The sequence below is a fragment of the Providencia sp. PROV269 genome (assembly GCF_028477785.1).
GTDB lineage: Bacteria > Pseudomonadota > Gammaproteobacteria > Enterobacterales > Enterobacteriaceae > Providencia > Providencia rettgeri.
The window spans coordinates 287151-344821 of record NZ_JAMPLV010000003.1; the positions used below are offsets into that span (position 1 = coordinate 287151).

The window sequence follows — 57671 nt, forward strand, 5'->3', positions numbered from 1 at the left end:
TTGAAGCCCTTTCTTCACTGGAGGATTTAGGTGCGGGGTTTGCTCTAGCAACTCACGATTTAGAAATTCGCGGTGCAGGTGAATTACTTGGTGAAGATCAAAGTGGCCAAATGACCACGATTGGTTTTACCCTCTATATGGAACTGCTAGAAAGTGCTGTTGATGCGCTAAAAGAGGGGCGCGAGCCTTCATTGGAAGATTTAACTAGCCAACAAACCGAAGTTGAATTACGCATGCCTGTTCTGCTGCCAGACGACTATATTCACGATGTGAACATTCGCTTATCTTTCTATAAACGAATAGCCAGTGCTAAAAATAGTCAGGAGCTCGATGAATTGCGTACAGAGCTAATCGACCGCTTTGGCAGCTTACCTGACGCAGGTAAATTCCTGTTAGCTAACGCAGCTATTCGATTACAAGCGCAATCCCTTGGTATTAAACGTATTGAAGCCCATGAAAAAGGTGGTTTTATTGAATTTGGTGATAAAAATAAAGTCGATCCAAGTTTCTTAATCAGCTTATTACAAAACCAGCCACAAACTTATCGGTTAGATGGCCCTGTTCGACTAAAATTTTTCCACGATTTAACAGAACGAGCCTCTCGACTAGAATTTATTAAGCAGTTACTTATCGGATTTGAAGAACACCAAATTATCTAGGTTTAAAGCTATAAAATGATAAAAGGCTACTTTCGTGTAGCCTTTTATCTCTATAATTTTTATATAATTATTATTCCATAAAGCCAAATGTATTTTTGTTCGGTTGCAGTTCTAAGATTGTTGATGAGTTTCTGGTGATTGACAATTCATTTTGTTGCAAACAATAAAATGGTAATAATTCTTTTATATCACTGCGCATGGTTTCACACACTGAATTAGATGATGTTAGCACTAAGCGCCCTTTGTCATCCAAAGGAATAAACATTGATGGTTCATAGGATGTTCTAACTTTCCCAATGCTTTTATCAATTTGGTAAACGACGTCATATCCAACAATAACTAATTCCATTTTTTGTGTGTTAACACAGGTTTGATTTTGCATATCAAACAGAGATGGAAAGCCTTTCCCTTGTAATGCTTCAATCATGAAAATCATTTTGCATTCGCTTTGTGCAGGATGAAACCGAGAAAGGGATTGTTGGTTAAACGTGCCTAAGACTCCTGTTACTGTACAATTTTGGTACTCAACAAGGCGATTAGCTTTGATCGGCTCGACAGATAACACTGTCGCCAATTTCGTTTCAGGTTCTTGGTTGAATAAAGTCACGAGCAATACAATAACGAATGCCACTACAGTTGCTAATAACAACTTAAATTTTAGCTTCATTGTATTAACCCTTATTAAAATATGCCGCATCTATTGTAACCACAATCTAAAATAATTCGATAATTACGTACTATTTGTATTGTTTTTTGGAATTATCTTAATTTATCATCAAAACAAGTATTTATTATAACTGTATTAGAAACCATAAGTTTCACCATTAGTGCAACTTCACATATCACCTCAATTGAATGCGTTATTTTATAATTAATAATCAATAAGATAGATGGAGTGATTTCCATGATAACTTTTCGTTATATAAATACATTTATACTTAAATTATTTTAAACTTAAGGTAAGCTAAATTATATTGACTCAATATATATTAATTTGTAGGTTTTAATTTCATTTAAATAGAATATATAAGTAATAGTGGCAATATAATCGATATTCAATCTCTTAAATTTGATCTAAATAGTTTTTCCAAGTAATATTTAACATAAATAAACCTTGACAGATTCAGTTAATATACTTTATTAGCATACCTATTTATCATTATAAAATACAAAAAAACATGCACCTGTTATATAAATACACAGGTGCATGGCGATCATCAAACCAAATTAAACCAGTAACTACTCGTAGATTAATGCAGTTTTAACTTTGGTCGAATAATTCTGTTAATACTGCCAACAAGCATCATTAGCCCTGTCTTAATGTAACCATGTAATGCAATTTGGTGCATACGATATAAAGAAATGTATACAAAACGCGCAATTCGCCCTTCTACCATCATATCCCCACGCATTAAATTCCCCATTAAGCTACCAACTGTACTAAATCGAGATAGTGAAACTAATGAGCCATGGTCTTTATATACATACTCTTTTAAAGGTTTGCCTTTCATTAAAGCAACAATATTGTCATAACAAAGGCTGGCCATTTGGTGGGCTGACTGTGCTCTTGGAGGAACAAAGCCCCCTTCTGGCTTAGCACAAGATGCGCAATCGCCAATAGCAAAAATCATATCATCACGAGACGTTTGCAATGTCGGCTTTACTACCAATTGGTTAATACGGTTTGTTTCTAACCCAGCAATATCTTTCATGAAATCAGGTGCTTTAATCCCCGCTGCCCAAACCATTAGGTCTGCATGAATTTTACCATCTTCTTTCGTATTCAAACCATCTGCATCAGCACTGGTTACCATAGTTTTCGTCAATACATTTACACCTAGCTTATTAAGTTCTTGGTGTGCGGCACTTGAAATTCGCGGAGGTAAAGCGGGTAGGATACGCTCGCCTGCTTCAACTAATGTGACATTCAGTGCATCTGTGTCTAACCCTTTAAAACCATAACTGGTTAATTGCTCAACCGCATTATAGAGTTCAGCAGATAACTCAACCCCCGTAGCTCCCCCCCCAACAATGGCAATATTAACGCTCTCTTCTGCGTTATCGCGTACTGAATAACGTAAAAATAGATTTAACATTTCATCGTGAAAACGGTGCGCTTGGTGTGGGTTATCTAGGAAAATACAATGTTCTTTAACACCCGGTGTACCAAAATCATTCGAAGTACTGCCTAATGCCATGACTAAAATATCGTACTCAAGCTCACGCAAAGGAACTAATAATTCACCATACTTATCATAAAGTTCACCGAGAACGACTGTTTTATTTTCACGGTCAATATTCGTTAGTGAACCCAGTTGGAAATTGAACGCATTATGGCGAGCATGAGCCAGATAGCTTATCGCATCGACGCCATCATCTAAAGAACCTGTCGCAACTTCATGCAATAGCGGTTTCCATAAATGACTCGGGTTGCGGTCAACCAACGTAATTTGTGCACGTTTCTTACGGCCCAACTTACGGCCTAAACGTGTTGCCAGTTCTAATCCACCAGCACCGCCGCCTACAACGATGATTTTGGGTTGAGATAAGGTCATAAATCCCTCGAAACAAAATATATTAATGTTATTTAAGGCTTCTCATCTAGAAAAGCCTTATATAACAATAATTAGCCACAGCTCCTTCCATACCAACTAGAATATCATGAGTGGTCTATTGGTAATACCAAATATTGATTCACATCAATTTAGTTGATTATTATGACTACGATCACATTCGTCAAATCATTTTTTCCACCAAATGAATCGAGTCAGCTTTTTGGTATTTATATCAATCAATTGTTTAATTCCACAGATAGAATGGTGATAATGAGAATCATTATTCTATCATTTTTTATTTGTTGCGCATAATCAATTACCCTCTTCTCATTTTCAACATACCTCTAAATAAAGCACAAAAAAAACTCCAAGGATGATAAACACCCTCAGAGTTTTTCATGAAATATTAAATTTTATTATTTAATTTTCTTGATACGCACATCAGTTGGAACTGAAACTGGCGAGTTATCTTTAAAGTATTGCATTAATGCTTCGTTGTCTGGAAGGCTATAAACACGGTCTTTACCTTGATTAAAGGCAGAGAAACGGCTACCACCAGTTGCTAAGAATTCATTTGCAGCAACACGATAGCTTTTATTCATGTCTAACGGCTTACCGTTTAATTTCATTGATTTTTGAATAACTTTGTCACCCACTGGGCGGCTGTCATCCCACTCGTAGTAAAAACCTTTAGAAACAGGCATAACTTGCGGACGAGCACGATCCCATTGTTGCTCAAGTGCTTGCTTGATTTGAGCACCTGTCAGTGACTGTGTGACAACCACATTAGAGAACGGTTGCACCGTGAAAATGTCACCATAAGTCAATTCCCCTGCTTTCATGTCAGCGCGAATACCGCCACTGTTCATAAATGCAATTTGTGCACCGCCCGCTTCTTTACTGGAGGCTGCATATAATTGACCATCTGCAATAATCTTACCTAAGGTAGAATCCCCTGCTGGTAATAATTTTTTATCCACATTAGCCGTCAAAGACCCCATCACTTGCTGTGAAATAGGTAAGGCAATTTTTTCGTATTTTTGTACGAAGGTGGTTAACTCAGGGTTTTTCTCATAACGGCTGGTTTCAACGGGGATATTTTTTGCATTGATGCTAACAATATCTTTCGTATTTCTATCAATCTCAATATTTAATTGAGACAATAAAGTCCCATTAGATTGAGCAGAAATTACTGTCATTCCATTGATTTCACAATTATATGCTTGGTGCGTATGGCCACTAACAACAAAGTCTACATTAGTATCTAACTGTTTAACGATATCAACAATTGGGCCTTTGATATTATCACAACGGTTAATATCTTTAACTTTAGTGTCAACTTGTTGTGTTGCGCCTTCATGGATCAAAACACCGATACTATTAATACCCTGTGCTTTTAATAACTTAACTTGGTTATTGATAGTTTCAACTTCATTTTTGAATTCTAACCCTGCCGTTCCACTTGGCGTTACGATAGCAGGTGTACCTTCTAACGTTAAACCAATAAATGCCATTGGAATGCCATCAAACTCTTTAATAAAGTAAGATGGGAACAGAGTTTCACCTGTTTCTTTAACAATAACGTTAGCTGCTAAGTAGTTAAAATCAGCACCCGCAAAGGAATCTTTACCCACGCAACCTGCGGTTGGGTGACAGCCACCGTTTTGTTTTCTCAGCAGCTCTTCTTTACCTTTATCAAACTCATGGTTACCAACTGCGCTGGTTTCCATACCAATCGCGCTTAGCGCTTCAATTGTGGGTTCGTCATAGAACATTGATGACAGTAATGGGCTAGCCCCTACTAAGTCACCAGCGCCAACCACGATAGTTTTATCGTTTTGTGCTCTTAATTGATTAACCAGTGTTGCAATTGACTCAATTCCGCCTAATTTACCATCACCCGGAGCTTGTAAAGCACCATGGAAATCATTAATACCTATGACTTGTACTTTTACAGTATCTGTATTTTTGGGAGCACAACCCGCCAAGAGTGCACCAGAGATAAGCAGTGTGAGTAATCCAATTTTATGTTTCATTTATCCTACCTTTTTTTAATCTTTTTCAATTATCGACTACATTTTAAAACGGTAAGTCGTTGTCATTGATCCAGATAACGAATGTGCACGACGTGAGTGCCCATCATATAATTTTGGCGTTGTGTAGTCGTTTTCTTGCTGGTGGTGCCAACCCAAACCACCACTTAATGACACGGATAGATTCTCAGTTGGTTTCCAATAGCTAAACAGACCAAATTGGCCTTGCTTTAATCTTTCACCTTCATATTTAAATTCTGAATAGTTGGTACGGGCACCAACAGACAGTTCTTTGCTGATACGATATTCAGCCGCCATTGCAATCATGGTTTCGCCATCACGTACGTAGTCGATATCTGCATAAGCTGGAGAGTTAAAACGGCCACGCGTGTTACCAATTGGGTTACGCGCAAATTGTCCGACACCGTTCGCTTTTTTCGCTTGGGTGTAAGTTAAGCCTGTGCTTAGCGTCCAAGGCGATTCAGGGATACGCCATTCTGCCGTTCCTGCATAGTGCCAAGCACGCTTGTCAAAATTACGCTTACCTTTTTGTTTATCGGTCTCAGTACGCTTACCGTCACTACCATATTCATGGTTATAGATCTGCGTACCTAAAGTGACATCTGAAGTTAGTTTATATTTCGCTTCTAAACCTTGCTGACGGAATAAATCATCGGCTTGACCATAGAAATAGTAAACTTTCAATGGTTTAGTATTGTAGTTAATTCCACCCGTGATGACATGATTAACATTATGTCGAACGCCGTTAGCATCAGTAAAATACATGGCATCAATATTTGGGCTATCACGACGCATAACTTTTTTATCGAGATATAATAAATCCAAACTCCAATCACTGATCGCAGTATTCGTGTAGTAACCGCTATAGCTGTTCAATGATAAACGCTGTGAATTCGTGAAAATACCCGTATTTTTCAGTGTAAACCAACCTGCTTTGGCATTAAATTTCACTGGCTCAAGGTCTAGTTTTACTTTTGCATAACGTTGACCAATTTTGTTGTACCCTTTCGCATGGCCATCATCATTATATAAAATTGCACGGGAGGCGAAGTCTTTACTTGCGCCTAACTTGATACCACCATAGTAGGAAGCGTCAAAACCAATGATGTCAGCGAAATAACCTGATTTGAAATCCGCTTGAAAGTTTTGACCCCAAGCATTCGCTACTTGTTTTCTATAACGGTTTTCGTCTTTATCAAAACGGTTTTCTGTTTTTAAGTATTTCCACATGTTACGGGTTGACAGCTCTAGCTCCGAATCCGCAATGAATGAATTTTCCTTGATAGAATCTTCCCAGTTACTGGCATTTGCCATTGCTACAGCTAAATAGCAAGGAGAAAGCATTAATAACGCAATATTTTTAACTTTCATTGGAATTAACCTAGTTAATGATTATTTGAATTAATTTTATGCTGTACCATGTTTCCATGAACAACAAAACACCATTTTTATTTTTAGCTTAATAAAATAATTTCACTTAAAGACAAACAGACACATCCATTTCAAACACATAAGTCATTTTTAAAAAAATTTAATACAGTATTCGTCTGCATTTGTGTTTACTTATTTCTATGAATAGAGGTATCCCTTATAGGGATTACATAAATATATTATTTAATCGATAATGACACACTACTCACATTGCGCGTTTATTTAACTTAAAATTCAAGCAATGACGCTACACTTACCCATTAAAAAATAATTACCACTCTATTCCTTATCTATTTTTTATGACAAAAGATGCCCCTGAGAAATAATCACCTCAAATCAATTTAAATATTTAACTTAAAATACAACTTCTAAATTGCTGTTTTTTTTAATTGATTACTTATCACTCTAAATTGTCATAAATCTTTCATAATACGAATGCTATCGTAATTTTATGTCAATTAAAACGATCGCTGTCACAACACGTTACATCGGTTGCATTAAACTACCCATAAATAGTGATATTGGTCACGTTTTATCTTAAGGGGTTCTTAATGTATAAATCTTTCATTTGGATAGGATTTAATAAATAATTCATTTATATCTGGTTAAAACACAGATTTAAATGGATATTTGTAATCAGCTTGATACATATAAAGACTTATGAATAAAATATAACCTAATAAAATTTCACATATAAATGCATATTGCTGATAGGTGTATAACCAATCTATGAATGTTTTATTTAATTCCTCATAGAAGAAAGCATTATTCCCTAGCGTTCAATTTCAATTAAGTAACATTTGAGTAAATGATAAGCATGACTTAGTGATTCCCTCCCCCCTTTAACTCATCTTATGTTTCATTTATTTAAAATTATCTTAACTTTTGAAGATAATCGATTTCATGATTAAAAGTATCATAATCATATTTAATAATTCCAACTAAATGAAAAAACAGACCATAATCCAAATTTCCAGTTATTTATTTTAAGTAAACTCAAAATACAATTAACAATAAATATAATTATTAATATTTTCATTTTTTTATTTCAATAAAAAATCATCTAATTATTTTTAATAGTGAAATAAGTATTGATTCATTTTATCTAAAGCAATTTCAAATAACATTGAGATTAACTGTGCAATTATTAATGAAGTTACGGGTAACTTTTACTGTGGGCAATAATTTTATTATTTTATTTATGCATAATCATGGGCTTTATGATGTGTATTGATACAAAAAAGGCCAGTAAATAAAATACTGGCCCTTTAGATATCATTGAAATTATTAGCGATGTTCTTGCCAACGTGAATGCAAGTCAACCAGTTGACGATGACTTTCTTTCCAACGCCCAACGGCTTGTAATTCTGTTAAGCTATATTGTCGACCACTATGATATAGCTTAGAAGCTTGGCTATCATGTTGTTTTGGTAAATTATCTAAAACACTGACAGCACCTTCACGATTATTACAGACTAAAATCATGTCACACCCAGCATTCAATGAAGCCTGTGCTCTCTCGGGATAACTTCCCATAACCGCCGCACCTTCCATCGATAAATCATCAGAGAAGATAACCCCCTGAAACCCAAGTTGTTCTCTCAATACTGATTTTAACCAAAATGGCGATCCACTCGCCGGACGGTCATCAGCTTGAGTATAAATAACATGGGCAGGCATAACCGCATCGAGTAGCTCTCGTTGAATAAAATCTTTAAATATCAACATATCTTTACCACGGATCTTCTCTAAAGTGCGGTCATCGCGTGGTGTTTCTTTGTGTGAGTCAGCTTTCACAGCGCCATGACCAGGAAAGTGTTTTCCTGTTGTTTTCATTCCCGCACTGCGCATGCCTTTAATAAAACGCTCCGCCATAACAATGGCAATTTCAGGATCTTCGTGGAATGAGCGTTCGCCTATCGCAATACTTTGATGGCCAAGGTCCAGAACAGGTGCGAAACTAATATCAATATCCATGGCTATCATCTCTGATGCCATTAACCAGCCCGCCTCTTCAGCAAGCTTGGCGCCATCCATTTCACTATTGAGCGCGGCAAATGCCTGAGCAGAAGGCAATGCGGTGAAACCATCACGAAAACGCTGTACTCGACCACCTTCTTGGTCAACGGCTATCAATAACCGGTGTCTTGATGCGTCACGAATTTGGCGAACAAGCTCTCGTAATTGCGCTGCATCATGAAAGTTACGGGTAAATAATATTAAGCCGCCCACGGATGGGTGTGCTAATATTTCGCGCTCTTCATTGTCCAATTCATAACCCTGAACATCTAGCATTATAGGACCCATAACATGCCTCACTTATTAAACAAATTATCTCAATTCGATACTGTTTTCTGATAGCTTTCAGCCATCAACCTAATAAACCAAAATATTGTCTTAATGACTGTGAGTGTAACAAAAAGTCAGATGACTGGCTTTCATTCCACTGCACTTCATACCACATTAATGTCATATATTTTACCCAAGGTGCCCATGATTGACAGCTTTTCGCCAATTGCTGTTTGTCACGATAAGCACCGTGAATATCACAATATTGCGTTAAGAAAAAATCTCGCTGAATGTCAGTCAGACCATTAAATTGAAAATAGGTTTCTAAAGAAAAAGCGATATCTGTATTGGCTGCATATTCCCAATCCAATAGCATTAACTGCCCTGTTGATGTACGAACAATATTTTTTGCATGAATATCCATATGGGCAGGAGCCAGTTTCAGCGTTTTGGGAAATGCATCAGAGGTAAAATGACGATGTAATTTTTTCCAGCGAGGCGAAAACCTTTTTTTATCAATTAAATAGCCATAATGTGATATTTCATCGCGTAGTTGTAAATGATACCCCAGCAGTGGAGCGCGATGTAATTGTGTGACTATATTTGCAAGCTCGCACTGAAAACTAGGTAACAGAAAAGTATTATTATCAGGGTGTTGTCCTTCACACCACCCTAATAATAACCATTGCGCATTTCGGCCAATCACTTTAGGTGTAAATGAATAAGCGCGTAATTGCTGCAATATCCGCGCTTCTTTCTTTCGGTCAACATACAAAGCAGTTTGTGCATTTCCATCAGCGCGCGCGATAAGCTTTATTTCACTACCAGATAAGGAACATTGCAACAAAAAGCTTCCACCTGATAGCCCTGTTAGCGAAGATATTTTCCAATCATGGACAGAGATTGTTGGAAAACACAACGCTAACAGCCGAAAAAGCGACTGCGGGTTACTCAATATTGTGCTTTCCAGTCCAAATAATTTCACCTGTTTGCACTTCCATCAATTGCATTTCAAGGCTTCTTTCTTTGTTGGAGCCTGACATCACGCTGTAGATCACATACTCTGCTTGAACATAGCGGCCTAACCCTATCGCTTTGCTACGGGTTACTAAGCTGTCTTCTTGTGATAAACCGAGTGTTTTACGTGCAGAACTCACCACACTGGCAGGAACAACTTTAAAGCGATTCGTATTTTCAACCGCGGTTGTCATAACTGATGTCACAGCCTGCACAGGCAGTGAGCCATTCGTATTATTTTTCACTGAGTCAACTAACAATACTTTGCCACTTTCTACCCCATCCGCACTCACCATTTGATTAACTAAAGGCGTAATGGAAGCTGACCAATCTATAGTTTGTTGTTTTGGTGGAGTTGGCACAACATCAACGGGTGGCGGAGTCACTTCCGGTTGTTTTTCAGGCTCGACGGGCACTATCGGGGGTTGTGTACCTGGTTGTTGAGGTGGATATGAAGGGCAGCCAGCCAAAATTAATGTCGCGGCAGCAACCATTAAAATGCGTTTCATTATTATTCTCCGGCCTTTGGCGATAAAAATACATGAACACGTACATTTGTTGCACGTGGAGAGGAAGTCACGGCACGAACTTTCGCAACAGAATTCGCCGCAATTTGCTGATGCATAATATTTGAAGTGTCTACTTTTAACCCTTGCTTATCATACCAATATAAACGATAAGCAATATTGACCACTTCAGATTGCGAATTACTCATATTGATCGTGGCGATAGTTTGGTGATTTTCATTACCTATCACTGGGTTTTCGACAATGACCCCTTGTGCAAGTACTGCTGGCTCCATAATGATGCGCTGTTGCTCATTAAAAACCAGTCCTTGTGTCTTTTTAAATACGCAACCACTTAGCAACACGGTTACCAAAGCAAGTAATGCAATACGGTTCATCGTCGACCCCTATACCTTATTATTTCGCCAATAGAGGGCCTAATGGGCGACCACCCACTAGATGCATGTGGATATGAAACACTTCTTGGCCTGAATGTTCATTACAGTTCATGATTAAACGGTAACCATTCTCTGCAATACCTTCTTCTTTGGCAATTTTAGCCGCTACAGTAAACAAACGGCCTAACGCTAGTTCGTCATCCGCAGTAACATCATTTACAGTCGGAATTAATTTATTAGGGATGATAAGAATATGTGATGGTGCTTGTGGTGAAATGTCACGAAATGCCGTGACAAGTTCGTCTTGGTAAACCACATCTGCCGGGATCTCGCGACGGATAATTTTACTGAAAATCGTTTCTTCTGCCATTTCAATTTCCTTAGTCATTTAATCGTTCTTGTGAACTAATTTATACGTTATTTGTACCAACATTTAAATGAAACAAACGATTGAAGTTTTGCGTCGTAATTTCAGCAAGCTGCTCAACACTAACGCCCTTCAGCACGGCCATGTACTCAATAACATCCCGAACGTACGCAGGTTGGTTTTCCCTACCACGATGAGGAACAGGAGCCAAGTATGGAGAGTCGGTTTCGACTAAAATGCGATCTAAAGGAACAACTCGGGCGGCTTCTCTAATTTGTTCCGCATTGCGAAATGTGACGATCCCTGAAAATGAGATATACATGCCCAAATCGAGTAGTTCCACTGCCGTATCTTTATCTTCAGTAAAGCAGTGTAATACCCCACCACAATCCATCACGTTTTCTTCGCGTAAAATAGATAACGTATCTTCTCGTGCCGCACGAGTATGTACAATAACCGGTTTATTCACTTCACGACCGATACGAATGTGCTGACGAAAAGACTCTTGTTGTAGTGCAGCATTTTCTTGCTGGTAATAGTAATCCAGCCCAGTTTCTCCTAGCGCAACGACTTCGTTTCCTGCCGCTAATTGCGCTAGTCGTGCAAAATCATATCCCTCGTCTAAATTAAGGGGATGAATACCACATGAAAAAGCGATATTGTCACGCAGGCCAATCATTTTCTTCATGCTTTCAAAACCGTGCAACGTCGTTGCAACCGCTAACATGAAGCGAACATCACGAGTCGAGGCCTTTGCGATAACATCATCGACATTCGTGTGTAACTTTTCATAATCTAAACAGTCGAGATGACAGTGTGAATCAACAACAAACATATTTAACTCTTTTTAAAATGTAGGGACAGCCAATGAAGCTTCCCATTGTAATAATTGATTTGTCAGAATCAGCTCCTGATTCAATGCAGGAACTGTCAGTAATTGATGACGGCAATATAACCACTTATCATACATATTTATTAACTGAGTACGATTCATAGCACCGGCTAATTGTAGGACTTGAGACTGCTGATCTTGGTTGATGCAAAAAGCCCCCGCACCTTGTTGAATTTTAATGGCATCCGCAAATAAGCTGAGTAGCCAATTTAAGGCATCAGGCACCTCATCGATATTCAAACTAGGCAGCAAACTCAACATATCACCCGTTTGCAATGCATGGCTTAAACTATGACATAGTGCATTACGTTTTTGCCAACGTTGTTCGTCCAATAAAGCTAGCGCAGAAACCGGTGCACCTTGGCATATTTTTAATGCCGTTATCGCATTTTCAGTAGCAATACCTGGTTTTTGCTTTTGCAGCCAATAGAGTGCTATTTGTAAATCGGGTGCAGGTAAGAAATGACTTAGACAACGGCTGCGAATAGTTGCAAGCAAATCCTCTTGTTTATCACTTCCTAATAAAAAATAAGTGTCTTTTGCTGGCTCTTCCAATGTTTTCAATAACGCATTAGCTGCCGCATCTGTCAATGCCTCAACTTGTGGAATATACACCACTTTATTACCACTTTGTTGGGCATGGCGACTCAAGGTTTCAATTAATTTCCTAACCGCATCGACACTAACAGTCGACTTTCCTTTCTCTACCTCAAGAATATGATAATCAGGATGATTGCCTGCAAGCATCAAACGGCAACTGTGGCATTGTCCACAGCTTTTTAGCCCGTCTCTTTCTTGGCAAATAAGCCAACGACTAATTCCATAGCATAGCGCTTGCGCACCATTTCCCGGCATTGAATGAAGCAGTAACGCGTGGTGGCCTCGACCGCTTTGGTACGCAGTAATGATTTGTCGGTAAGGTTCATTTAACCAAGGATACCAATTCATGGGATTAATACCTTATGTGGTTTATCAAGCACGCGCTAGCCATTCGGTCAACGTTTGGCCAATATCATGCTGCACTTGCTCGATGTTTTGGCTTGCATCAATAGTGAGTATCGTTTCATCACCCGCGGCCAACTCAAGATAACGGCGGCGTGTTCTTTCGAAAAATGCTAACGACTCTTTTTCAATTCTATCTAATTCACCTCTAGACCTTGCTCGCTGCAAACCTAATTCAGGTGGTAAATCAAGGTATAACGTTAATGAAGGTTTGAAATCCCCCAACACTAAGTCACGTAATGATTGCATCAAATGACGGTCAATTTCACGTCCACCACCCTGATACGCTTGGGAAGATAAATCATGACGGTCACCGACCACCCATTTGCCCGCCGCTAATGCAGGACGAATCACTGTTTCAACCAGTTGTACACGGGCAGCATAAAGCATGAGCAACTCAGCCTTATCAGTGACCTTATCACCCGCGATGCCTTGCTTTACTAGCTCGCGTAATTTTTCTGCCAGTGGGGTGCCCCCAGGCTCACGAGTGAATACAATATCTGTGATCCCGGCTTGGTTCAACGTATCGACAACCGTGTTGATTGCTGTCGTTTTACCAGCGCCTTCAAGACCTTCAATAACAATAAATTGGTTTTTCATTTTTATCAGTTTTGCTGTTCAAATTGGCGGTAAACTTTAACGGCACGATTGTGGTCGTTTAAATTACGACTAAAAGTATGCCCACCTTTACCATCTGCGACAAAGAATATGTAATCCGTTTTAGCTGGATGTGCTGCAGCTTTTAACGATGCAAGGCTTGGCATCGCAATCGGTGTGGGTGGCAAACCATCAATCTTATAAGTATTGTACGGAGTATAATTATCTAAATCACTACGATAAATTTTACCGCGATACTTGTCGCCTAACCCATAGATGACGGTTGGGTCGGTTTGCAAACGCATATTTTTCTTTAGGCGGTTAACAAACACGGAAGCAACTTGGGCCCTTTCACTATCAACACCGGTTTCTTTTTCAATAATCGAAGCCATAATAAGCATTTCATAGGCATTTTTATAGGGTAAATCCCTATCTCGCCCTTTCCACTCTTCATCAAGGCTGTTTTGCATACGTTTATAAGCACGTTTCAGGATTTCAGCATCTGTTGTTCCCGCTGTGTATAAATAGGTATCAGGATACAACCATCCTTCTAAAGTACCTTCCTCGTTAAACCCAATAAGCGCATGCAGTTCTGTCGGGGTTAAGTTGGTGGTTTTATGCTCTAAATAAGGCGCATCTCGTAAAATATTACCCCAATCACTCAAGCGATTACCTTCAATAAAACGGATTGAAAACTGTGCTTCTTTACCACTCACAATTAATTGTAGGAGCTGTTCAACGTTCATTCCCGGTTGCAGGCGGTAAGTTCCCGCTTTTAGCTGAGCCAGTTCAGGACGTAGCTTGAGCAACCATTGGAATTCATTCCCTTTTTCAAGAATTTTATCTTCAATAAGTAACCCTTCAAATGCAACACGCCCAGTTCCTGCAGGAACTGTGAAGATTTTTTCTTGTGTGATACTGATAGGCGTTTTGGCATAGTTCAATACCTGACGGTATTGCCAATAGACAGCGACTGCAACAATAGCAGCCAAGGTAACGGCGATGAGAATGATTTTTTGGGCTAATTTCATTTATTGACCATTTCAATGCGTGTGTTGGTAATAATTAATTCATTTATAAAAACTAAATTTTGCAACGCAAAAATAAATACTCAAACAACTCACGAGACGCAAATTGCAATGGCGGACACTGTTGACTCATTTGAATGCTTTGTACTGGTAAAACTGGCATCAACGTATTACAAATAATCACTTCATCACAATGAGTTAACACGTTAGCAAAGCGTTCGACCTGCTGAAGATGGTACTGGCTATCCTCTAGTAGTGATATGATCTTTTGTCTCATTAATCCATTTACCCCACTATGAGATAAAACTGGGGTGTATACTGCTTGCCCAACTCGCCAGAAAACATTCGCACTACAACATTCAACAATAATACCGTCGGTGTCTAGCACAATCGCTTCATCTGCATCAAGTTCATCAACCTCTTGTTTGATAAGAACTTGCTCCAGACGGTTGAGGTGTTTCATTCCTGCTAGTAATGGGTTACGAGCTAACGGAATTTGGCTGAGAACGAGGCGTGCCCCTTTACACTGTAGCTGAACATAATTATTTGGGAAGGGAGAAACACTGACTATCACCGTCGGCGAGGTAAAACCTTTCGCGCTATATCCTCTACCGCCTGCACCACGACTTAGGATAACTTTAATCACAAACTCATCTTGAGTTTGCTCTGCACAAATCTGCTTTAGATGGTCTACTAAGCTTTTCCAATCTGGCTGTGCAATTTTTAATCTTTGGCTATCATGCTGTAACCGGGCAATATGCTCATTTAACATTTTAGCTTGCTGATTAACGCCATGTATGGTCGTAAAACAGCCGTCCCCAAAAGAGACTGCGCGATCAGTAACACTTATTTGCTGGCAAAGTTGCCCATTAACCCAATATGACATTGATAATACTTATAATAAAAGCTGATAAATCAGACATTAATCAAGTGGGATTATCATAAACTAAAGCGAAGAACTGTGCAAAGAACTGGACAAAATAAAGCCCCAGCCACATTAAGTGACTAGGGCTAATTAATAACGGTAATAGATTAATTATTCGCCGTGATAACGACGGAAAATTAATGAACCGTTGGTGCCACCAAAACCAAATGAATTACACAGAGCGAACTCCATGTTCTCAACTTTACGTGCTTCACCTGGAACAAAGTCCAGTTTGCACGCTTCATCTGGGTTATCCAGATTAATGGTTGGCGGTACAATTTGATCGCACAATGACAAAATGGTAAAAATTGACTCAATAGCACCCGCAGCACCCAGTAAGTGACCTGTCATTGATTTGGTTGAGCTAACTAATACCTCTGTGCCTTCACCAAATACATTAACAACCGCTTGTGCTTCTGCCAAATCACCGGCAGGAGTTGAAGTACCGTGAGCATTGATATACCCCACGTCACTGGCTTTAATGCCTGCATCTTTCAGTGCATTTTCCATCGCAAGTGCAGCACCCGCACCATTTTCAGGTGGTGATGTCATATGATAAGCATCACTGCTCATCCCAAACCCTGCAATTTCAGCATAAATTTTTGCACCGCGCGCTTTCGCATGTTCATATTCTTCAAGAATAATAATACCTGCGCCATCTCCCAGAACAAAACCATCACGGTCTTTATCCCATGGGCGACTTGCCGCTTGCGGGTCATCGTTGCGAGTCGATAATGCACGCGCTGCACCAAAACCGGCCACACCGAGTGGTGTAGTCGCTTTTTCAGCACCGCCTGCAACCATTACATCGGCGTCACCGTAAGCAATCATACGTGCTGCATGGCCAATATTATGCACACCTGATGTACAGGCTGTTGCAATTGAAATACTTGGGCCACGGAAACCGTACATAATGCTTAAATGACCAGCCACCATATTAATGATGGTCGATGGTACGAAGAATGGGCTTACCTTGCGAGGTCCACCGTGCAGTAATGACTCACAGTTGTCCTGAATTAAGCCTAACCCACCAATACCAGAACCAATCGCTGCACCAATTCGAGTAGCATTGGCTTCTGTTACTTCCAATCCAGCATCTTTAAAGGCTTGAAAGCCCGCGGCGATACCATATTGGATAAATGGGTCCATTTTCTTAGCATCTTTACGGGAGATGCCAAATTCTTCGTAATTGAAATCTTTTACTAAGCCAGCAAATTTAGTTGCGTGGTTAGTAGTATCAAAATGATCGATTAGGCTGATACCACTCTGTCCGTCACAAACAGCTTTCCATGATGACTCAACTGTGTTGCCGACAGGAGATAACATGCCCAGTCCGGTTACGACTACACGACGCTTAGACACGTATTTCCTCCAAGGAGGGAAAAGTTACAAAAGGAACATAGGCGATCGAGTGATCGCCTAGATAAGTTTTTCGTACAATTATTTAGATGCGTTCTCGACGTAGTCAATCGCAGCCTGTACTGTTGTGATCTTTTCAGCTTCTTCGTCAGGGATTTCGCAATCGAACTCTTCTTCCAGAGCCATAACCAGCTCAACTGTGTCAAGAGAATCAGCGCCCAAGTCATCAACAAATGAAGCTGTATTTACAACTTCTTCCTCTTTAACACCCAGTTGTTCAACGATGATTTTCTTAACGCGTTCTTCGATAGTGCTCATACTATTAAAATTCCTATCAAAACTCGCTTTCGCGATGGTTTTCGTAGTTTATGAAATACAGGAAAAGATACAACCCAATCCCGGCTGTTGGAACTATTATTTTGCATTATTTAGCGTTAGATAACACTAATAATGCAAATAGTTCCATCATTTCTTTAGATCATGTACATGCCACCATTGACATGCAATGTTTCACCTGTGATGTAAGCAGCTTCATCAGAAGCTAAAAACGCTACAGCACTGGCAATTTCTTGTGCATCACCCAGTCTATCCGCAGGAACCTGAGATAAAATGCCTGCACGCTGTTCATCTGTCAATGCTTTAGTCATATCAGTTTCGATAAAACCAGGTGCAACGACGTTGACAGTGATACCACGAGAAGCGACTTCACGAGCCAATGATTTACTAAAACCAATTAACCCTGCTTTCGCTGCTGCATAGTTAGTTTGCCCCGCATTTCCCATCACACCGACAACGGATGCAATTGAAATAATACGTCCACAACGTTTTTTCATCATGGCACGCAAAACGGATTTAGACAAACGGTAAACGGATGAAAGATTGGTGTCAATAATATCTTGCCATTCATCTTCTTTCATACGCATCAATAGGTTATCACGAGTGATACCTGCATTATTAATCAAAATATCAATTTCACCAAATTCTTCACGGATTTTGGTCAAAGTTTCTTCGATTGATGCTGCATCAGTCACGTTTAACGCTAAACCTTTACCTTTACCTTTACCTTTACCATCAAGATAAGCGGTAATGGCTTCTGCGCCTTTTTCGCTGGTTGCTGTTCCGATAACGGTAGCACCACGAGCAATTAATGTTAAAGCAATAGCTTTACCAATTCCACGACTCGCGCCTGTTACCAGTGCAATTTTTCCTTCAAAGCCCATGTCGTCCTCAGCTATTTTCTAAAGCAGTGCTTAATGATACAGGATCATTGACTGCGACGGCAGTTAAATTAGAGACAATTCGCTTGGTAAGACCAGTCAATACTTTTCCTGGGCCTACTTCAATAAGATGTTCAACACCTTGATCTGCCATTAATTCTACTGTTTCCGTCCAGCGTACTGGATTATACAGTTGACGGACTAAAGCATCACGAATATTTTGTGCCGATTTCTCAATTTTAACATCAACATTGTTAATAACTGGATAGTCTGGCTCACAAAAATCAATTTTTTCTAACGCTTCGGCTAATTTATCAGCAGCTGGCTTCATTAATGCACAATGAGACGGGACGCTAACAGATAATGGCAACGCACGTTTAGCCCCCGCTTCTTTACATGCGATACCCGCACGTTCAACTGCGGCTTTTTCACCCGCAATCACGACTTGGCCCGGTGAGTTAAAATTAACCGGTGAAACAACTTGGCCTTGAGAAGCTTCTTGGCAAGCTTTTTCAATTGATTCGTTATCCAAACCAATAATGGCATACATCGCACCAGTGCCTTCAGGAACGGCTTCTTGCATGAGTTTTCCGCGCAATTCAACCAGTTTAATCGCTTGTTTAAAGTCGATAACACCCGCGCAAACTAAAGCAGAATATTCACCAAGGCTGTGACCCGCCATGATCGTAGGCATCGCGCCATTTTTGTCTTTCCAAACACGGAAAATAGCCACAGAAGCTGCCAATAAAGCAGGCTGTGTTTGCCATGTTTTGTTTAATTCTTCTTCTGGCCCATTTTGTACTAACGCCCAGAGATCGTAACCCAATGCTTCCGATGCTTCAGCGAATGTTTGCTCAACAAGCTGATTTTCTTCAGCCAATGCCGCTAACATCCCTAAAGACTGAGAACCCTGTCCGGGAAATACCATAGCAAATTGTGTCATGTCTATTTTCTCAGTTAATTAAAAACGAACCAATGCAGAGCCCCAAGTGAAACCGCCACCGAAGGCTTCTAAAAGCACAAGTTGACCACGCTGAATACGACCATCACGCACCGCTTCATCCAACGCTGTAGGAACTGATGCTGCTGAAGTATTACCGTGACGGTCTAATGTGACAACGACTTTATCCATTGTCATATCTAATTTTTTCGCCGTCGCAGAGATAATTCTTAAATTTGCTTGATGTGGGACCAACCAATCAAGTTCTTCTTTGGCAATACCGCTTTGTGCCAGTGTCTCATCAACAATATGTGCTAATTCGCGCACTGCAACTTTAAAGACTTCATTACCTGTCATGGTCAAATAGGCAGGGTCTTCAGAGCAACGGCTACGATTAGGTAATGTGAGTAAATCCCCATAACGGCCATCGGCATGTAAATGCGTCGAAATAATACCCGGCTCTTCAGATTCGCCGATAACAACAGCCCCTGCCGCATCACCAAATAAAATAATCGTGCCACGATCTGCTGGGTCTAATGTTTTAGATAAAGCATCAGCACCAATAACTAATGCTTTTTTGGTCATACCTGTTTTGACGAATTGATCAGCAATACTAATCGCATAGGTAAAACCTGCACATGCTGCTGCGACATCGAATGCCGCACAATCTTGAATACCTAGCATCTGTTGAATTTGGCAAGCAGCGCTAGGAAAAGCGTGAGTTGCTGATGTGGTTGCAACGATAATCAAACCAATGTCAGTTGCATCGACTTGCGCCATGTCTAACGCATTTTTGGCAGCTTGAAAACCCATCACTGAGACACTTTCATCTTCGTTGGCAATTCTTCTTTCATGTATGCCAGTGCGTGTCACAATCCACTCATCAGAAGTATCAACCATTTTTTCCAGATCAGCATTGGTACGTACTTGTGCTGGTAAGTAGCTGCCTGTTCCTAAGATTTTACTGTACATAGCCATAGGTTATTGATCACTCCTGGGTAAAACAATATTTAGTCGCGCTGTTATTCTTTCTGGGACTTGTTTTTCAACTGCTTGTACTGCGCGGTCAATAGCCGCTTTGAAAGCGCCTTCATTCGCTGCACCATGACTCTTGATGACAATACCTTTTAATCCTAACAGAGTCGCACCGTTATACTGGTCGGGGTTCATGTCCCCAAAACGTTTCATTAAACGTTTTTTTAACCATTTTTTCGCCAGTTGCATAAACCAACTGCTTTTTTTATGTTGATCACCGGTCGATTTTATCAATGAAAGGATGACGCGTATTACGCCTTCCATCGTCTTCAATGAGACATTACCTGCGAAGCCGTCACACACTAACACATCGGTTTTACCTGTCAGTAATTCGTTACCTTCTACATAACCAATGTAATTAATTGATGATGTTTCTTTTAATACTGAGGCGGCTTCGCGGATATTATCCAGACCTTTACTCTCTTCTTCGCCAATATTCAGTAACGCGACTCTCGGTTTAGAAATGTTAACCACTTCTTCTGCCATCACGGAACCCATTACGGCAAATTGGACTAGCATATCACTACTACAGTTAACATTAGCGCCTAAATCTAGCACAACTGTTTGGCTTTTTTGCTGATTAGGTAAGATGGTCATTAGCGCTGGGCGCTCAATCCCCTCTATAGACTTTAGCATTAATTTTGCTAGCCCCATCAGCGCACCCGTATTCCCCGCACTCACGCACGCTTGTGCCTGCCCTGTCTTCACTAACTCTAAGGCCACTCGCATCGAGGTTCCTTTGCTTTGTCTTATCGCATTTGATGGTTTTGCATCGTTTGCGATAATACCGTCCGCAGGAATAATTTCGACACGCGAAATTTGCTCAGCACTTTGGTGTGCAAGCAAAGGTTGAATGGCTTCGGGTTGACCGACAAGCAGTAATTTGAGTGCTGGATTAGATGCCAGTGCCTGCAATGCAGCAGGCACCGTGACGCGGGGACCAACATCCCCGCCCATAGCATCTAACGCAATGGTTAGATTAGCCAAGGTAACAACAAATTACTTGTTGATAACCTTACGGCCACGGTAGTAACCATCTGCAGTCACATGGTGACGCAGGTGAGTTTCACCGGAAGTTTTATCTACAGAAACTAGGGTAGCAGTCAGTGCATCATGTGAACGACGCATACCGCGTTTTGAACGAGTTGGTTTATTCTGTTGTACGGCCATTGACCTTACTCCTTAAGTACTTTTCTTTAAACTGGCTAATACGGCAAATGGGTTTGGTTTTTCTGCCTCGGGAGGCAGTTCACCATACACCATGTCCGCTTCGGACACTTCACAGTGTTCAGAATCATGAACCGGAACAACTGGTAAGGATAGAATTATTTCATCTTCTATCATTCCCAGCAAATCTATTTCACCAAATTCATCAATTTGAATCGGTTCGTAGAGCTCCGGTAATGCTTCGGCCTTTTCGTCATTGACGACAGGACTAAAACAATACGATACGTAGGCATGATGCTTGAAATTTTTTCCGCAACGTTGGCATTGGAGGGTGAGATCCACATCGGATTTCCCTTCGATAACCGTGAGACGTTGTTTATCAATATTAAATGATAATTCGGTTTCTACATCACTGTCTACACTGACTACTGATTCTGCAAGACGTGCAACTTGCTCAGGTGTATAACTCCCGACATAGTCGAGGTTTTTCTGAGCTGCACGCTGCGCATCGATAGTCAGGGGTAATTTTACCTTTTGCATAAGGCGCGCATATTAACTTTGTAATGAGCTATAGTCAAAGAAAAAGGCGGGGTAAACTCGCCTTTTCACCAAAAAACCGTAGGTTTTACGTTTTATAGTTTAAAATGAGTTAACCCTTTTGGCTACGAGTTTCGAGAAAAATCATGAAATCGATTATTTTGGCGTCAACTTCAACCTACCGACAAGCCCTACTAAAAAAACTGGGATTACCTTTTTTAGCAGTGGCCCCCAATATTGATGAGTCCCCCATTTTGAATGAGTCGGCTCAGGCTTTAGTTATGCGTTTATCTCATGCAAAGGCTAACGCACTCTCAGCTCAATACTCTCAGCACTTGATTATTGGCTCTGATCAAGTTTGTGTTATTGATAATAAAATTATGGGGAAACCGCATAATTTTGAAAACGCTTTTCAGCAGCTTAAATCCGCGTCAGGTAATAAGGTCACTTTTTATACTGGACTATGCCTGCTTGATACTGAAACAGATAAATTTAATGTGCAGTGTGAATTGTTTCACGTTCATTTCAGGCAACTATCTGATGCAGAAATAACGAATTACCTACTTAAAGATGAACCTTATCAATGCGCAGGGAGCTTTAAATCAGAAGGACTAGGAATTAGTTTATTTGAGCGTTTAGAAGGGCGTGACCCCAATACGTTAGTTGGGCTTCCGCTTATTTTATTACTCGAAATGTTACGTCCACACCAAGTTAGCCCATTATTTGATAATTAATCCTTTATACTGGCAGGGAAAACCTGCCAGTTAATCAAATGACTTACTTTTCTGCTTTACGGCTACGTAATATTTTTAGGCAGTGATTCAATTGGTTATCTAAAGGGGCTTGCAAACGCATCTCTTCACCCGTTTTAGGGTGCGTAAATTTCAATGCACTCGCATGCAAAAATAAGCGATTTAAACCTGTCCCTGCCAGTTGGCTATCAAATTGCTTGTCACCGTACCGGTCATCAAATGCAATAGGATGCCCTGCATAAAGTGTATGAACACGTATTTGATGTGTCCGCCCCGTGACAGGGCTCGCTTTTACCAAAGTTGCATTATCAAACCGTTCTTCCACTTTAAAACGCGTCTCTGACGGTTTTCCTTCACTGCTCACTTTAACGACTCGCTCGCCACTTTGTAGAATGTTTTTAAGTAAAGGGGCTTGAATAACTTTCATGTGCGACTGCCAGTTGCCTCTTACGAGTGCTAAATAATCCTTTTGCATTTGTTTCAAACGCAATTGTTCGTGTAACGCTCGAAGTGCTGAACGCTTTTTAGCCACCAATAAAATACCTGAGGTGTCTCTATCAAGACGATGAACTAACTCAAGGAAACGCGCTTCTGGACGTAACGCTCTTAAACCTTCAATAACACCAAAGCTTAAACCACTCCCACCATGAACAGCAGTTCCCGATGGTTTATTCAGCACTAAAAGAACGTCATCTTCAAATAAAATGCAATTCGCTAATGCAGCGACTTTATCCAGTTTCGCCGAAACCGGTGCGGTTTCACGCTCAGCAACCCTAACGGGAGGAACGCGCACTTGGTCCCCTTCGACTAATTTATATTCAGGCTTTATCCGCCCCTTGTTAACACGCACTTCCCCTTTGCGGATAATGCGATAAATCATACTCTTTGGCACACCTTTAAGTTTAGTGAGCAAAAAGTTATCGATACGTTGCCCAGCTTCGTCATCGCTGATGTCAATAAATTGAACTTGATTTTGTGTATTCATTCGGGAATGCGTTAACTCTAATTGATTAAAATATGCGCTTATTTGCTTTCCCTATCATACCGACTCCACAAAATTTTTTATGTTTTTTTTTAATTTGGTTATTTTCTGCATGATTTATCCTATTTCTAAATAAAATTTCCATATAACTTCCGTATCGACTTGCTATAATAGCTATGGCAATGGAATAATATGAAGTTGCTGAGATGTTTAAAAAACGAAAGTTAACGTTTTATAGGATTTCTTATTTGATGGCGTAACAATGCAGCAATGGCGTAAGACATTTAGCAACATCAAATAAATTAGCGAGCAACGAATTTTGGCTTATTGGGTTAGGAACTTCCGTTTTCTTTAATAACTTACGGCATCCTGATTAAGAACGCTGAATTTTTAATCTAAAAATCAGGTTCACCGAATACTGCGCGTCTCTATACGAACGACTGCCGCGAGGCAGACGGTTTTGTAAAAATCACGAGGCCATCGGTTTACAGTAGCTCTTTCTTTCGCTGCTCTTTATTTAAAAGAAAATAATGAGTAAGTAATAACATGAAAAGAATGCTAATAAACGCAACTCAACAGGAAGAGTTGCGTGTTGCCCTTGTTGACGGGCAACGTCTCTATGATTTGGATATTGAAAGTCCCGGTCATGAGCAAAAAAAGGCCAACATCTATAAAGGTAAAATCACTCGTATCGAACCTAGTCTTGAAGCTGCTTTTGTTGACTACGGCGCTGAAAGACACGGTTTCCTTCCTATCAAAGAAATCGCTCGTGAATATTTCCCAAGCAACTATCACTCTCAAGGCCGTCCTAACATCAAAGATGTGTTAAAAGAAGGCCAAGAAGTTATCGTTCAAGTGGATAAAGAAGAGCGTGGCAATAAAGGTGCGGCGCTAACCACCTTCATTAGCTTGGCAGGAAGTTACCTCGTTTTAATGCCAAATAACCCACGTGCGGGGGGCATTTCACGTCGTATCGAAGGCGAAGATCGAACTGAACTAAAAGAAGCACTGTCTTCTTTACAAATTCCAGACGGCATGGGCTTAATCGTTCGTACCGCAGGTGTGGGTAAATCTGCAGAATCGCTGCAACAAGATTTACTCTACCGTTTGCGTCACTGGGAAGCGATCCAAAAAGCCGCTGAAAATCGCCCTGCACCGTTCTTGATTCACCAAGAAAGTAACGTTATTGTCCGCGCATTCCGCGATTATCTGCGCCCAGATATCGGCGAAATTTTGATTGACAACCCAAAAGTTGTCGAAATGGCACGCAACCATATCGAAGCTATCGGCCGTGGTGATTTTGCAAGCAAAATCAAACACTACAGTGGTGATGTTCCACTCTTTAGCCACTACCAAATTGAATCACAAATCGAATCTGCGTTCCAACGTGAAGTTCGCTTGCCATCAGGCGGTGCATTAGTAATTGATACCACTGAAGCATTGACCGCTATCGATATCAACTCTTCACGTTCAACACGTGGTGGCGATATCGAAGAAACTGCGTTCAACACTAACTTAGAAGCGGCTGATGAAATTGCACGCCAATTGCGTCTTCGCGACTTGGGTGGTTTGATTGTTATCGACTTTATCGATATGACACCCGTTAGGCATCAACGTGAAGTTGAAAACCGCCTACGTGAAGCGGTACGTCAAGACCGTGCACGCATTCAAATTGCACGCATCTCACGCTTTGGGTTATTGGAGATGTCTCGCCAACGTTTGAGCCCTTCTTTAGGTGAGTCAAGCCACCATGTGTGTCCTCGCTGTTCAGGAACCGGAACCATTCGTGACAACGAATCACTTTCTCTGTCCGTTCTTCGTCTTATTGAAGAAGAAGCACTGAAAGAAAATACCCATGAAGTGCATGCCATTGTCCCCGTACAAATCGCCTCTTACCTGCTGAACGAAAAACGCAAAGCGGTCAGTGATATCGAACAACGTCAAAGCCATGTCCGTGTTGTTGTTGTTCCTAATGACCAAATGCAAACGCCTCACTTCCATGTGATCCGCATTCGTAAAGGTGAAGAAGTCAATACGTTAAGCTATAACTTAGCGCAATATCACGAAACAGAGACGTTAAATCAGATTGATGAAACGACATCTGAACGTAAAACACCTGAGCAACCTGCAATTTCTGCTTTTGCACTGCAAGAGCCTGTAGACATGTCTACAGTGAAACCAAAAGAAACTGTAACAAAAGCACCTGTTAAATCAGCGGCGGCTGAACCTGCATCCCCTAGTTTGTTCAGCAAAATTGCGGCATTCTTTAAAGGCCTGTTTGGCGAAGAAGAAAAAGTGGTTGAGAAACCAGCGCCGAAAAACCGCAATAATAATGATCGCCGCCGGAATAATGATCGTCGCAACAATAACCGTCGTAATAATAATCGTCGTGACCGCGATGATACTGACAATCGTGATAACCGTGATAATCGCGACAACCGTAATGATCGCAATAAAGGTCGCAACAATAAGAATACGAACACGCAAGACGAGCAAACAACTGACAATGCGAATCGTGATAATCAGCAACAACGTCGTGAACAACGCGCTGAACGTCGCCGTCGTCAAGATGAAAAACGTCAACAGCAAGTTGCTAAATCACAACAAGATGTTCAGCAAGACAATGTAGAGAATGCGGCTGAAAAGGAAGAAGAACAACGTCCTGTTACGCCACGTCGCCAACGTCGTCAATTGACACAAAAAATCCGTGTAACAGACAACGAACAAGTAGCTGAAGTGACTGAAGTCACGGAGGCAATGCCTGTTGCTGCATTACCAGCACTCGTTGCCCCTACTACCCCAGTTGAAAGTGACGCACAAACTGACGACCTGCAAGAGTTAAACACTCAAGCAGAAGGCGAAGAAAAGCAAGACACCATCATTCCACGACGCTCACGTCGTTCACCACGTCACTTACGTGTCAGTGGGCAACGTCGCCGTCGTTATCGTGATGAACGCCATCTAACTAAATCACCAATGCCATTAATCGCTGCCGTTGCCTCACCTGAGCTGGCGTCTGGCAAAGTATTTATTCATTACCCAATTGCCCAGCCTCAACAAGAAAGCATGGCAATCATCACTAATGAAGAAATGCTTGAACAACAAAGTATTAATGATGCTCCTGTAGCAGAAACGACAAATGTTACCCCGTCACAAAGTAGCGTGGCCGTCACTCCTGTCGTGGCTGAGGAAGTTAAGCAAGTGTCGCATGACACTCCAGTGGAAACCGTTAATACTGAAGAAACATCTTTAGTTAACGAAGCAACCGCTGTCGATCACATGGTTGAATCAGCACCAATTGCCATCGATGAAACTAACGGTACACAGGAAGTTGAAACCGTCGAAGTAATAAAAGAGACTGTAGAAATAGCGGCTGAGATTATTGAACCGCAAGTTGAAACAGCTCAAACAGAAACGGTTGAAAGCGTTACTATCGTAGACGAACAAACGGCGCCTGTTATTGTCAATGAAGAGGTTAATGACGTCGTTGAAGAAACGCAGCTTCCTCAAGTTACTATCACGGCTTCAACTGAAGTAGTCAGTGTCGAGGAAGTTATCGAACCTGTTGCCGTAGCTGAACCAGCAACGGTAGCAAGCAGCCCAGCGGTCAGCTTACATAAACGTCATGCTTATTCTCCAATGACAAAAGCACCAGCCCCTGCAGTTGCTGCTGCACCATTTGAGATAACAGAATTCCAGCGTGAAGCCTCTACCTTTGAAGGTAAAGGTGGCGCAGGTGGCCACGTTGCTTCAAACGTCGCAACCTCTGAAATGGCAAAACCTGCTGATTTCTAACAACTCGCTAGCTGTAAACATAAAAGCCTTGATAGGAAACTATCAGGGCTTTTTTATTACAATACATTTCATGAATAATAAATTTTTTAATTAAAAAAAACTCATCATCTCGCCAGTTTTTTACATTGAGCTCTCAACGAATTTGTGTTTGTATTGCTGTGTTTATATACAGTTATTTTATAAAGAAAAGGGAAATATATGTTAAAAGTCATTGCGGAAGATTTTATTCAAAGCGAAGCGATTGAGATTGTTATGCCGCTATACCGTGAATTGGTCGCTGCAACTAAACAAGAACCATTGTGTATCAGTTATGACCTTTACGTTGACCAAAAAGATCCTGGGCACTTTATTTTTATCGAGGAGTGGCCGAATCAAGAAGCGCTCGATATTCACTGTGCCAGCGAACATTTCAAACGCCTCGTTCCTCTAATCAACAGCTATAAGCGTTCGGACCCTATTATCAAACTGATGAATGGTGCTTTTGAATAAGCACATTAACTAAACGTGCCCCCAAGCATATAACTAGTACCCATACACAACACTACAGGCCGAATTCTGATATCGACAAAAAAACCTACATAATCCTCTAAATATTTCTGCCTGTCGCTAGGCGGCAAGCTAAACAAGACCCTAGGAGCATACACGAGTATGTGACTAGGGCGAGTGTGCGACGCCCGCAACACGACAGACTGAAATATGATGAATACATAATCCTCTAAATAGTTCGGCCTGTCGCTAGGCGGCGAGCTAAACAAGACCCTAGGAGCATACACGAGTATGTGACTAGGGCGAGTGTGCGATGCCAACAACGCGACAGGGCGAAATATGACGAGGATTTTTAGAACCAAGGAGCTTGGGTCATCACCGAACCATAAAACAAGGCTCTGCCAGCTAACTCTCCGCTAAACATCGCCAACATTATCAATACAAGTAAGACGGCGGATGGTCGCTCCTTGTATGCTTTTATCACCATAATGCAAGGCAATATCATACTCATCACTACTTGCCACCATAGCAAGTAGCTCCCGCCTTGGCTTGCAGGTAATTGTAAGCGAATAATCTGTGCAATTAATACCAATGCAACGCCTATCAGCACGCCAACTTTAATGGTCGAGGGTAATAACTTGCCTTGCCCAATAACAAATAAGGCTACTAGACTAAAACCAAGGACAATTGCACTGCCTATAAACGCGATTTGGGTTGCCGGTGTATGCCATAATGGGTGAGCAACCATTTGATAATAGACTTGTGCTGTGACAAGTATAGCGGCTAATCCACCAATCCCACTGATCCAGCCTAATATCGTATTGCGCGTGTTTACTGTGGGTTGCAACCAGCAAGATAGAGCCCACAAAGTGATAACACCATTTAATAATACAAATGTCACAGCCTCGCGACTTAGCCATGAATGACTTAGCCCCAGAACGGAACGGTATGCTTCGAGAGGCACACCTAAATGCCCCATTGACATAGATGAACCAATAACTTCAATCAGCCATATCAATAGCACTGCGCGACGTAATACAGAGCCTGATAATAAGGAGCCCTGACAGGCTTTCATTTGGTAAATGGTTAATGCGAGAACAGCACCAATCCCCCATTGGCTCATCACTGTAAAAAATACCAGAGGGAGTTCCATATGTTTAATATCCATGATTAGTCCTCCATCCCAATAACCACAATGTTTGGATTGCTGATCGTGTGGTCTGGCATATTATAACGCTGTTCCAGTACCGCCCAGTTTGTCGTGTGCTTCTTACGCAATTCCGTAATGTCGCCAAACTCAATGGCCCCCGTAGGGCAAGACTCCACACACCTTGGTAGTAGACCTTCATCTAACCGTTCCGCACACATATTACACTTGCTAGTTTTCCCTTCTGCGGGGTCAAACACAGGGGCATGATATGGACAGGCCATAATACACATCTGGCAACCAATACATTTCTCATGATCTTGAACGACAATACCGTCTGCCCGTTTGGTATAGGTGTCTGCTGGGCAAACTTTTAAACATTGTGGGTCATCACAATGGTTACAAGACATCGTAATAAATGCTTGAGTATTCGGTGAATCATCATTGAATTCGCGAACTCGACGCCACAAGACACCCGGCGGGGTCACATTCTCAGATTTACAAGCCATTGAACAAGTGCGGCAACCATAGCAATCTTTTGTATTTATTAAAAAACCATATTGCTTGACCATGATTAAGCCTCCCTTCTTACATCAACTAACGTACTATTACAGCAGTGCCCCGTTCCCAAATGTTCAACTTGGTCATTCGTGACATGACTGCTGCTTCCCCCCTGCTGTTCCCACCAACCGTTATCCAGTGAAATCACGCCTTTCTTAATATGCGTTGTCACGACAGCAATGGCTCGGTGTTCTCCTCGGTCATTAAAGGTGATTGCCCATTCCCCATTCTTAATACCTCTAGATTTGGCATCTTCTGGGTGAATCAAGACATTCGGCTGGTTTCGTTGTACTTCAAGGATCCATTCATTCATTCCATGACTTGAGTGCACACTACGCGCTAACTTGCGCTGAACCGCCATCAAAGGATACTTTTTGGCTAATTCAGGTGAGCCTTTAACAGACTCGGTCACTTGGTAGTAAGCGACGACAGGTGAGAAATTTTTCTTTTGCCAATCTTCAACAAACAAGTGTGCTTTTTTGGTTGATGTCCTAAAAATACCGTCTTTAAATGGTACCCAATCCCCTTCTACCGGCCGCACGGGACCTTTTTCCAACATTTGGCGAGTAATACCAGAGCCGACTAAACAAGCATCAATATAGTGCTCTATTGGCTTATTAAATACGTCGCCAAAGCCGAAACGTTCTGCTAATCGAGCGAAAATCCAATAGTCGGGTTTTGCTTCACCTGCTGGCTCAACCGCCTTTTCCATTAATTGGACATATTGGCTACGAACGCCCGCCATCAAGCTGGTATCTTCAAAAATAGTGGTCACAGGTAAAACTAAATCAGCATATAAGGCTGTTGAGCTCATGAGATTGTCTGCTACCACAACAAATGGAACTTTTTTCAGTGCTTCGCGAACCTTGTTGGTATTCGGCAATTGGGTCATAACCCCCATCGTCATAATCCACCAGAAATTAATCGGATGTGGCTTTTCATTGACGATAAAATCGCCAACTTTCGCTACAGGAATGGGAGGAATGTTTTTCACATTCGGCGCCGGTGGCACTATTGGACTAAAATTAGCCATTTGCCGAGCTCCGCCAGCATCACAAACACCCGCCCCTCGTTTACCTATATTTCCAGTCAATAAGGCGAGATAGAACTGGCTTCCTGCGACATAAGCGCCATGTTCGGTTCGTTGTGCTCCTGACATGTTTTGCACAATCATTGAAGGAGTTATTGATGAGTAATCCCGAGCAAGACGTACAATAGTTTCCGTTGGAACATCCGTTTCTTCACTGACCCGGGCAATATCCCAACCTTTTGCTTGCTGGTAAATTTGTTCAAAAACAGTGGTGTAATTCAAATCCTCTGGAAGTTCATGTTGAAAAAGTGCCGGTTTAATGCCCGATGAATCATGACGAACTAATTGTCTGCTTAATGTGTCGAAAACTAAATAGCTGTCCTTATCATCTTTGTTTTGCCTGACTTGTTTTTGATTCGCATCGACCAAATAAACCGCGCCAGTATGAGCCCTCAAGAAATTTTCATCTATCCGGTTTTCTTCAATAATAATTTTAATCATACCTAAAGCAAGCGCGGTATCTGTCCCTGGAATAATAGGTATCCACTCGTCCGCTTTTGCAGCTGTTTCACTAAAACGCGGATCAATCACCACTAATCGAGCGCCATTTCTTCTCGCTTGGTTATAATTTTTAAAATAGGCTTGCATCGTAACAGCTGGGTTATTGCCCCAACACAGGATATAACGGCTATCCGCTATCGTATCGCGGGTATCTGCATACCTCAGGCCGAGCATCGGGATCATCGCAGCTGTTACAGCAGAGCAACAAAGTGAACCCGCTTGTTTCGTTGACCCGCCTAAATAATCAAAGAAAGCCTTCCCCATATCATTTTTAATCGAGTCCATATTTCCGGCATGAGTGGAAATAAACAACCCTTCATTACCATATTTATCAATGGTCTCTCTAATATTTTTTTCAATAAGATCCAGCGCCTCATCCCAACTTATCGGTTTGAATTCAGCTTTACCTTTTTCGCCTACTCGTAGTAACGGTGTTTTGATGCGTTGATCATGATAGACCCATTTAGTTCGGCTCATACCTCGCAAGCAACATTTGACATTAAACCCTTCCGTCGCCTGAATTTTCATCAGCTTACCTTGGTAGGTATATGCGGTTAGGTTGCAATGTAAACACTCCATTGCACAAGTTGACCGAAATGTTTTGTAGTCCGACAGTTTGAGTCGCACCTTCGGTAAGGGTTGATTGCTGTTTCCTTGTGCATAAGAACAGGGGGCGATACTCGCCAACCCTACAACGCCAAGCCCTTTGAGTAGAGTTCGGCGTTTCAAACGTAGTGAATTTATCGTTTTCATTATAGTAAACCTCGACATTGCCTTTATAAGTACACTATATATATACGCCATTCACTAAAGATGAACTTGAGTAGCATCAATAATTCTATCTATTTATAGGTAATAAGGTGCTACCGCTTTCGGATTATTCTTCTGCGTTATTGGTTCGTTAGCAGCGCAAGGCAACTCATGGTAAAATTTCAGGACTTGTTAAACTGAGGTTTATGTATGTCTACTCTGCAAGGTGTTAATTCTGTTGATATAGCCGTAAGCATTTTAAATTATATTGCTCAAAATGGGGGCATTGCTCGTGCAGCGGATATTTCAAAAGGTTGTGAGATATCAAAAAGCCGTCTACATAAATATTTGGTTTCACTGTGCCGTACACAAATGCTGTACCAAGATACTCAAACTAGCCGTTATGGTTTAGGCCGCAATTTAACCTTCTTAGCTAATTTTGTTAAACCTGAAGACTCATACATCGACGCCATTAACAATAATTTGATTCAATTTCGCGATGAACAAAACGTTTCAACAGGCATAGCCACGCGTCTAGGAAAGGCACTGTCTTTAGTGAAATATAATCGTAGCTTCAAAAATATTGAAATTGACTTTTTACCTAACACGCCATTGCCTGTCGTAAAAAGTGCTGCTGGGCTGATTTATTCTGCATTTGATAACCAATTTGGTTCGAATTCCTATTCGCAGGACGAAATTAATAAAGTTATCCAACAAGGCTATGCCATCCGTTACCAACCAACTGAAGGAATTCCCGGAGCGCAATCTATTGCTTGTCCTGTATTTAATGGCGAAGGCCAGCTTGTCGCAGCAGCAGTGACGATGGGATTTATTGCAGAAAATGAAATGGAAAGGTTAGCAACCGCATTAATCAAACAAGTTAATAGGTTAAATTTATAATCACTACGTGCGGTCGATGCTATCTATCAACTCAAGTCAAAAACAATAAAGCCGAGATGACCTCGGCTTTACGTGGTAATTATTTCACATCAATACGCGGTAATTCACCCATCTCTTTGAGCTTTTTCGATATTTCACGACGTTCTTTGGAGAGTTCAGCGTTCTTGATAATATAATCATCAACACGATCATCATAATCACTACGCATATTCGCAATAATTGCCTGAATATCTTCAATCGACATACCTGGTTTTATATATTCACTCAAGTTATCCAGCAGCAAAACACGCTTCTGGTTATCACGAATTTTTTTCTCATTGTCGGTTATTTCACGACGAATTTTATTTTTGCGACGAAACATACGCACAAATTCCAGAACATTTTGGAAAGACGGCTTGTTAGCGTTGTCCATGTTTAAAACCCTCTAGTCAATATTCAAAACGCATTATCTATTAACACAATACAATCTAATCCTATTGAGTTACAAGCCCGTTTCGCATATTTATCAAATTATTCCGCTGAAAATTGATTTCACTTTATACTTTAACGACCAAATTTTCGGAGTGATCTTGATTACATTTATTTGTTTGATCTTTTTCTCTGATTTCTTGATGACCTGCCCCATCACCTCTGAGACAAAATGCAGATAATATCGTCGTAATAATAACAAATATCCCCATGACCAGATAGGTATCAGCAAAACCAATTTTATCATACCCCCAACCCGCTAATGGCGATAAAATACTTGCAACGACAGAGCTCATGCAACTAAAGCCAACCAAATAAAGTGTCGATGACAAACGTTTATCGAAATGAAGACTGTTATATTTAAAAATCGCGACTAACAGAATCGGGAGCTCAACGGCATGCAGTAATTTCATTATCGATATCATAATCGCGCCATCAACTAGGCCTGAACCAATAATGCGTAGCGCCATGACAGAACTCGCAAACAGCAATCCATTTTTAGCACCAATTCGGTTGACGATAAATGGCGCTAAAAACATTCCTCCTGCCTCCAAGAAAACCTGCAATGAATTTAGATAACCGTACATCTCATTACCTAATTGCTCACTTTGAAACTGATGGGCAAAATACACCATAAATTGCTGGTCATACACACTGTATATACAGGTACCTAATACAAACAATATCAAAGCCCAAAAATGGGGCTGTACAAACAATTGCAAAGCATCTTTCACAGTGATGGCTGAAGGTTTACCATGTTCAAGGCTATTATAGGCATCTGCGTTTGCCGTTTTTAAATTCAATAAAATAACTAAAAATAATAAGCCTGAAACGGTTGCCATAATAAAATTGTAATCAGGGTTCAGGTTAATATTACGCCCAGCAAAAAACGTTGCAGTCGCCCAACCCAATGAGCCCCACATCCTCGCTTTTCCATATTCAAAATTACGTAATCGGCTAACTCGCTCTGTATAAGATTCAAGTACACCAATGCCCGCATGAAAAGTCATGCCAATAAACAAACCACCAATAACACTACCCAAAAACACATTCCATCTTAGCAATGTACCGAAAACCATAAAAAATGGCCCAGATGAAATCAGTAGAACTGCAATAAATAACAGTAAATTTTTTCGTAATCCTAATTTATCTTGCATAAACCCATAGAGTGGCTGTGCGCAAAGTGCCACAATCGAAATACAAGAGAAAATAAATCCTGTATCCGCCCCATCCAAGCCAACATATTTACGCAGCCAGATTGCGACGACAGAAAACGTTGATGACCACGTGAAAAAGAAAAAAAACAATAATGCACTCAAAGAGGCATAATACTTTCTTGAGCCACGATTCATATTTCATCACCTATCAAAAATTATCTTGATGAAATGTTAAGGTTAACATTAATTTCAAACCACAAAATAGCCTGTTAATTGTGATGTTAATCACCAATGTTAACGTTAACAATTGATATATGTGATATCAATCACGATATACTCTCGCAAATTAATGACGAATGTCTGCTGGGTAAAAGATTTCATCAAATCATCCAAGTTATGCGGCTCTCAATCTTACCCACTCAATATCAGATAGCCTTAGTTTAGCTTTTACGGTAGATAAGGTATCATTAATCAACAAGGTATAGTGAATAGCAATAAATTAACCACTATCAATCTACTATATAATCATCAAAATGGTGAAAACGTTGCAAGATAATAAAAAACAACCGACCTTTTTTATTCATGACTATGAAACCTTTGGTAAGCGCCCTGCTCTCGATAGGCCTGCGCAGTTTGCAGGCGTTCGCACTGACCTTGATTTTAATATCATTGAAGAACCCGAAGTTTTTTATTGTGCTCCGGCTGATGACTATTTACCGCAACCTGAAGCCGTCATGATCACTGGGATCACCCCGCAAGTCGCATTATCTCAAGGCATAAATGAAGCCGAGTTTGCTAAACGAATTCATGCGGCTTTTAGTGTCCCTAATACCTGTATTATGGGCTACAACAATATTCGTTTCGATGATGAAGTTACGCGTAATATTTTTTACCGAAATTTTTACGACCCATATGCATATAGTTGGCAACAAGGAAATTCGCGTTGGGATTTACTCGACACTTTGCGTGCCTGTTTTGCGCTTCGCCCTGAAGGTATTCAATGGCCAGAAAATGAAGATGGTTTACCGAGTATGCGTTTAGAACATTTGACCAAAGCAAATGGGGTTGCTCATGAAAATGCACATGATGCAATGTCTGACGTTTTAGCGACTATAAATATGGCAAAACTGTTGAAAGCCGCTCAACCGCGAATGTTCGATTACTTTTATCAGTTAAGAAATAAAAATAAAATAAGTCAACTTATTGATATTGTAGAAATAACACCATTAGTTCATGTCTCTGGTATGTTTGGCGCATTGCGCTCTTATGTCAGTTTAGTCGCTCCACTTGCTTGGCATCCCGATAACAAAAATGCCGTTATTATGTGCGATTTATCTGCCGATATCTCACCATTAATTGAGTTAGACGTTCAACAATTACGTACCCGATTATATACGCCTAAAGCTGAATTGGCGGGCGCTTCTCCCGTTCCTGTAAAATTAGTTCATATTAATAAATGCCCAATTTTAGCGCCAGAAAAGACACTGCGCCCAGAAGATGCACAGCGAACAGGTGTTGACCGTGACTTATGTATGCGCAATCTGGAAACCTTACGCAAGCACCCTGAAATTCGTAATAAACTAATTGAGTTATTTAGCGAGCCTCAAATATTTGCAGAGTCAGATGATGTCGATACACAAATTTATAATGGTTTTTTCAGTCCTTCTGACCGCTCAACGATGGATATTATTCGTGAAACTTCCCCACAGAACTTACCTGCATTGGAATTAAGTTTTGAAGATAAGCGCATGAAAGAACTTTTCTTTCGCTATAAAGCACGTAATTACCCTGCAACCTTATCTTATGATGAGCAGCAGCGCTGGTTACAGCACCGTAGAGACTACTTTAATGAAGAGCGTTTAACAGAATATATGCAACAAATACAGCTATTACTTGTAGAGCATCAACATGATGAAAAGCGTTGCCAGCAATTAAAAGCATTGATTAATTATGCGAGAGACCTCGCCAGCTAATTTAGTCATAAAAAAGCAGATATTGAAATGCTTACCAATACCTGCTTTTTTTCATTTATATGACACGTGCCTTAATGGTCATGAGAATGACCGCAACCACAATCCCCTTCCCAATTTTTTCGTTTAGTTGTTTTACCTAAACCGGGGTTCATTGTATTTGTTGGGTCAGATTGCTTATAGAACGATTTCAACTGTTCAGGGGCTTTATATAAATGACCTACGTTATGCTCTGCAGGATATTGAGCGCCTCGTTCATCTAACAAAGCTAACATTTTTTCTTTTAGCTCTTTCGGGTCTACGCCTTTTTTCAATACATAATCCTGATGCATAACATGGCACATAAAGTGGCCACAGTATAATTTATGCACCAATAACTTTTCAATTTCTGGTGGTAACGTTTCAAACCAATTTCTATCATTGCGGCGTAATGCGATATCAAGAGGTAAAACATCTTCCACATCTTTGTTGTGGACAGCATGATAACGAACCGCAGAACCCGCAGCAGCAAAACGATGTAAAAATGCTTTTGTTCCCTCCTCGGGTGTACATTCAAAATAGCCGCCATCTGCGCTTGAAAAATAAGATTTTAGCCAAACTTTAGCTTCATCAATGCCGTCTCCAGCCATTTTTAACATTAAGTGGTGTTCGTAACGATCACGGAACTCTTTCATACGAGGCGGCAAATGGGAGGGCCATAATTTACTGAGAGCCTGCATAGTACGGTCAATCAGATTTGATGGCAGGAATGGGACTTTATTTAATACCGCATCAATTCGCCCTTTAATGGTGAAAAACATTGGCATTTTGTCAGTGCCGAATTTATCAATCATTAAAAAGGTATCTTTGCCATAAACTTCTGCAATATCGAAGCAACCGCGATGCATATATTCACCTGCTACTGGCAGGTTTTTAAATTCACTCAAAATATAACGACGGATATCTTCCAAAACATCTGGATTATTAGAACCGATATAAAATACCTGTGTTTTTTTATCTGCAGGGAAAGTATCTAAGCGAACAGCAAATACGGCTAATTTTCCAGCGCACCCTGATGCTTCAAATAGACGGCGTTCATCAGCATTAAAGCGTGATGGTGTATCGGCATCGACATCACGAACGCGTTCTGCATATTCGTGATCAGAGGCTAATTTATCGCTAACTTGTACGTCTTCACTGCTATAACCGCGATTTTGCAGATTTGTCAGAATTTCTTCTGGGGTGTCCCCTAAATCGATACCAAGATGATTTACCAATTCTACTTTGCCATCATCATTGACTCGACCATAGAGAGCCAGCTCCGTATAAGCAGGACCTCGGCGTACTAGCGACCCACCAGAACTATTACAAATCCCCCCAACTACAGAAGCACCAATACACGAAGACCCAATCAAAGAGTGCGGTTCGCGCCCTAATGGTTTTAAGATTTTTTCCAGATCGTACAAAGTGCTTCCCGGCATCGCAACCACTTGGTTAAATTCTGGTAAAACTTGAATTTGGTTTAATTTCAATGTACTAATGATGACGATATCGCGATCATAATCATAACCGCTCGGTGTTGACCCTTCGGTTAACCCTGTATTCGCTGCTTGCATCAGGACAATTTTGTCCGCTTCAACACACGCCTTGAAAACATACCATTGTTCGAGCAATGTTGTTGGAAATACAACCGCGATTGCATCCCCCATACCAGAGCGAAAGCCTTTGCGATAACGTTCTGTTTTATGCGGCTCTGTTAAAATATTTTTTTTGCCAACAATATTCCTAAGCGTCAGTAATAACCGTTGATTCTCAGGTTTCTTTGCATCATTCATTTGTGTGCCTTATTAATCGAATTCGTAATTATCATAGTTATGCATTATGTGTTGTAACAACAATATCACATAATATTATGATGTTAATAGGCTACACGCTTTATCTTAAATAATTCTTAACGGGTAAAAAAATAGCGCCTCAAGGACGCTATTTGATCAATTCTAATTCTGAGTATATTCAAAATAGTTCGTGTTGTAGCAAGGCGCCGAGCAAAACGAGCATGGGGAGCATACATAAGTATGTGACCCATGTCGTTTTGAGAACGCAACGCAGCTACAGCGCGAAATATGAAGAATATAGTTAGATGTCGCTCATTTGCGGCATAGGACGCTTAAACATACGCGTTAAAATAGCCATATAAACTAAACCAACCGCAGTCCAGACTAAACCATATACCATTGAATCTTCTTCAATATTTAGCCATAACACACAGACTGTTAATGTCCCTATGACAGGCAAAATCAAATAGTTAATGATATTTTTAGCCCCAGTCATACGGCGTTCACGAATAAAGAATTGGCTGATAACCGAGATATTCACGAAGGTAAACGCGATTAGTGCACCAAAGTTAATTAATGCAGTCGCAAAATCCATTTCAAACCAGATAGCGCCTAGTGCTAAGAAACCAACCATTAATACGTTATATGCAGGAGTGCGCCACGTTGGGCTAACATAACCAAATACTTTTTCTGGGAATACCCCATCACGCCCCATTACATACATCAAACGCGCACTACCCGCATGAGCCGCCATACCTGACGCTAATACCGTAACACATGAGAACACCAGAATGATTGACTGGAAGAATGTTCCAGCAACAAAACGCATAATATCTGGTTGTGTTTCATTAATATTCTTAAAGCGTGATACATCAGGGAAGTATTGCTGTAAGAAGAAAGAAACGGTAATAAAGATAACCCCACCAATTAACGCAGTTAAGAAAATAGCACGCGGGATAACTTTACCTGCATTTGGCGTTTCTTCTGACAGTGAGCTTAATCCGTCGAAACCTAAGAATGAAAAACAAAGAATTGTCGCCCCAGCTATCAGCGGAATCACTTCGGTTTTTTCATTAGCAAATGGGTTAAAGGTCCAAATTTCTCCTGTACCTTCACCGTTAGTGACACCGTGGATAACAAGCCCAGTAAACACAGCCATGACACCAACTTGGATAATCGCAATCACGGTACTTAAGTTCGCTATTACGTTGATACCGCGTAAGTTTGCTGCCGTCATCAATATGACTAGACCCACAACAAAAATCGCTGGTTCAACATTAGGGAAAATATCTTGTAAATAAATTTTAGCCAATAAGATGTTGATCATTGGCATAAAAATATAGGACAGCAAGGATGTCCAACCCACCAAGAAGCCAATATGAGGGCTCATTGATTTTTGGGCATAAGTGTACGCTGAACCGGCTGATGGGAAACGCTTCACCAATTTACCGTAGCTCAGAGCAGTAAACAGTATCGCAGCAAGTGCAATAATGTATGAAGTTGGAACATGTCCACCGGTTTTATCTGACACCATTCCGAAGGTATCAAATATCGTCATTGGCTGGATATACGCAATACCGATCATCACTACTTGCACCAATGTTAAGGTTTTTGCAAGTTGTACGCGGTTATTCGCACCCGTTTGATTGTGACCGATGTCTAATGGAATTGGAGTATTATTTTGCACGTCTAAGCCCTCCCATAACTTTCGATTGCATACTACTTCGGCTTAATCGACAGTTACTGGGAAGACTTTGCATCTGCCTATAGGCAGAGAAAAACGAAGAAAGGGAGAAAGGCGTGTGAGCGAAGCCACCGAGAGCCCCGTAGTCATCGATACGGCAGCCGCCAGCGCCTGGCCCTGCTGCGAATGCGAAAAAGTAAGCCATAAAAGCATTCCTCAAATCGGTAGCGAAAAATGTTTGCTACACGTAAATATTAAAATTATCTCTCCGGCTCTATGTCCGGCCCCGCTAGAATGAACGTTCCTAAAAACAAAAAAACCGATGCTTCATTTGATTAAGCATCAGTTATTTTTTAGTTCGCGCATTTTGCACGCCATAACTCGAAATAGCAAGTTAAATTGTTAACAAATCACCCTATTTTCCATGAGAAATTTTGATTATTTCTGACTTTTTGCCATATCTGCTTATAACCTCTTTTTCTTATGATTTTTATCAGGTTTTAATCAACAAAAAACCCTTTGGTAGAAGCCAAAGGGTTTGGATTAATCGAAATTATTTTTTCGATTAGAAGTTGTAGTTGATACCGATATTGTAGCGACGGCCTTCTAATTCAGCACCGTAAGTCGCATTATCGATTCGGCGATCTAATACGTTATATACGCCACCAACAATGTTCGCATTCTTGTTAAGCTGATAACTTGCACCTAAATCAAACAAAGCATAAGATGCTGTACCACTTGACATTTTTTGTCCGCGACCTTGGTATTCAGAGGTTTTTCCACGGAAATTCATACGTGTCCATGTTTCTAAATCTTCAGTTGTTTGCCATGTCAGTGTGGAGTTAGCCATATGTTTAGGCTGCTTATTTAATGGCTTACCTTTATTTACACCACTTTTCTGTTCAGTATCAGTATAGGTGTAGTTAGCTGCAAAACTTAAGTCATCCACAATACGCCAGTTGAAAGTTAGTTCAACACCGCGCATTCTTGCTTTATCAACGTTCGCTTTATCGCTAATGAAACGATACGGTTGGTTAGGTTTGTCACCTTCACCATCTTGAGCTACTGTACATGCTCTTACTGTGCTACTATTTTCTTCACAACGCCTAACTTCAGTAATTTTATCTTTAAAGTCAGTGTTATAGATAGTTATCCCCGCAGTAATATTATCTTGATTGTTCCAGATAACACCAATTTCTTCGGTCACACTTTTCTCTGGTTTTAAGTCAGGATTACCATAAATAACGGCATTACCTGCATTACCACCTGTTGCTTGTCCCCAGTTTGCAGACGATTCACGCAAGCTTGGTGCTTTGTAACCTGTAGTTACCCCACCTTTAATTGTCCATTGTTCATCAGCATGCCATACACCATACAAACGTGGAGTCCAGTGTGAACCGTAGTTTTCGTCTTTATCCATACGAATACCACCCGTTAACGCAAAGTCATTGGTCATTAACCATTCATCTTCTGCGAATAACGCCCAGCTATATCGTTCAAGCTGATTATACTGTTTAAATTTATTACCTTCGTCTTTCAATTTCTCTTTACGATATTGACCGCCAATACTTAAACTATGGTCACCCAGTAAAAAGACACTTTGATTACGGAAAACAAGGTCTTCTGCCGTCATTTTACGGCCTGGGTTTTTTGTCTCATCATATTGAACATAGGTATCTGTTGATGCAATATCATAAATACCCGTATGGGTTAATGCCATATGAGTCAACTCATATTTGCTAAAACCGCTACCGTCGCCTCTTTTGCTTGTATAACCTTCACGGTCATCACGGTGTTGGTTATCACGTTTAAATTCTGCGTCGAAGGTATTTTTGTCATCTGGGGTCAACGATACTGTTGCTCCACCACTCGCCATGATTTGGCGGTTAAAACCATTAATGATTTTATCTTCACCACGATGAGAATATTGCCCTTGTAGTTTTACACCCAATAACCCATCAATTAATGGCCCAGATGTATAGAAACTGCCTTGGCCTGTATTACCTGAATTTTTACGTTCTGTTAATGTTGTATCAGCACGTAAACTGGTCGTCCACTCTTGTTGTACGCGACGAGTGATAATATTAATTACCCCTCCCATCGCATCTGAACCATACAGCGATGACATTGGGCCACGTACCACTTCAATACGTTCAATAGCCGGTAATGGTGGTAACCAACCTTGTTCAATACCTGAATTATCACTATTTGGGCGGGTTGTACGTGTATCAACACGTTTACCATCGATTAAAATCATGGTGTATTTAGCATCCATACCACGAATACTAATGTCAGAACTACTACCACCGCCAGTCACTAAAACACCCGGTACATCTTTTAATGCGTCAGTCACATCACGGTAAGCTTTAGTTTCGAGTTGTTCGCGCGTCACAACAGAAATAGACGCAGGTGCATCTTCAATTTTCTGTTGGTAGCCTGATGCTGTTGTTACATAGATTTTATCATTACTATCATCAGCAAATGCAGGCGCCGCAGCAATAGCCGCAATAATGCTAATTGCCACTTTTCTTTTATTAAAAACAACCATTCCCAACTCTCCAAGAGATATTTTGTTTTATATATGAATTGATTTGCTCACATTGATTTCATTGAATCAAAAAATATTTTTTATTATTGGGGTATTTAAATACCCATAGGAAATTCATGGTAAAAACCATTATATAATTCAATTAAATTTCCTGTGGGTAATTACTATTAATTAAGATTTGATTTTTTAATATTGCGCCCTCTATATTTTATTTAATGTGCTTGCCAAGTGCTGCAAGCACACTATTCTATTACTATATTAACTTGCTAATTTATCAACCAGCCCATCTATTAGTACTTGTGGCACACCTTGCGAACAACGTTCAATACGACCCCGCACGCCATAAACCTCAGCAAGGCTTTCGGGGGTAATAACCTCAGCGGGTTCGCCTTGAGCAATTAAATTACCTTGTTTCAACATTAATACATGCTCCGCATGTTTGAGCGCAATATTAATATCATGAACCACCACAACCGTGATTATATTTCGACGTTTCGTCTCTTTTGCGACTAAATCCATCACATGATATTGGTAATTTAAATCTAACGCACTTAAAGGCTCATCTAATAACAATAAGTTGGGTTGACGAATTAAAGATTGTGCCAAACCCACTAATTGTTTTTGACCACCTGAAAGTTGGTCTAAATAACTTAACGCCAAATGTTCAATACCCAATTGACGTAATAATCCCATTACTTCGTCTTTACTATTTTCATTGCTCAAACCGCCTGAAGCACGTTGAGCAACAATCACTGACTCTAAAACATACAGGTGCACACCAGCAGGTAATGTTTGCGGTAAATACACCACATTTTGTGCTCGCTGGGCAAAACTCTGTTGGGTTAAATCCTGACCATCCAGTAACAGCTGCCCTGTTGCCTTGTTTAATCCTGCCAACGAACGCAACAATGTGGATTTGCCACTACCATTTGGCCCAAGCAATACCGTGATCTTACCGCGAGGCAAGATATCCGTCGATAGGTTCTCAATTACGGGGCGTTTAGGGTAACCTGCATTAAATTGGTTAATAATCAGGCCACTCATGATACGTTCCCTCTATGACGTAAAATAATGCTTAGGAAGAACGGTACACCAACCAACGAGGTCACGATCCCAACAGGGATAATCACACCCGGAATAATATTCTTCGACGCTATTGAGGCCATGGATAAAATTAACGCCCCAATTAATGCACTTGCAGGCAGATAAAAACGGTGATCTTCACCAAAAATCAACCTTGCTATATGTGGCGCAACTAAACCAATAAAGGCAATAGGACCGACAAATGCCACTGCTAGCGCCGATAAAATACTAATGCGTAATAACGTTGTTAACCTTAAACGGCGCACATCAATACCGAAACTGATCGCCCTATCCTCACCCAATCTTAAAGCCGTTAGCTTCCATGAACTCATCATGGCAATTGGGAAAATAAGTGCGAAAACTAATGCCATCACCCCAAGTTTCACCCAAGTCGCTTTTGATAAACTGCCCATCGTCCAAAAGACTAAACCCTGCAAGGTATCTTCTGTTGCGATGAATTGCATCATGGAAACCAATGCATTAAAGGTGAACACAAGCGCAATACCAAACAGTACGACACCTGAAGTTGCTACACGCGTCCAACGAGTGACTGCGTCTAACATCAGTGCGGCTAACAGGGCAAAAATAAAGGCATTGGCTGATATCACCCATTGGTCAGGCACGCCTGGAATTGCAATACCAGAAACAATCGCTAATGCGGCACCGAATGCTGCTGCATTAGATACCCCTAATGTAAATGGGCTCGCTAACGGGTTATTGAGGATTGTCTGCATCTCAGCACCCGCAAGCCCTAATGACATGCCAATCACCACGGCCATCAATGCGTAAGGCAAGCGAATGTCCCAGACAATGACACGCGTTCCTGCATCAACCGACTCTGGGGTCATCAACGTTTGCCATAAGCGCTCAAGAGATAACCCTGAAGGCCCCAAGGTAAAATCTATAACCAGTGATAATAAAATTGCCGCGATGATAACAACTATCCATGTCAATCGACGGCGTAACATAGTTTGATAATGCTGTTTTACATTATCGTCAGCCTGAATAGCCGCTTTTTCAGCCGTAATCATTGGCTCGCTCGTAATACTCATCAACTCTTACCCGTTTTCATTACTTTTCGCTGACCCAATATACACCGGTTGGTTCGATGGCGAGAAACTCTCGATGCAATTCTTCTAGTGTTTTTTGCGGTTCTAGATCGGCAAATTGTTCTGGGTAGAACCATTTGGCGAAAACTTGCGTCGCAATCACATTGTATGGAGAGTTATAGTAATTGTGCCAGATAGCATAATCTTGCTTATCTTTTACGGCTGATAACGAGCTAATCCCTTTACGTTCAGTAATTTTTTTCAGGCTTTTTTGTGCATCTGTTAATGTGCTTTGTGCGCCTAATTGAACGCCGGCATCTTTACTACCCGGTGCTTTTGCACCAGATGCAATGTAAATATTTGGGTCTGCTGCAATAATTTTCTCTAAGTTCATCGTACCAAGCGCGCCCGGCAAAACACCTTTAGCAATATTTTTACCACCAGCTAAATCAATAAAATTCCCCATATTTCCATCGCCAGCGGTACCACAGCAATCTTCAAAAGCACCAGCGCGTAATTCAATAAAAACACTTGGTTTTTTATCTTCTGGTATTTTCGAAGTAATATCAGTGACTAATTTTTGGTTTCTTTCATAAAAATCGACATATTTATTTGCCGCCTGTTCGCGGTTCAATGCTTTACCAAGTAAACGCATGCTTGGTAAAGTGTTTTCCAGTGGTTTATCACGGAAATCCACAAATACGACAGGTACACCAGCTTTTTCGAGCTGGCTAACTAATTCACTATTTTTACCCGGCCCATGGCCTGACAAACCAAAAATCGCAATATCTGGATTTAGAGTTAATACTTTTTCTGAACTGACGCTATCTGCACTGGTATTACCAATTAATGGAATGTTATCAATTTCAGGAAATTTCGCTTTATAAACAGCATAGGTTTGCGGGTCTAGTTTTCGAAGGTCACCTTGCCAACCTACAATTCGCTCAATGGGTTTATCACCTTCTAGCAGAGCTATTGCACTAAATAGGCGCCCTTCGCCTAATAAAATGCGATTAACATTATCAGGAACCTCAACGGTACGACCTGCAATATCAGTCACTGTTACAGCCCAAGCGCTCATACTGGCACTTGCTAATAACGCTAAACTTATTCCTTTTACTACCGACCTAGCTACAGACTTCTTGGCTACCGACGACATAGTATTAAGCTCCACTCTTAACCTCATTGACTTACTTTTTTTTATGCGGTAACAATAAAGCAAATAAGAATACTTATCAATACGATTATTAGTTTAATCATGGCTTTCATCAATAGAATTCTGTGACCATCATCGTAAACCTAAACATTCAGCCTATTTTACCGCCAAAATGCAGGTTTATTGCGCTATATATAAAAAAACAGCACCCTATTAAGAGTGCTGTTATTGATGATAGATATTTAAAAAAACTATTTATCTAAATTTTCGCGGTAACTTGGAAAGCTCATGTCTTTATAACGGATAAACGTCGTTTTCTTCGCTATCTTATAACCAAACCAAATTGCTAAAAATAACGGAATTCCAATATAAGTTGCGGTAACCCCTACCCAATCAATTTTATCTTCTAAAAAAGCTTGGTAGTTTTGACCCAACGTGATTGTTAAGCACAAAATAAAGGCAAAAATAGGACCGATTGGGAAAAAGCCTGAACGATAAGGTAAGTCATTAAGATCTCTCCCTTGTGCAATATAGCCCCTACGGAAACGATAATGGCTAATGGCAATACCTAACCAAGCAATAAACCCTGTCATCCCCGATGTATTTAACAACCACAAGTACACCGTTTGGTTGCCAAACATGGAACTTAGGAAACATAACCCTGCAACAACCGTCGTTGCTAACAATGCATAACGAGGTACGCCACCTTTAGATAAACGGGCGAAAATACGTGGAGCCTTACCTTCTCGGGCTAAGGTATACAACATACGCGTTGATGCGTACATACCGGAGTTACCTGCCGATAATACCGCTGTTAAAATAACCGCATTCATTACTGCTGCCGCAGATAATAAGCCTGCATTTTCAAATACTAAAGTGAATGGGCTTACACTAATATCTTTGACATCATTACGCAGTAAGTTTGGATCAGTGTAAGGAATGATCAAACTAATAATTAAGATTGCAAAGATATAGAATAACAAGATACGCCAAAATACTTTGCGCACGGCTTTTGGAATATTTTTAGCGGGGTCTTTCGATTCACCCGCAGCAATACCGATTAATTCAGTTCCTTGGAATGAGAACCCAACTATCATTGCCACACCAATCATGGCTGAAAAACCACCAGCAAAAGGCGCATCACCAATTTCCCAATTATGCCACCCGGCATTTTCCGCACCGCTCATGATGCCAAAAATCATTAATACGCCGACAACAATAAAAATGATGACCGTGGTGACTTTTATTAATGAGAACCAGTATTCAGCCTCACCAAACCCTTTAACCGAGATGAAATTCAGTAAGAAAATAATGGCAAGGAAAATGGCGCTCCAAATCCAACCGGGGGTATCTGGGAACCAGTAAGTCATCACTAATTGAGCGGCAACTAAGTCAACCGCAATGGTCACAGCCCAGTTGTACCAATAGTTCCACCCAAGCGCAAAGCCAAAGCCTTCATCGACATATTTTGCACCATAGGTTGCAAATGAACCTGAAACGGGCATATATGCGGCTAACTCACCTAAACTGGTCATCAAAAAATAGACCATTAAGCCAATGATAGCATAAGAAAGGAGTGCTCCGCCGGGGCCTGCTTGTGCAACCGTTGCCCCAGAGGCAACAAATAAACCTGTACCGATGGACCCACCGATAGCAATCATCGCAAGATGGCGTGCCTTTAGCTCACGGCGTAGTCTTTGTGGGCCGCCCTGCGAGATAGTATTGGTATGTTGTTCTGACATTTGTTCCCTGCATTTTATTATTCAGCTAATATCGCAGGGATTCTAGCAAAATAGGCTGTGAGAACTAAGCAACTCTTCACTGTTATAAGATACCTTCATAATTCACACAAAATTATAAGTAAAATGCGTTATCTCAAAAAATTCAGTATACCCTCTTAATAAGAGGACGACGTCTTATTTTCTTTATCGTGTCAGTAGCGGCAAATGTGACTGTTCAAGGCACATAAAAAGTGCAGCCAACAACGCGATAGCCTATCACAAGTACAACACATTCACTGCAATCCTCTATAGCTTTTAGCGTGTCGCTAGGCTGCAATTGAGACTATCCAAGGAGCATACATTAGTATGTGACTTGGGTCGTCGATTGCAGCCAACAACGCGACAGGTTAAAAGATGACGAGGATTTTTAATTACAGTAAGACAGAAGGTTAGTAATCGCATTCGAAAGATGCTTTTGACGGTGATAAATCAAATATAGCGTTCTTTCTAAATGAAGTTCATCTATTTTTAGTTCAACTAGAGAGCCATTTTCTAATTGCTCTTCGATCGCTCGACGAGATAAACAACTTATACCTATTCCATAACGAACTGCATGTTTGATAGCTTCTGAATTCCCTAGCTCCATTAAAATATGAAAGCCAGGAAGATGTGCAAATAATAATTGGTCGAGCACGTCCCGCGTACCTGAACCTCTTTCACGCAAAATCCAAGGCGCATCACGCAAATCTTTTAAAGAAACTTTTTTATTCGCCAATGGATTTTGGGGTGAAACAAAAATAACGAGTTCATCTTTTAACCATGCTTTTGAAATTAACTCAGGGCTATGACAAACGCCTTCGATTAACCCAACATCGGCTCTAAATTCCATGACTGCTTTAATAATTTCTTCTGTGTTACTGATAAAAAGCTCTAAAGGAATATCCGGGTGGTCATGACGGTAACCCGCTAAGACTTCTGGTAAAATATAATTACCAATCGTTGTACTTGCTGCAAGACGCACTGCGCCCATCTCTTTTTTAAATAATTGCTCGACTTCTAACCCTTGCTCTAATAACGCTAAAGCTTTGGGATATAGCAGCCTTCCGTGCTCATTCGTAACAAGTCGTTTACCCACACGGTCAAATAATTGAACGCCTAATTGACCTTCTAAATCCGTTAGCGACGCGCTGACAGCCGATTGTGAAAGTGCTAATAACTGAGATGCCTGCGTCGTGGAGCCACTTTTTAATACTTCCGTAAAAACCTCAAGTTGCCTAAGTGTAATTCGCATAAAGGTAAGCCCCAACGTGATTTTTAGTATTTGTAATAATAATGTTAATATTAACGATTTATTCGCAATATTCCAGAAGAAACTTATAATCTATTTTGGTGGTAGATTATATAATGATAATCAATTTAAATTATTATTACTTTTGTTATATCCTTATTACTAAATCTTATAAGCGGTAATAAAGAGTATTATCATGAATAAAAGTGACACCAACACCCTTGAGCAGAATAGCCTAAACCCTATATTTAAACTCATACCAGGTATTATTCTAGCGGGTATTCTAACTGCTATTGCAATTTACCTCGGTGACCAACCCTGGTTTATGGATATTGGTTTAGGTGCATTAACTCTCGCAATATTATTAGGAATTATTGTCGGGAATACTTTTTACCCCGTAGCCAGTCAATCTTGTGATGCTGGCATTAAATTTGCCAAACACTATTTTTTACGTGCCGGGATTATTTTGTATGGCTTTCGCCTTACTTTTCAACAGATCACTGACGTAGGCGCTACTGGTGTAATTATTGATGCTTTAACATTAACATCGACATTTTTATTAGCGTATTGGCTAGGCAAAAAAGTGTTCGGTCTTGATGAAGAAACAACATTATTAATTGGTGCTGGCAGTAGTATCTGTGGCGCAGCCGCGGTCATGGCAACTGAGCCTGTCGTTAAAGCATCCGCAAGTAAAGTCGCGGTTGCCGTTTCAACCGTTGTTATCTTTGGTACGATTTGTATCTTTGTTTACCCTTGGATTTACCAATTAAACGCACACTTTGGTTGGTTTCCGGCAACAGAAGAAACCTTTGGAATTTACATTGGTTCAACAGTACATGAAGTTGCACAGGTTGTTGCAGCAGGCCATACAATTGGTACAGATGCAGAAAATGCCTCTGTTATTGCCAAAATGATCCGTGTCATGATGCTTGCGCCATTTTTAATTATTTTATCTGCGTTTTTAAGCCGTAAAACGGCCGCTAACCAAACAATAAAGACCCAAAAAAGTAAAATTACTATTCCTTGGTTTGCTGTATTTTTTATTGTTGTCGCAGGTTTTAACTCACTCAATTTACTGCCTCAGGCATTAGTACAGCAAGTTATTGCTTTGGATACCATTTTACTTGCTATGGCAATGGTTGCTTTAGGGTTGACTACCCATGTTAGCGCTATTCGCCAAGCGGGCATTAAACCATTGCTAATGGCGTTGATACTGTTTGTTTGGTTGATAGTTGGCGGGCTATTAATTAACTTACTGATTCAAAACATTTTTTAATCTACATTTTCCTCGTTTTTAGCCACCTTAACTGGTGGCTTGTTTGTTGATTTCATTTATTCACTTATTAATGGCATACTCCAATAAAAAGGAGTCAAAAATGAAATATATTGGAGCACATGTCAGCGCCTCTGGTGGCGTTGACCAAGCCGTTATTCGTGCACATGAAATCAACGCAACCGCTTTTGCATTGTTCACAAAAAATCAGCGTCAGTGGAAAGCTGCGCCACTGAGCGAAGAAGTGATTAAAAAATTTAAAGATAACTGCAAAAAATATGGATACGGTAAACACCAGATCCTGCCCCATGACAGCTATTTAATCAATTTAGGTCATCCTGAATTTGAAGCTCTAGAAAAATCTCGGGTCGCTTTTATCGATGAAATGCAGCGCTGTGAGCAATTAGGTATTGATTTACTTAATTTCCACCCAGGTAGTCATTTAAACAAAATTGAAATTGACGACTGTTTAGCGCGGATTGCTGAATCTATTAATATCGCGCTTGCTGAAACCGAGGGAGTGACTGCTGTCATTGAAAATACGGCAGGGCAAGGTACTAACTTAGGTTTTGACTTTACACATCTCGCAAAAATTATTGATGGGGTAAAAGATAAAAGCCGTGTAGGTGTGTGTATCGATACTTGTCATGCTTTTGCCGCAGGTTATGACCTACGCACTGCCGAAGATTGTGATAAAACATTTGACCAGTTTGCAGAAATTGTCGGGTTTGAATTTCTAAAAGGAATGCACCTTAATGATGCGAAAAGTGAATTTGCCAGCCGTGTCGACCGCCACCATAGTTTAGGTGAAGGGAATATTGGTTTTGCACCATTTACTTACATTATGCAAGATAACCGTTTCGATGGTATCCCTTTGATTTTAGAAACCGTAAACCCCGATATTTGGCCACAAGAAATTGCGTGGTTAAAAGCACAACAAAATAATTAGCGATTTAGCCTACTTTCTAATAACAAAAACCCCCGCATTTATCATATGGGGGTTTTATTTGAACTGAATGACCTATAACGATTTCATTTCAATTTTTGCCATCATATCCGCTAATTTATTTCTATTTTTTAAGCCGACATCTGGCTGGGAAACTGAGAGTGCAGAAATTGCAGTCGCCATACGTAAGGTATGCTCACTGGACTCACCATTGAGTAGCCCGTAAGCTAGCCCTGCCACCATCGAGTCACCAGCCCCAACCGTGCTTATCACTTCACAATGTGGTGGTTTAGCTAACCAAGAACCCGAAGCATTAACCCACAGAGCCCCTTCTTCCCCTAGCGATATGACAACATGGGAAATGCCTTTATCTCTTAATTCATGGGCTGCAGCTACGACATCTTGTAAGTCTGGCAGTTTTCGACCAACCCAACTTTCTAGCTCATGACGATTAGGTTTTACTAGCCATGGTGACGCTTTTAAACCCGCCTTTAAGGCTTCTCGACTGCTATCAAAAATAATACATGGGCATAATTGGCGAAGGCGAGTCATCCACCGAGTAAATTCTTCTGGATCAATACCACTTGGCAAACTTCCGCTAACCACAACCATATCAAAATGGCCAAGCCAATTGAGTGATTCTGTCGAGAAACGGTTCCAGTCTTCTTTGCTGACCTCAAAACCTGAAAAGTTGAAATCAGTCGATTCCCCATTGTTTTCCGTGAGTTTTACGTTAATTCGTGTCCGTCCTGGCACCATACTAAAGCGGTTAGCCATGCCATTTTCACTGAAAAAATGTTGGAATTCTTCTTGGTTATCCTTTCCCATAAAACCACTAACAGTGATATCAATACCTAAGTCACGGAGTACTTTTGCGACATTGACCCCTTTACCACCCGCATTGAGGCTAGCGGTTTTGACTAAATTGACTTCCCCCACTTCGATATTAGAGCATAAGCCCACAAGGTCGTAAGCAGGATTTAATGTAATTGTAGCAACCCGGCGAGTCATAACCACTAATCTCCCTTATCATGATTATCGTGTCTTTAAATTTAAGTATAGTTATAACATTAAAGCATATTGTTTTCAGTGATATTTGTACTTTTTCCTGCTTGTTTTTCTACAAGATTATGTCAGGATCAGCGCGCTGAAAAATAAAATAATAAGGAGAATATATGTCTGAGCCTGCTTACGTCGTCGTTGGTGTCGGTGTGCTAATCACTAACAAGTATGGGCAAATTTTGATAGGTAAACGCAGTAGTAAACATGCGCCCTATTGGTCCATTTTCGGCGGACATGTCGACCCCGGTGAATCTTTTGAAACCTGTGCAATTCGCGAAATAAAAGAAGAGATAGGTATTGATATCCAAGCCCCCACTGTTTTTGGCATCAGCAATAATTTACAAACTCACCAACAAGAAGGTAAACACACCGTTTCTGTTTGCATGCATGTTGAATATGACGGTGATGTTGAGCCTCAAATTATGGAACCAGATAAATGTGAAAGCTTAATGTGGGTTTCACCAGACAAACTCCCAGAACCGCATTTTGAGGCTAGTCGCAACGCGGTTGACCTCTGGCTAACACAACGTTTCTATCGCCAAAACGCCTAATTAATCGTAAGCGTACAAACATTCTCGCGTTGTACGTTTATTATCCATCCCTTTCTAATTACTCATTTTTCCCTGTTTTATTCTATTTACTATATTTACAATACTTCATGCTTGCCGTATCATTTAGCTAGTACAGTGAAACAATATATTTAGGAGCCACCATGGCTATTGATGGAACAACACAACAAAAAAATCCTTCTATATTAGGAGGTGCTATGATCATTGCCGGTACCGCAGTGGGTGCTGGTATGTTTTCTATTCCTATGGTGACTTCTGGCGTATGGTTCACAGGCTCCGTCATACTGTTGATTTATACCTTTATTTGCATGTTACTTTCTGGGTTAATGATTTTAGAAGCCAATATGAATTACCCTGCGGGCGCTAGTTTCCATACGATGGTTAAAGATTTGTTGGGTTCGACATGGAATTCAATTAATAGTTTATCCGTCACCTTTGTGCTTTACATACTTACTTATGCCTATATTTCTGCGGGTAGCTCTATCATCGCAGCGAATTTGTCAGAAAAAATACAGATACCTCAAGCAGGTGCTGGCTTTATTTTTGCCTTCATAGTGGCTTTTTTTGTGTGGCTTTCTACGCGTGCTGTCGATAGGTTAAGCACTATTTTAATTGGTGGAATGGTAATCACCTTTATTATGTCAATCGGTGGAATGGTTTCAACTGCATCTCCAGCTATCTTATTTAACCAAACTGAACAAGGTGAAAGCCAGTATCTTCCATATGCCTTAGCCGCATTACCTTATTTATTAACTTCATTTGGTTATCACGGTAATGTGCCAGGATTAGTAAAATATTATAATAAAGATAGCCGCAGTGTTGTTAAGAGCCTCGTCTATGGCGCAACCATTACCGTGGTTATCTATATTTTGTGGCAGTATGCGATTCAAGGAAATATTCCAAGAACTTCATTTATTGAAATCAGAGAAAATGGTAATAATATTGATGCATTACTGACCCAAATGAATATTTCCACCCAAAGCAGTTTTATTTCTCAGTTTTTGAACCTGTTCTCCTATATGGCTTTAGCGAGTTCTTTCTTAGGTGTATCTTTAGGGCTATTTGATTTTATCGCTGATTTTTTCAAATTTGAAGATAACAAATTTGGCCGCCTTAAATCCATATTAGTCACCTTTTTACCACCAACAGTACTCGCTTTAATTTTTCCTAATGGGTTTATTTATGCGATTGGTTTTGCAGGGTTAGCAGCGACTATTTGGGCTGTTATTGTCCCTGCCCTGATGGCGAAAGCAAGTCGTAAACGCTACCCTAACAACAGTTATAAAGCACCAGGAGGGAGCTTTATCATTGGCTTCGTGATCCTCTTTGGATTAATTAATGCGGTCGCTCATTTATTATCGCTATCTGGTTTACTTCCTATCTATTAACCATTCGAGTATGAATATAACCTACGGGTTATATTCATACTGATATTTATCTAAATATTTTTCACTGAAAATTGACTTCAGCATCTTGCCTAATTCCTTATCTGCGAGTAATTTTGTCGCACTCTTTTTGACAACCCTAAAGAAGGTTATTTATGGCCAAGGCCAACGAAATTAAACGTGGTTTAGCAATTAACTACAATGGCAAACTATTACTTGTAAAAGACATTGATATTCAAGCACCTAGCGCTCGTGGTGCAAGTACGCTATATAAAATGCGCTTTACTGATATCAAAACTGGCCAGAAAGTTGAAGAGCGTTTCAAAGGCGATGATATTTTAGAAACCATTTCGCTAACACGCCGTGGAGTGAGCTTTTCTTATATTGATGGTGATGAATATGTCTTCATGGACAATGAAGATTACACTCCTTACATTTTCAAAAAAGCGGATATTGAAGAAGAATTACTTTTTATTCCTGAAGAAGGGTTACCAGGAATGCAAGTATTAACAATGGATGGACAAGTTCTTGCATTAGAGCTACCACAAACGGTTGATATGGTGATTGTTGAAACAACACCTGCAATTAAAGGCGCATCAGCAAGCGCACGGACTAAACCCGCAACCATGGCTACAGGACTAACAGTCCAAGTCCCTGAATATTTAACCAGCGGAGAAAAAATTCGTATTCATATCGCTGAGCGTCGTTATATGGGCCGTTGTGACTAATTTTTGTTTTTAATTTGATAGAAACAATTTTTTATATGCCTATGAAGTTACTGTTCATAGGCATATGTCATTAAAATTAAACATTGCATACCCTTCTCATATTAGTTTGCTACATTCAATTCTTATTCAACTCAAGATTAATCGTATTTTATTGTATAAATACCTAAGGTTTTATCTTTATTAATCCAATTAAATTGTTGAGTACCTTTTTGATTCGGAAGCAACATTTCTTTATTTTTTAATTTACGAATATCTGCAGATGCAGTTTCCAATTTACCATTATCATTCCAGCATTTAGTTTCAACTTTATTAGCATTCGCTTCGACAACACAAGGTGATGCAACTATGGCACCAGTAAATCGAATAACGCCTGTACTACTGCGTTTCGTCTCACTATTTTCTGACGCAACGATTGAAAAACTTGTGCTTAATGCTGTTACTGCCAGAAAAGTCATGACCATTTTTTTTACTGAGCTATTCATAATGAAATCCCCTTTTAAAATTATGTTATCGTCACTTTCTGTAATTTATTTACAGTTAAAGTATTTAATTTGGCTGAATTGCCTGAGGACGACATACTAATTCCAAAGGGATATTAATAATTTCATTTATGGTCGTAGTTTTTTATTTTTTGTTTTAATTATTTATCAAAACAAAATAAAGGACTTACATCACACTTAATTAACCACACAAAATGCAACACTTTATAAATAATATCTATTAGCATTAGCCCTATAATTTATGAAAATCGTCGCAACGCCACTTAAGGCTCATCTATACATCAAAAACTTTAGAATCGTTAAAGATAGTGTTAATCATCATGCATAAGAATTTAAATAAAAAAATCGCATTACCCTCTATCAATTTGATCGCATCAGGCCGACAGCGTGCTTGTTATCAGCATCCTGAATATGATGACCTATGTGTAAAAGTTCATTTAAGTGGAAGAGATGATAAAGAAACATTAAGAGAGGTTCGCTATTATAAGCGTCTATATAAAAAAAACTTCACAATAAAAACAATTTCTCATTACTATGGAACCCAGCAAACTGATCGCGGATTAGGATATGTATTCCAATTAATCAAAGATAAAACTGGAAATGTTTCACATACTTTAGATTACTACCTAAAAAACAAACAACTTTTTTTAAAACATAAAAAAAATATGAAAATTGCTTATGAGCAATTTAAAAAGAATATTTATAAAGAGGCTATCGCCACAATGGCACTTAAGACTTACAACATTGTTTACCAATTAGGTTATAAACCTCACGGCCAATTTCTGATTATTGATAACCTTGGGTCATCTAACTTCATTCCCATGGATTATTTTTCAGCTAGAATTGCTCGTGCTACCCTCAATCGCCGGTTTAATGATTTCGAGCAACGGCTTTATCGTGACTACAATATCAAGATATAGCACATACACTGATGGTTCACCTACATTATTACCGTTTGGTGGTCGACATAAATTACCTCTCACTCGCCAGTATCTATTTCATAAAGAAAATCCGAACAACAAAACCCCCTGATAAACATACAGTGAATTGACTTTCTTCATTATTCTTTGTTTGTCTTTTATTCTAATCATCCTTTTTAAAGTCTACTAAGCTATTCGTTTTACTCACAAATAAGCCGTCATTAGATATAAATTTAAACTTCTTTACATTTCAAACTTAAAAAGCACATATTTATGTAATTACACTGAGATAATAACCAAGAAAATGTGATTTAGATCATATTTCATTGACTGCAATTACCTGTGTTATAAGTAAAGATCCTTCATTGTAGACAGTTATCACATAAACCAATGGCAAATAGGCACTTTTATCTAATGTTTTGTAAATTTCACCTCTATTAACTCGCCATTTTGCTTTTGTTTATGTATGCTCTTAAAGGTTTGATTTGGGATTATTGCGATACCAAATCTTTTATGTAAAAAATGTAAAGAATGTCTTAGTAAATTTAGTCGATATTGATATATATCCTATACTCAATAAGTCATTAAATATGACTAGTACATTCGAAATTTAGTAGTGCTGCGATAAACACTTTCTGCGAAAAACACAGTTTTGGCATCTATAATGCGTTTTTCACAGGGATAAGTTTAGTTTTTTGTGTCTTTTTACACAATAAAGTACTAAAAAATGGTAAGGGATATATATAAGAATGCTAACTCCTGAAAAACTTAAGCGCTATGCTTGGCGCATTGTTCCGGCAATTGCAATCGCCGTAACTCTCACAGCATGTACCAACCCAAAGTCTGCTAAAAACACACAATATACTGCCAAATCAGATGCACGTATGCTAAATGGTTCTGCTGGCGACTCCTTGACGATGGCATCTCAAGATGAATTCGAAGAATTAGTACAAAGTGTTGATACTAAATCTAAAATAATGGATCAATACGCAAGCTGGAAAGGCGTGGCTTATCGTCTTGGCGGTACAACAAAGAAAGGTGTTGATTGTTCAAGTTTCGTACAGCGCACATTCTTTGAACAATTTGGTGTTGAACTCCCTCGTACCACTTCTGAACAAGAATCCTCAGGCAAAAGCGTAAAACGTAATAACCTAAAAGTCGGTGATATTGTTTTATTTAAAACAGGCCGAACTATGAAGCATGTTGGTATCTATATTGGCGACCAAAAATTTGTTCATGCGTCAACCAGTAGTGGTGTTATCGTTTCTGAAATGACTAACTCCTACTGGAGCAAAAGATATTATGCCGGTAGACGTATTATTAATGGCTCATAAGTTTTTTTAACATTCTATATCCCCCTTCCAATAAAAAAGCTTCCATACAATGGAAGCTTTTTTATTGGAAATCTTTA

Annotated in this window: 52 protein-coding genes (1 of these 52 only partly in view); 13 read left to right on the forward strand and 39 right to left on the reverse strand. The window is 40.1% G+C overall.

Going from position 1 to position 57671, the window contains the following annotated elements; genetic code table 11:
• A protein-coding gene (gene mfd / locus PR683_RS05870) for a transcription-repair coupling factor (protein ID WP_272571708.1) crosses the window boundary here: on the forward strand, positions 1-659 show its 3' end. The gene continues 2785 nt to the left of window position 1, outside the view; only the last 659 of its 3444 coding nucleotides appear in the window; its start codon lies beyond the left edge, outside the window; its stop codon occupies positions 657-659.
• 70 nt (positions 660-729) lie between these two features.
• Here the strand turns inward: mfd and umoD are convergent, their stop codons facing one another.
• From umoD to yceD, 22 genes are all read right to left on the reverse strand, one after another.
• Positions 730-1326, reverse strand: a complete 597-nt coding sequence (umoD, locus tag PR683_RS05875) for a UmoD family flagellar biogenesis regulator (protein ID WP_272571707.1) — start codon at positions 1324-1326, stop codon at positions 730-732.
• A 583-nt stretch (positions 1327-1909) separates the two neighbouring features.
• Positions 1910-3214, reverse strand: a complete 1305-nt coding sequence (locus PR683_RS05880) for an NAD(P)/FAD-dependent oxidoreductase (protein ID WP_272523770.1) — start codon at positions 3212-3214, stop codon at positions 1910-1912.
• 416 nt (positions 3215-3630) lie between these two features.
• On the reverse strand, positions 3631-5250 hold the full coding sequence (locus PR683_RS05885; protein WP_110731989.1) for a bifunctional metallophosphatase/5'-nucleotidase: 1620 nt from the start codon (positions 5248-5250) through the stop codon (positions 3631-3633).
• A 36-nt stretch (positions 5251-5286) separates the two neighbouring features.
• On the reverse strand, positions 5287-6639 hold the full coding sequence (locus tag PR683_RS05890; protein WP_004911792.1) for an OprD family outer membrane porin: 1353 nt from the start codon (positions 6637-6639) through the stop codon (positions 5287-5289).
• A 1347-nt stretch (positions 6640-7986) separates the two neighbouring features.
• Positions 7987-9006 (reverse strand): beta-N-acetylhexosaminidase, encoded by a 1020-nt coding sequence (gene nagZ / locus PR683_RS05895; RefSeq protein WP_272571702.1) that lies wholly within the window; start codon positions 9004-9006, stop codon positions 7987-7989.
• A 64-nt stretch (positions 9007-9070) separates the two neighbouring features.
• The gene (locus PR683_RS05900; protein WP_226537901.1) at positions 9071-9973 is read right to left on the reverse strand and encodes a phosphotransferase; all 903 of its coding nucleotides are present in this window, start codon (positions 9971-9973) and stop codon (positions 9071-9073) included.
• Positions 9936-10514, reverse strand: coding sequence for a penicillin-binding protein activator LpoB (gene lpoB / locus PR683_RS05905; protein ID WP_004911798.1), 579 nt, complete (start codon positions 10512-10514; stop codon positions 9936-9938). The genes PR683_RS05900 and lpoB overlap by 38 nt, the downstream gene beginning before the upstream one ends.
• 2 nt (positions 10515-10516) lie before the next feature.
• The gene (locus tag PR683_RS05910; protein WP_004911800.1) at positions 10517-10909 is read right to left on the reverse strand and encodes a YcfL family protein; all 393 of its coding nucleotides are present in this window, start codon (positions 10907-10909) and stop codon (positions 10517-10519) included.
• Positions 10910-10928: 19 nt separating this feature from the next.
• A complete protein-coding gene (hinT, locus tag PR683_RS05915; RefSeq protein WP_004911802.1) occupies positions 10929-11279 on the reverse strand; it encodes a purine nucleoside phosphoramidase in 351 nt (116 codons plus the stop codon).
• 40 nt (positions 11280-11319) lie between these two features.
• Entirely contained in the window at positions 11320-12111 is a 792-nt protein-coding gene (locus tag PR683_RS05920) for a metal-dependent hydrolase (RefSeq protein ID WP_196723711.1), read from the reverse strand.
• A gap of 12 nt (positions 12112-12123) precedes the next feature.
• The gene (gene holB / locus PR683_RS05925; RefSeq protein WP_004911812.1) at positions 12124-13116 is read right to left on the reverse strand and encodes a DNA polymerase III subunit delta'; all 993 of its coding nucleotides are present in this window, start codon (positions 13114-13116) and stop codon (positions 12124-12126) included.
• Between the two features lie 24 nt (positions 13117-13140).
• Entirely contained in the window at positions 13141-13770 is a 630-nt protein-coding gene (gene tmk, locus PR683_RS05930; protein ID WP_164528740.1) for a dTMP kinase, read from the reverse strand.
• Between the two features lie 5 nt (positions 13771-13775).
• Positions 13776-14798, reverse strand: coding sequence for an endolytic transglycosylase MltG (gene mltG / locus PR683_RS05935; RefSeq protein WP_196723710.1), 1023 nt, complete (start codon positions 14796-14798; stop codon positions 13776-13778).
• Positions 14799-14850: 52 nt separating this feature from the next.
• The gene (gene pabC / locus PR683_RS05940; protein ID WP_004911820.1) at positions 14851-15681 is read right to left on the reverse strand and encodes an aminodeoxychorismate lyase; all 831 of its coding nucleotides are present in this window, start codon (positions 15679-15681) and stop codon (positions 14851-14853) included.
• 150 nt (positions 15682-15831) lie between these two features.
• Positions 15832-17082 carry a beta-ketoacyl-ACP synthase II gene (fabF, locus tag PR683_RS05945; protein ID WP_004911823.1) on the reverse strand — a complete coding sequence of 417 codons (1251 nt, stop codon included), beginning with the start codon at positions 17080-17082 and terminating at the stop codon, positions 15832-15834.
• 78 nt (positions 17083-17160) lie between these two features.
• On the reverse strand, positions 17161-17397 hold the full coding sequence (gene acpP, locus PR683_RS05950; protein WP_004253236.1) for an acyl carrier protein: 237 nt from the start codon (positions 17395-17397) through the stop codon (positions 17161-17163).
• Between the two features lie 155 nt (positions 17398-17552).
• Positions 17553-18299 carry a 3-oxoacyl-ACP reductase FabG gene (fabG, locus tag PR683_RS05955; RefSeq protein ID WP_272571701.1) on the reverse strand — a complete coding sequence of 249 codons (747 nt, stop codon included), beginning with the start codon at positions 18297-18299 and terminating at the stop codon, positions 17553-17555.
• 7 nt (positions 18300-18306) lie between these two features.
• Positions 18307-19239 (reverse strand): ACP S-malonyltransferase, encoded by a 933-nt coding sequence (gene fabD / locus PR683_RS05960; RefSeq protein WP_117162363.1) that lies wholly within the window; start codon positions 19237-19239, stop codon positions 18307-18309.
• A gap of 18 nt (positions 19240-19257) precedes the next feature.
• Positions 19258-20208, reverse strand: a complete 951-nt coding sequence (locus PR683_RS05965; RefSeq protein ID WP_004911829.1) for a beta-ketoacyl-ACP synthase III — start codon at positions 20206-20208, stop codon at positions 19258-19260.
• A 9-nt stretch (positions 20209-20217) separates the two neighbouring features.
• Positions 20218-21258, reverse strand: coding sequence for a phosphate acyltransferase PlsX (gene plsX / locus PR683_RS05970; RefSeq protein ID WP_004911832.1), 1041 nt, complete (start codon positions 21256-21258; stop codon positions 20218-20220).
• A 12-nt stretch (positions 21259-21270) separates the two neighbouring features.
• Positions 21271-21441: a 50S ribosomal protein L32 gene (gene rpmF / locus PR683_RS05975; protein WP_004253223.1), complete on the reverse strand. Its 171-nt coding sequence runs from the start codon at positions 21439-21441 to the stop codon at positions 21271-21273.
• A gap of 12 nt (positions 21442-21453) precedes the next feature.
• Positions 21454-21978, reverse strand: coding sequence for a 23S rRNA accumulation protein YceD (gene yceD, locus PR683_RS05980; RefSeq protein ID WP_004911841.1), 525 nt, complete (start codon positions 21976-21978; stop codon positions 21454-21456).
• Positions 21979-22121: 143 nt separating this feature from the next.
• On the opposite strand from yceD, the gene PR683_RS05985 reads away from it, so the two are divergent.
• Positions 22122-22709 (forward strand): Maf family protein, encoded by a 588-nt coding sequence (locus PR683_RS05985; RefSeq protein WP_164528739.1) that lies wholly within the window; start codon positions 22122-22124, stop codon positions 22707-22709.
• Between the two features lie 43 nt (positions 22710-22752).
• Here PR683_RS05985 and rluC read toward each other — a convergent pair whose 3' ends face one another.
• Entirely contained in the window at positions 22753-23712 is a 960-nt protein-coding gene (gene rluC, locus PR683_RS05990; RefSeq protein ID WP_109911596.1) for a 23S rRNA pseudouridine(955/2504/2580) synthase RluC, read from the reverse strand.
• 543 nt (positions 23713-24255) lie between these two features.
• On the opposite strand from rluC, the gene rne reads away from it, so the two are divergent.
• Both rne and PR683_RS06000 read left to right on the forward strand, forming a co-directional pair.
• Positions 24256-27504, forward strand: a complete 3249-nt coding sequence (rne, locus tag PR683_RS05995) for a ribonuclease E (RefSeq protein ID WP_272581712.1) — start codon at positions 24256-24258, stop codon at positions 27502-27504.
• Positions 27505-27702: 198 nt separating this feature from the next.
• The gene (locus tag PR683_RS06000) at positions 27703-27993 is read left to right on the forward strand and encodes a putative quinol monooxygenase (RefSeq protein WP_004253191.1); all 291 of its coding nucleotides are present in this window, start codon (positions 27703-27705) and stop codon (positions 27991-27993) included.
• A gap of 349 nt (positions 27994-28342) precedes the next feature.
• Here PR683_RS06000 and PR683_RS06005 read toward each other — a convergent pair whose 3' ends face one another.
• Genes PR683_RS06005 through PR683_RS06015 form a run of 3 tightly spaced genes read right to left on the reverse strand, consistent with a single transcriptional unit; the run spans position 28343 to position 32042 of the window.
• Entirely contained in the window at positions 28343-29158 is an 816-nt protein-coding gene (locus PR683_RS06005; RefSeq protein ID WP_196719448.1) for a dimethyl sulfoxide reductase anchor subunit family protein, read from the reverse strand.
• A 2-nt stretch (positions 29159-29160) separates the two neighbouring features.
• Positions 29161-29709, reverse strand: coding sequence for a 4Fe-4S dicluster domain-containing protein (locus PR683_RS06010; protein WP_196718750.1), 549 nt, complete (start codon positions 29707-29709; stop codon positions 29161-29163).
• A gap of 2 nt (positions 29710-29711) precedes the next feature.
• Positions 29712-32042, reverse strand: coding sequence for a molybdopterin-containing oxidoreductase family protein (locus PR683_RS06015; RefSeq protein ID WP_196718749.1), 2331 nt, complete (start codon positions 32040-32042; stop codon positions 29712-29714).
• A gap of 207 nt (positions 32043-32249) precedes the next feature.
• On the opposite strand from PR683_RS06015, the gene PR683_RS06020 reads away from it, so the two are divergent.
• Positions 32250-32939 carry a helix-turn-helix domain-containing protein gene (locus PR683_RS06020; RefSeq protein WP_004911864.1) on the forward strand — a complete coding sequence of 230 codons (690 nt, stop codon included), beginning with the start codon at positions 32250-32252 and terminating at the stop codon, positions 32937-32939.
• Between the two features lie 79 nt (positions 32940-33018).
• On the opposite strand, the gene tmaR is transcribed toward PR683_RS06020, so the two are convergent.
• Positions 33019-33351, reverse strand: coding sequence for a PTS system regulator TmaR (gene tmaR / locus PR683_RS06025; RefSeq protein WP_004253179.1), 333 nt, complete (start codon positions 33349-33351; stop codon positions 33019-33021).
• A gap of 124 nt (positions 33352-33475) precedes the next feature.
• Positions 33476-34759, reverse strand: coding sequence for an MFS transporter (locus PR683_RS06030; protein ID WP_004911868.1), 1284 nt, complete (start codon positions 34757-34759; stop codon positions 33476-33478).
• Between the two features lie 350 nt (positions 34760-35109).
• On the opposite strand from PR683_RS06030, the gene sbcB reads away from it, so the two are divergent.
• Positions 35110-36537, forward strand: coding sequence for an exodeoxyribonuclease I (sbcB, locus tag PR683_RS06035; RefSeq protein WP_109911592.1), 1428 nt, complete (start codon positions 35110-35112; stop codon positions 36535-36537).
• A gap of 71 nt (positions 36538-36608) precedes the next feature.
• Here sbcB and dld read toward each other — a convergent pair whose 3' ends face one another.
• The 9 genes from dld to yieE all read right to left on the reverse strand — a co-directional run bounded on the left by dld (position 36609) and on the right by yieE (position 48880).
• Positions 36609-38348 (reverse strand): D-lactate dehydrogenase, encoded by a 1740-nt coding sequence (gene dld, locus PR683_RS06040; RefSeq protein WP_196719445.1) that lies wholly within the window; start codon positions 38346-38348, stop codon positions 36609-36611.
• A 301-nt stretch (positions 38349-38649) separates the two neighbouring features.
• Complete coding sequence (locus PR683_RS06045) at positions 38650-40035, reverse strand: APC family permease (protein WP_164528736.1); 1386 nt, start codon at positions 40033-40035, stop codon at positions 38650-38652.
• Positions 40025-40237 (reverse strand): hypothetical protein, encoded by a 213-nt coding sequence (locus tag PR683_RS06050; RefSeq protein ID WP_004253162.1) that lies wholly within the window; start codon positions 40235-40237, stop codon positions 40025-40027. The genes PR683_RS06045 and PR683_RS06050 overlap by 11 nt, the downstream gene beginning before the upstream one ends.
• Positions 40238-40597: 360 nt before the next feature.
• Positions 40598-42580 (reverse strand): ligand-gated channel protein, encoded by a 1983-nt coding sequence (locus tag PR683_RS06055; protein ID WP_267750814.1) that lies wholly within the window; start codon positions 42578-42580, stop codon positions 40598-40600.
• A 258-nt stretch (positions 42581-42838) separates the two neighbouring features.
• The gene (locus tag PR683_RS06060; RefSeq protein WP_094960415.1) at positions 42839-43627 is read right to left on the reverse strand and encodes an ABC transporter ATP-binding protein; all 789 of its coding nucleotides are present in this window, start codon (positions 43625-43627) and stop codon (positions 42839-42841) included.
• Positions 43621-44715 carry a FecCD family ABC transporter permease gene (locus tag PR683_RS06065; RefSeq protein ID WP_004911884.1) on the reverse strand — a complete coding sequence of 365 codons (1095 nt, stop codon included), beginning with the start codon at positions 44713-44715 and terminating at the stop codon, positions 43621-43623. Before PR683_RS06065 ends, PR683_RS06060 begins: the two co-directional genes overlap by 7 nt.
• Positions 44716-44734: 19 nt before the next feature.
• A complete protein-coding gene (locus tag PR683_RS06070; RefSeq protein ID WP_109911586.1) occupies positions 44735-45898 on the reverse strand; it encodes an ABC transporter substrate-binding protein in 1164 nt (387 codons plus the stop codon).
• 221 nt (positions 45899-46119) lie between these two features.
• Positions 46120-47610 (reverse strand): amino acid permease, encoded by a 1491-nt coding sequence (locus PR683_RS06075; RefSeq protein ID WP_109911585.1) that lies wholly within the window; start codon positions 47608-47610, stop codon positions 46120-46122.
• A gap of 406 nt (positions 47611-48016) precedes the next feature.
• Positions 48017-48880: a DNA-binding transcriptional regulator YeiE gene (yieE, locus tag PR683_RS06080; protein WP_272581713.1), complete on the reverse strand. Its 864-nt coding sequence runs from the start codon at positions 48878-48880 to the stop codon at positions 48017-48019.
• Between the two features lie 193 nt (positions 48881-49073).
• On the opposite strand from yieE, the gene PR683_RS06085 reads away from it, so the two are divergent.
• Both PR683_RS06085 and nfo read left to right on the forward strand, forming a co-directional pair.
• Entirely contained in the window at positions 49074-50153 is a 1080-nt protein-coding gene (locus PR683_RS06085; protein ID WP_123381708.1) for a YeiH family protein, read from the forward strand.
• A 100-nt stretch (positions 50154-50253) separates the two neighbouring features.
• Positions 50254-51099: a deoxyribonuclease IV gene (nfo, locus tag PR683_RS06090; protein ID WP_123381707.1), complete on the forward strand. Its 846-nt coding sequence runs from the start codon at positions 50254-50256 to the stop codon at positions 51097-51099.
• Between the two features lie 72 nt (positions 51100-51171).
• Here the strand turns inward: nfo and fruK are convergent, their stop codons facing one another.
• Positions 51172-52107 (reverse strand): 1-phosphofructokinase, encoded by a 936-nt coding sequence (gene fruK, locus PR683_RS06095; protein ID WP_272581714.1) that lies wholly within the window; start codon positions 52105-52107, stop codon positions 51172-51174.
• 164 nt (positions 52108-52271) lie between these two features.
• On the opposite strand from fruK, the gene PR683_RS06100 reads away from it, so the two are divergent.
• The 3 genes from PR683_RS06100 to yeiP all read left to right on the forward strand — a co-directional run bounded on the left by PR683_RS06100 (position 52272) and on the right by yeiP (position 54840).
• The gene (locus PR683_RS06100) at positions 52272-52709 is read left to right on the forward strand and encodes a nucleotide triphosphate diphosphatase NUDT15 (RefSeq protein WP_004911901.1); all 438 of its coding nucleotides are present in this window, start codon (positions 52272-52274) and stop codon (positions 52707-52709) included.
• Positions 52710-52870: 161 nt separating this feature from the next.
• Positions 52871-54115 (forward strand): tryptophan permease, encoded by a 1245-nt coding sequence (gene mtr / locus PR683_RS06105; RefSeq protein WP_109911582.1) that lies wholly within the window; start codon positions 52871-52873, stop codon positions 54113-54115.
• Positions 54116-54267: 152 nt separating this feature from the next.
• Entirely contained in the window at positions 54268-54840 is a 573-nt protein-coding gene (gene yeiP / locus PR683_RS06110) for an elongation factor P-like protein YeiP (protein ID WP_004911909.1), read from the forward strand.
• Positions 54841-54977: 137 nt separating this feature from the next.
• On the opposite strand, the gene PR683_RS06115 is transcribed toward yeiP, so the two are convergent.
• Positions 54978-55322, reverse strand: a complete 345-nt coding sequence (locus tag PR683_RS06115; protein WP_004911913.1) for a hypothetical protein — start codon at positions 55320-55322, stop codon at positions 54978-54980.
• Positions 55323-55660: 338 nt separating this feature from the next.
• Between PR683_RS06115 and PR683_RS06120 the strand changes: the two genes are divergently transcribed.
• Entirely contained in the window at positions 55661-56260 is a 600-nt protein-coding gene (locus tag PR683_RS06120) for a YrbL family protein (protein WP_109911631.1), read from the forward strand.
• A gap of 749 nt (positions 56261-57009) precedes the next feature.
• Positions 57010-57594, forward strand: a complete 585-nt coding sequence (mepS, locus tag PR683_RS06125; protein WP_004911920.1) for a bifunctional murein DD-endopeptidase/murein LD-carboxypeptidase — start codon at positions 57010-57012, stop codon at positions 57592-57594.
• Positions 57595-57671: the final 77 nt, after the last annotated feature.

Coding starts and splice junctions, on each gene's coding strand:
- lpoB (WP_004911798.1), bottom strand. CDS start 10,514: ATGAAACGCATTTTAATGGTTGCTGCCGCGACATTAATTTTGGCTGGC.
- pabC (WP_004911820.1), bottom strand. CDS start 15,681: ATGTCATATTGGGTTAATGGGCAACTTTGCCAGCAAATAAGTGTTACT.
- PR683_RS05880 (WP_272523770.1), bottom strand. CDS start 3,214: ATGACCTTATCTCAACCCAAAATCATCGTTGTAGGCGGCGGTGCTGGT.
- PR683_RS06100 (WP_004911901.1), top strand. CDS start 52,272: ATGTCTGAGCCTGCTTACGTCGTCGTTGGTGTCGGTGTGCTAATCACT.
- PR683_RS06015 (WP_196718749.1), bottom strand. CDS start 32,042: ATGAAAACGATAAATTCACTACGTTTGAAACGCCGAACTCTACTCAAA.
- acpP (WP_004253236.1), bottom strand. CDS start 17,397: ATGAGCACTATCGAAGAACGCGTTAAGAAAATCATCGTTGAACAACTG.
- PR683_RS06000 (WP_004253191.1), top strand. CDS start 27,703: ATGTTAAAAGTCATTGCGGAAGATTTTATTCAAAGCGAAGCGATTGAG.
- hinT (WP_004911802.1), bottom strand. CDS start 11,279: ATGGCAGAAGAAACGATTTTCAGTAAAATTATCCGTCGCGAGATCCCG.
- yieE (WP_272581713.1), bottom strand. CDS start 48,880: ATGCGAATTACACTTAGGCAACTTGAGGTTTTTACGGAAGTATTAAAA.
- PR683_RS06050 (WP_004253162.1), bottom strand. CDS start 40,237: ATGGCTTACTTTTTCGCATTCGCAGCAGGGCCAGGCGCTGGCGGCTGC.
- PR683_RS06010 (WP_196718750.1), bottom strand. CDS start 29,709: ATGGTCAAGCAATATGGTTTTTTAATAAATACAAAAGATTGCTATGGT.
- PR683_RS06005 (WP_196719448.1), bottom strand. CDS start 29,158: ATGGATATTAAACATATGGAACTCCCTCTGGTATTTTTTACAGTGATG.
- PR683_RS06075 (WP_109911585.1), bottom strand. CDS start 47,610: ATGTCAGAACAACATACCAATACTATCTCGCAGGGCGGCCCACAAAGA.
- rpmF (WP_004253223.1), bottom strand. CDS start 21,441: ATGGCCGTACAACAGAATAAACCAACTCGTTCAAAACGCGGTATGCGT.
- mtr (WP_109911582.1), top strand. CDS start 52,871: ATGGCTATTGATGGAACAACACAACAAAAAAATCCTTCTATATTAGGA.
- PR683_RS05985 (WP_164528739.1), top strand. CDS start 22,122: ATGAAATCGATTATTTTGGCGTCAACTTCAACCTACCGACAAGCCCTA.
- tmaR (WP_004253179.1), bottom strand. CDS start 33,351: ATGGACAACGCTAACAAGCCGTCTTTCCAAAATGTTCTGGAATTTGTG.
- holB (WP_004911812.1), bottom strand. CDS start 13,116: ATGAATTGGTATCCTTGGTTAAATGAACCTTACCGACAAATCATTACT.
- PR683_RS06070 (WP_109911586.1), bottom strand. CDS start 45,898: ATGAGGTTAAGAGTGGAGCTTAATACTATGTCGTCGGTAGCCAAGAAG.
- PR683_RS06120 (WP_109911631.1), top strand. CDS start 55,661: ATGCATAAGAATTTAAATAAAAAAATCGCATTACCCTCTATCAATTTG.
- PR683_RS05920 (WP_196723711.1), bottom strand. CDS start 12,111: ATGTTTGTTGTTGATTCACACTGTCATCTCGACTGTTTAGATTATGAA.
- PR683_RS06055 (WP_267750814.1), bottom strand. CDS start 42,580: ATGGTTGTTTTTAATAAAAGAAAAGTGGCAATTAGCATTATTGCGGCT.
- PR683_RS06030 (WP_004911868.1), bottom strand. CDS start 34,759: ATGAATCGTGGCTCAAGAAAGTATTATGCCTCTTTGAGTGCATTATTG.
- PR683_RS06085 (WP_123381708.1), top strand. CDS start 49,074: ATGAATAAAAGTGACACCAACACCCTTGAGCAGAATAGCCTAAACCCT.
- PR683_RS06115 (WP_004911913.1), bottom strand. CDS start 55,322: ATGAATAGCTCAGTAAAAAAAATGGTCATGACTTTTCTGGCAGTAACA.
- fruK (WP_272581714.1), bottom strand. CDS start 52,107: ATGACTCGCCGGGTTGCTACAATTACATTAAATCCTGCTTACGACCTT.
- nfo (WP_123381707.1), top strand. CDS start 50,254: ATGAAATATATTGGAGCACATGTCAGCGCCTCTGGTGGCGTTGACCAA.
- tmk (WP_164528740.1), bottom strand. CDS start 13,770: ATGAAAAACCAATTTATTGTTATTGAAGGTCTTGAAGGCGCTGGTAAA.
- umoD (WP_272571707.1), bottom strand. CDS start 1,326: ATGAAGCTAAAATTTAAGTTGTTATTAGCAACTGTAGTGGCATTCGTT.
- mepS (WP_004911920.1), top strand. CDS start 57,010: ATGCTAACTCCTGAAAAACTTAAGCGCTATGCTTGGCGCATTGTTCCG.
- fabD (WP_117162363.1), bottom strand. CDS start 19,239: ATGACACAATTTGCTATGGTATTTCCCGGACAGGGTTCTCAGTCTTTA.
- dld (WP_196719445.1), bottom strand. CDS start 38,348: ATGAATGATGCAAAGAAACCTGAGAATCAACGGTTATTACTGACGCTT.
- fabG (WP_272571701.1), bottom strand. CDS start 18,299: ATGGGCTTTGAAGGAAAAATTGCACTGGTAACAGGCGCGAGTCGTGGA.
- rne (WP_272581712.1), top strand. CDS start 24,256: ATGAAAAGAATGCTAATAAACGCAACTCAACAGGAAGAGTTGCGTGTT.
- PR683_RS05910 (WP_004911800.1), bottom strand. CDS start 10,909: ATGAACCGTATTGCATTACTTGCTTTGGTAACCGTGTTGCTAAGTGGT.
- PR683_RS05965 (WP_004911829.1), bottom strand. CDS start 20,208: ATGTACAGTAAAATCTTAGGAACAGGCAGCTACTTACCAGCACAAGTA.
- PR683_RS05885 (WP_110731989.1), bottom strand. CDS start 5,250: ATGAAACATAAAATTGGATTACTCACACTGCTTATCTCTGGTGCACTC.
- yeiP (WP_004911909.1), top strand. CDS start 54,268: ATGGCCAAGGCCAACGAAATTAAACGTGGTTTAGCAATTAACTACAAT.
- PR683_RS05890 (WP_004911792.1), bottom strand. CDS start 6,639: ATGAAAGTTAAAAATATTGCGTTATTAATGCTTTCTCCTTGCTATTTA.
- mltG (WP_196723710.1), bottom strand. CDS start 14,798: ATGAAATTAGCCCAAAAAATCATTCTCATCGCCGTTACCTTGGCTGCT.
- nagZ (WP_272571702.1), bottom strand. CDS start 9,006: ATGGGTCCTATAATGCTAGATGTTCAGGGTTATGAATTGGACAATGAA.
- yceD (WP_004911841.1), bottom strand. CDS start 21,978: ATGCAAAAGGTAAAATTACCCCTGACTATCGATGCGCAGCGTGCAGCT.
- PR683_RS06065 (WP_004911884.1), bottom strand. CDS start 44,715: ATGAGTATTACGAGCGAGCCAATGATTACGGCTGAAAAAGCGGCTATT.
- PR683_RS06020 (WP_004911864.1), top strand. CDS start 32,250: ATGTCTACTCTGCAAGGTGTTAATTCTGTTGATATAGCCGTAAGCATT.
- rluC (WP_109911596.1), bottom strand. CDS start 23,712: ATGAATACACAAAATCAAGTTCAATTTATTGACATCAGCGATGACGAA.